Source organism: Cupriavidus gilardii, assembly GCF_013314895.1.
GTDB classification, from domain to species: Bacteria; Pseudomonadota; Gammaproteobacteria; order Burkholderiales; family Burkholderiaceae; genus Cupriavidus; species Cupriavidus gilardii_C.
On the sequence record NZ_JABTYE010000031.1, the window covers coordinates 1 to 47514 of the forward strand.

General features: G+C 66.9%; 44 protein-coding genes, 4 tRNA genes and 1 pseudogene. 26 read left to right on the plus strand and 23 right to left on the minus strand.

Features of this window, described 5'->3' with window-relative positions; all coding sequences use genetic code 11:
* From HTY53_RS22300 to HTY53_RS22315, 4 genes and pseudogenes are all read left to right on the plus strand, one after another.
* Window positions 1–291, plus strand: a pseudogene (locus tag HTY53_RS22300) (allantoinase); the annotation flags it as partial.
* 105 nt (window positions 292–396) lie between these two features.
* The gene (uraD, locus tag HTY53_RS22305) at window positions 397–879 is read left to right on the plus strand and encodes a 2-oxo-4-hydroxy-4-carboxy-5-ureidoimidazoline decarboxylase (RefSeq protein ID WP_174108837.1); all 483 of its coding nucleotides are present in this window, start codon (window positions 397–399) and stop codon (window positions 877–879) included.
* Window positions 880–1111: 232 nt separating this feature from the next.
* Window positions 1112–2176 carry a porin gene (locus tag HTY53_RS22310; protein ID WP_174108802.1) on the plus strand — a complete coding sequence of 355 codons (1065 nt, stop codon included), beginning with the start codon at window positions 1112–1114 and terminating at the stop codon, window positions 2174–2176.
* Between the two features lie 288 nt (window positions 2177–2464).
* On the plus strand, window positions 2465–2710 hold the full coding sequence (locus HTY53_RS22315; protein ID WP_006576013.1) for a hypothetical protein: 246 nt from the start codon (window positions 2465–2467) through the stop codon (window positions 2708–2710).
* 171 nt (window positions 2711–2881) lie between these two features.
* Here the strand turns inward: HTY53_RS22315 and HTY53_RS22320 are convergent, their stop codons facing one another.
* Together HTY53_RS22320 and HTY53_RS22325 are read right to left on the minus strand one after the other, a co-directional pair.
* Window positions 2882–5203: an NADP-dependent malic enzyme gene (locus HTY53_RS22320; RefSeq protein WP_174108803.1), complete on the minus strand. Its 2322-nt coding sequence runs from the start codon at window positions 5201–5203 to the stop codon at window positions 2882–2884.
* Between the two features lie 298 nt (window positions 5204–5501).
* On the minus strand, window positions 5502–6122 hold the full coding sequence (locus tag HTY53_RS22325; RefSeq protein ID WP_174108838.1) for a DUF4136 domain-containing protein: 621 nt from the start codon (window positions 6120–6122) through the stop codon (window positions 5502–5504).
* 364 nt (window positions 6123–6486) lie between these two features.
* Between HTY53_RS22325 and pepN the strand changes: the two genes are divergently transcribed.
* The 6 genes from pepN to HTY53_RS24645 all read left to right on the plus strand — a co-directional run bounded on the left by pepN (window position 6487) and on the right by HTY53_RS24645 (window position 12942).
* Window positions 6487–9192, plus strand: coding sequence for an aminopeptidase N (pepN, locus tag HTY53_RS22330; protein WP_174108804.1), 2706 nt, complete (start codon window positions 6487–6489; stop codon window positions 9190–9192).
* Window positions 9193–9335: 143 nt separating this feature from the next.
* The gene (locus HTY53_RS22335; protein WP_174108805.1) at window positions 9336–10352 is read left to right on the plus strand and encodes a class 1 fructose-bisphosphatase; all 1017 of its coding nucleotides are present in this window, start codon (window positions 9336–9338) and stop codon (window positions 10350–10352) included.
* 178 nt (window positions 10353–10530) lie between these two features.
* On the plus strand, window positions 10531–10962 hold the full coding sequence (locus HTY53_RS22340) for a hypothetical protein (protein WP_174108806.1): 432 nt from the start codon (window positions 10531–10533) through the stop codon (window positions 10960–10962).
* 104 nt (window positions 10963–11066) lie between these two features.
* Window positions 11067–11142: transfer RNA gene (locus HTY53_RS22345), tRNA-Thr, on the plus strand.
* A 175-nt stretch (window positions 11143–11317) separates the two neighbouring features.
* Window positions 11318–11752 (plus strand): hypothetical protein, encoded by a 435-nt coding sequence (locus HTY53_RS22350; RefSeq protein WP_174108807.1) that lies wholly within the window; start codon window positions 11318–11320, stop codon window positions 11750–11752.
* A gap of 176 nt (window positions 11753–11928) precedes the next feature.
* Entirely contained in the window at window positions 11929–12942 is a 1014-nt protein-coding gene (locus HTY53_RS24645) for a hypothetical protein (RefSeq protein ID WP_217435712.1), read from the plus strand.
* Window positions 12943–13002: 60 nt separating this feature from the next.
* Here the strand turns inward: HTY53_RS24645 and HTY53_RS22360 are convergent, their stop codons facing one another.
* Window positions 13003–14511, minus strand: coding sequence for a DUF342 domain-containing protein (locus HTY53_RS22360; protein WP_254600075.1), 1509 nt, complete (start codon window positions 14509–14511; stop codon window positions 13003–13005).
* Window positions 14512–14855: 344 nt separating this feature from the next.
* On the opposite strand from HTY53_RS22360, the gene HTY53_RS22365 reads away from it, so the two are divergent.
* Window positions 14856–15683: a class I SAM-dependent methyltransferase gene (locus HTY53_RS22365; RefSeq protein WP_174108808.1), complete on the plus strand. Its 828-nt coding sequence runs from the start codon at window positions 14856–14858 to the stop codon at window positions 15681–15683.
* Between the two features lie 39 nt (window positions 15684–15722).
* Here the strand turns inward: HTY53_RS22365 and HTY53_RS22370 are convergent, their stop codons facing one another.
* The 4 genes from HTY53_RS22370 to HTY53_RS22385 form a co-directional block, all read right to left on the minus strand.
* Window positions 15723–16283: a DUF1415 domain-containing protein gene (locus HTY53_RS22370; RefSeq protein ID WP_174108809.1), complete on the minus strand. Its 561-nt coding sequence runs from the start codon at window positions 16281–16283 to the stop codon at window positions 15723–15725.
* Window positions 16284–16286: 3 nt separating this feature from the next.
* Window positions 16287–17921 carry an NAD(P)/FAD-dependent oxidoreductase gene (locus HTY53_RS22375; RefSeq protein WP_174108810.1) on the minus strand — a complete coding sequence of 545 codons (1635 nt, stop codon included), beginning with the start codon at window positions 17919–17921 and terminating at the stop codon, window positions 16287–16289.
* A gap of 115 nt (window positions 17922–18036) precedes the next feature.
* Complete coding sequence (locus HTY53_RS22380) at window positions 18037–19017, minus strand: threo-3-hydroxy-L-aspartate ammonia-lyase (protein WP_174108811.1); 981 nt, start codon at window positions 19015–19017, stop codon at window positions 18037–18039.
* Between the two features lie 66 nt (window positions 19018–19083).
* Complete coding sequence (locus tag HTY53_RS22385) at window positions 19084–19437, minus strand: hypothetical protein (RefSeq protein ID WP_174108812.1); 354 nt, start codon at window positions 19435–19437, stop codon at window positions 19084–19086.
* 265 nt (window positions 19438–19702) lie between these two features.
* On the opposite strand from HTY53_RS22385, the gene HTY53_RS22390 reads away from it, so the two are divergent.
* Window positions 19703–21139 carry a PLP-dependent aminotransferase family protein gene (locus tag HTY53_RS22390; RefSeq protein WP_174108813.1) on the plus strand — a complete coding sequence of 479 codons (1437 nt, stop codon included), beginning with the start codon at window positions 19703–19705 and terminating at the stop codon, window positions 21137–21139.
* Between the two features lie 49 nt (window positions 21140–21188).
* On the opposite strand, the gene lpxO is transcribed toward HTY53_RS22390, so the two are convergent.
* Both lpxO and HTY53_RS22400 read right to left on the minus strand, forming a co-directional pair.
* The gene (gene lpxO / locus HTY53_RS22395; protein ID WP_174108814.1) at window positions 21189–22091 is read right to left on the minus strand and encodes a lipid A hydroxylase LpxO; all 903 of its coding nucleotides are present in this window, start codon (window positions 22089–22091) and stop codon (window positions 21189–21191) included.
* A gap of 116 nt (window positions 22092–22207) precedes the next feature.
* Window positions 22208–22519 carry a hypothetical protein gene (locus HTY53_RS22400; protein ID WP_174108815.1) on the minus strand — a complete coding sequence of 104 codons (312 nt, stop codon included), beginning with the start codon at window positions 22517–22519 and terminating at the stop codon, window positions 22208–22210.
* A 260-nt stretch (window positions 22520–22779) separates the two neighbouring features.
* Between HTY53_RS22400 and HTY53_RS22405 the strand changes: the two genes are divergently transcribed.
* Both HTY53_RS22405 and HTY53_RS22410 read left to right on the plus strand, forming a co-directional pair.
* On the plus strand, window positions 22780–23079 hold the full coding sequence (locus tag HTY53_RS22405) for a hypothetical protein (protein WP_174108816.1): 300 nt from the start codon (window positions 22780–22782) through the stop codon (window positions 23077–23079).
* 118 nt (window positions 23080–23197) lie between these two features.
* Entirely contained in the window at window positions 23198–23488 is a 291-nt protein-coding gene (locus HTY53_RS22410) for a hypothetical protein (RefSeq protein ID WP_174108817.1), read from the plus strand.
* Window positions 23489–23859: 371 nt separating this feature from the next.
* Here HTY53_RS22410 and HTY53_RS22415 read toward each other — a convergent pair.
* Window positions 23860–23936 (minus strand) — tRNA-Met (locus tag HTY53_RS22415).
* Between the two features lie 151 nt (window positions 23937–24087).
* Window positions 24088–24348, minus strand: a complete 261-nt coding sequence (locus tag HTY53_RS22420; RefSeq protein WP_174108818.1) for a hypothetical protein — start codon at window positions 24346–24348, stop codon at window positions 24088–24090.
* 236 nt (window positions 24349–24584) lie between these two features.
* On the opposite strand from HTY53_RS22420, the gene HTY53_RS22425 reads away from it, so the two are divergent.
* Entirely contained in the window at window positions 24585–25028 is a 444-nt protein-coding gene (locus HTY53_RS22425) for a DUF1640 domain-containing protein (RefSeq protein ID WP_174108819.1), read from the plus strand.
* A 153-nt stretch (window positions 25029–25181) separates the two neighbouring features.
* Here the strand turns inward: HTY53_RS22425 and HTY53_RS22430 are convergent.
* Window positions 25182–25258 (minus strand) — tRNA-Arg (locus HTY53_RS22430).
* Between the two features lie 123 nt (window positions 25259–25381).
* Here HTY53_RS22430 and greB point away from each other — a divergent pair.
* On the plus strand, window positions 25382–25948 hold the full coding sequence (gene greB / locus HTY53_RS22435) for a transcription elongation factor GreB (RefSeq protein ID WP_174108820.1): 567 nt from the start codon (window positions 25382–25384) through the stop codon (window positions 25946–25948).
* Window positions 25949–25985: 37 nt separating this feature from the next.
* On the opposite strand, the gene HTY53_RS22440 is transcribed toward greB, so the two are convergent.
* The gene (locus HTY53_RS22440; protein WP_174108821.1) at window positions 25986–28403 is read right to left on the minus strand and encodes a RelA/SpoT family protein; all 2418 of its coding nucleotides are present in this window, start codon (window positions 28401–28403) and stop codon (window positions 25986–25988) included.
* Between HTY53_RS22440 and HTY53_RS22445 the strand changes: the two genes are divergently transcribed.
* Complete coding sequence (locus tag HTY53_RS22445) at window positions 28402–28602, plus strand: hypothetical protein (RefSeq protein ID WP_174108822.1); 201 nt, start codon at window positions 28402–28404, stop codon at window positions 28600–28602. The genes HTY53_RS22440 and HTY53_RS22445 overlap by 2 nt on opposite strands.
* 20 nt (window positions 28603–28622) lie before the next feature.
* Here HTY53_RS22445 and rpoZ read toward each other — a convergent pair whose 3' ends face one another.
* From rpoZ to HTY53_RS22460, 3 genes are all read right to left on the minus strand, one after another.
* A complete protein-coding gene (gene rpoZ, locus HTY53_RS22450; RefSeq protein ID WP_006578656.1) occupies window positions 28623–28826 on the minus strand; it encodes a DNA-directed RNA polymerase subunit omega in 204 nt (67 codons plus the stop codon).
* A 79-nt stretch (window positions 28827–28905) separates the two neighbouring features.
* A complete protein-coding gene (gene gmk / locus HTY53_RS22455; RefSeq protein WP_174108823.1) occupies window positions 28906–29580 on the minus strand; it encodes a guanylate kinase in 675 nt (224 codons plus the stop codon).
* Window positions 29581–29585: 5 nt separating this feature from the next.
* On the minus strand, window positions 29586–30521 hold the full coding sequence (locus HTY53_RS22460; RefSeq protein WP_174108824.1) for a YicC/YloC family endoribonuclease: 936 nt from the start codon (window positions 30519–30521) through the stop codon (window positions 29586–29588).
* Between the two features lie 281 nt (window positions 30522–30802).
* Here HTY53_RS22460 and rph point away from each other — a divergent pair, with 281 nt between their 5' ends.
* The 3 genes from rph to hemW are packed head-to-tail and all read left to right on the plus strand — an operon-like array spanning window position 30803 to window position 33428.
* Window positions 30803–31522, plus strand: coding sequence for a ribonuclease PH (gene rph, locus HTY53_RS22465; RefSeq protein ID WP_174108825.1), 720 nt, complete (start codon window positions 30803–30805; stop codon window positions 31520–31522).
* Between the two features lie 8 nt (window positions 31523–31530).
* The gene (gene rdgB, locus HTY53_RS22470; protein ID WP_174108826.1) at window positions 31531–32187 is read left to right on the plus strand and encodes an RdgB/HAM1 family non-canonical purine NTP pyrophosphatase; all 657 of its coding nucleotides are present in this window, start codon (window positions 31531–31533) and stop codon (window positions 32185–32187) included.
* Entirely contained in the window at window positions 32184–33428 is a 1245-nt protein-coding gene (gene hemW, locus HTY53_RS22475) for a radical SAM family heme chaperone HemW (protein WP_174108827.1), read from the plus strand. Before rdgB ends, hemW begins: the two co-directional genes overlap by 4 nt.
* Window positions 33429–33524: 96 nt before the next feature.
* Here hemW and HTY53_RS22480 read toward each other — a convergent pair whose 3' ends face one another.
* Window positions 33525–34019 (minus strand): glycine zipper 2TM domain-containing protein, encoded by a 495-nt coding sequence (locus HTY53_RS22480; protein ID WP_174108828.1) that lies wholly within the window; start codon window positions 34017–34019, stop codon window positions 33525–33527.
* A gap of 257 nt (window positions 34020–34276) precedes the next feature.
* Between HTY53_RS22480 and HTY53_RS22485 the strand changes: the two genes are divergently transcribed.
* A tRNA-Ser gene (locus HTY53_RS22485) sits at window positions 34277–34366 on the plus strand.
* 88 nt (window positions 34367–34454) lie between these two features.
* On the opposite strand, the gene HTY53_RS22490 is transcribed toward HTY53_RS22485, so the two are convergent.
* Entirely contained in the window at window positions 34455–35426 is a 972-nt protein-coding gene (locus HTY53_RS22490; protein ID WP_174108840.1) for a Bug family tripartite tricarboxylate transporter substrate binding protein, read from the minus strand.
* 93 nt (window positions 35427–35519) lie between these two features.
* Window positions 35520–36872 carry a glucarate dehydratase gene (gene gudD / locus HTY53_RS22495; protein WP_174108829.1) on the minus strand — a complete coding sequence of 451 codons (1353 nt, stop codon included), beginning with the start codon at window positions 36870–36872 and terminating at the stop codon, window positions 35520–35522.
* A 176-nt stretch (window positions 36873–37048) separates the two neighbouring features.
* On the opposite strand from gudD, the gene HTY53_RS22500 reads away from it, so the two are divergent.
* The 4 genes from HTY53_RS22500 (at window position 37049) to HTY53_RS22515 (ending at window position 41770) form a co-directional block, all read left to right on the plus strand.
* Window positions 37049–37801, plus strand: coding sequence for a FadR/GntR family transcriptional regulator (locus tag HTY53_RS22500; RefSeq protein ID WP_174108830.1), 753 nt, complete (start codon window positions 37049–37051; stop codon window positions 37799–37801).
* Between the two features lie 260 nt (window positions 37802–38061).
* A complete protein-coding gene (gene kdgD / locus HTY53_RS22505) occupies window positions 38062–38979 on the plus strand; it encodes a 5-dehydro-4-deoxyglucarate dehydratase (protein WP_217435713.1) in 918 nt (305 codons plus the stop codon).
* Between the two features lie 130 nt (window positions 38980–39109).
* Window positions 39110–40687, plus strand: a complete 1578-nt coding sequence (locus tag HTY53_RS22510; protein WP_174108831.1) for an aldehyde dehydrogenase (NADP(+)) — start codon at window positions 39110–39112, stop codon at window positions 40685–40687.
* 117 nt (window positions 40688–40804) lie between these two features.
* Complete coding sequence (locus tag HTY53_RS22515; RefSeq protein WP_174108832.1) at window positions 40805–41770, plus strand: hypothetical protein; 966 nt, start codon at window positions 40805–40807, stop codon at window positions 41768–41770.
* Between the two features lie 51 nt (window positions 41771–41821).
* Here the strand turns inward: HTY53_RS22515 and HTY53_RS22520 are convergent, their stop codons facing one another.
* The 4 genes from HTY53_RS22520 to HTY53_RS22535 are packed head-to-tail and all read right to left on the minus strand — an operon-like array spanning window position 41822 to window position 45388.
* On the minus strand, window positions 41822–43027 hold the full coding sequence (locus HTY53_RS22520; RefSeq protein WP_174108833.1) for an osmoprotectant ABC transporter ATP-binding protein OsmV: 1206 nt from the start codon (window positions 43025–43027) through the stop codon (window positions 41822–41824).
* Window positions 43024–43674 (minus strand): ABC transporter permease, encoded by a 651-nt coding sequence (locus tag HTY53_RS22525; protein ID WP_174108834.1) that lies wholly within the window; start codon window positions 43672–43674, stop codon window positions 43024–43026. Before HTY53_RS22525 ends, HTY53_RS22520 begins: the two co-directional genes overlap by 4 nt.
* 50 nt (window positions 43675–43724) lie before the next feature.
* The gene (locus HTY53_RS22530; RefSeq protein ID WP_371556871.1) at window positions 43725–44675 is read right to left on the minus strand and encodes a glycine betaine ABC transporter substrate-binding protein; all 951 of its coding nucleotides are present in this window, start codon (window positions 44673–44675) and stop codon (window positions 43725–43727) included.
* The gene (locus HTY53_RS22535) at window positions 44672–45388 is read right to left on the minus strand and encodes an ABC transporter permease (protein WP_174108835.1); all 717 of its coding nucleotides are present in this window, start codon (window positions 45386–45388) and stop codon (window positions 44672–44674) included. The genes HTY53_RS22530 and HTY53_RS22535 overlap by 4 nt, the downstream gene beginning before the upstream one ends.
* Window positions 45389–46218: 830 nt before the next feature.
* Between HTY53_RS22535 and HTY53_RS22540 the strand changes: the two genes are divergently transcribed.
* Window positions 46219–47154, plus strand: coding sequence for a pirin family protein (locus tag HTY53_RS22540; RefSeq protein ID WP_174108836.1), 936 nt, complete (start codon window positions 46219–46221; stop codon window positions 47152–47154).
* The last annotated feature ends 360 nt before the right edge of the window (window positions 47155–47514 follow it).

Sequence of the window (47514 nt, forward strand, 5' to 3'; positions counted from 1 at the left end):
ATGCGCTTTGCCACGCCGCAGGGCTTCAATACCGGCGAGCAGTTCTTCCAGTATCTGAAGGACGCGTTTGACGTGCTGTACGCCGAGGGCGATCCGCAAGGGCTGAACCAGCCGAAGATGCTGTCGATCGGCATGCATTGCCGGCTGCTCGGACGCCCCGGCCGCTTCCGCGCGCTGCAGCGTTTTCTCGACTACGTGCAGTCGCATGACAAGGTCTGGATCGCGCGCCGGATCGATATCGCGCGGCACTGGATCGAGACGCATCCGTACACGGCCAAAGCGCCACGGTAGTGCGCCACGGTAGTGCGCCACGGCAATGCCCCTCTCCTCCTAACCCGAACTCAACGCCAACATCCGAGTCCCGACGTGACCTACACCCTCTCCCAACTGAACGCGATGCCGTCCGCCGAATTCGTGCAGGCGCTCGGCGGCATCTATGAACACTCGCCCTGGGTCGCGGCCAGCGCCGCCGAGCAGCGTCCCTTCGCCGATCGCCAGGCGCTGGCCGCGGCGATGCGCGCCGCCGTCGACCAGGCCGGCGAAGCGGCCCAGCTCAAGCTGGTGCGCGCCCACCCGGAACTGGCCGGCAAGGCCGCGGTGCGCGGCGAGCTGACCGAGGAATCGACGCGCGAACAGAGCGGTGCCGGGCTCAATCTATGCACGCCCGAGGAATTCGAACGGCTGCAGGCATTGAATGCCCGCTACAACGAGAAATTCGGCTTCCCGTTCATTCTCGCGGTACGCGGCTACGATCGCGCCGGCATCATCGACGAGTTCGCAAGACGCATCGAGAATTCGCCGGCCGATGAGTTGCAAACATGCATCAACCAGATCCATCGGATTGCCCAGTTCCGCCTCGACGACTTAGTATCCGGCTGAGTCGAAATTCCGCCCGCATGGAATCCATGCATGGAGCAAGACCGCGCATCGGGCAAGGCCTCGGCATTGGACCGCCGATGCCCTGCCCGATGCCACGATGAACGGCGCCCGAAGCCAGCGCCGTCCGCTGCCGGCACCCTCGCCACCGATGCCGGCGGTGCATACCAAAAAGAGAACCCGTCAGGGACCCAGTACACAACGTTCCAACAGGATCAAACCACGGAGGTCTTTCATGCAGAAGCAGTTCAAGTGGGCGGCACTGGCCGCGGCCCTTTTCAGCGGCGCGGCCATGGCGCAATCGAGCGTCACGCTCTACGGCCAGGTCGACATGTTCGTCGGCGCGGTCAAGAACCCGGGCACCGGCGAGCGCGCCTGGGTCGCCAATTCCGGTGGCATGCAAACGTCGTACTGGGGCATCAAGGGCAACGAGGATCTGGGCGGCGGCCTGAAGGCGATCTTCGACCTGAACGGTTTCTATCGCACCGATAACGGCCGCACGGGCCGCTTCGACGGCGATGCGATGTTCAGCCGCAATGCCTATGTCGGGCTGCAGAGCGACCGCGCCGGTACGCTCAAGCTCGGGCGCAACACCACGCCGTATTTCATCTCGACCATCCTGTTCAACCCGCTGGTCGACTCGTACGTGTTCTCGCCGGCGATCTTCCACACCTACTTCACGGCCACCAACGGCACCGTGTTCGATCCGGGCATCATCGGCGATTCGGGCTGGAGCAATTCGCTGGTCTATTCGACGCCGACCTTCGGCGGCCTGACCGCCAACCTGATCTATTCGTTCGGCGAACAGGCGGGCTCCACCGGCCGCAACAAGTGGGGCGGCAACCTGATGTACTTCAACGGCCCGCTGGCCGCGACCGTGGCCTTCCAGCAGGTCAAGTTCAACAACGTGCCGGGCGATGTCACCTCGCCCGCCGCGCTGTCGGGCTTCGACAAGCAGAACGCGGTGCTGGCCGGCCTGTCGTACGACTTCAAGGTGGTCAAGCTGTTCGCCCAGGGTCAGTACATCAAGAGCGACGTGTCCAATACCACCGGCGACATCAAGCACACCAGCGGCCAGATCGGCGCCTCGGTGCCCATCGGCGCCGGCAGCCTGCTCGCTTCGTATGGCTATGCGAAGGCCGAGAACAATGTCGACGACTTCAAGCGCAATACCTTCGCGATCGCCTACGACTACAACCTGTCGAAGCGCACCGACGTGTATGCCGCCTACTTCTACGACAAGATCACCGGCGCCGAGCACGGCGATTCGTTCGGTGTGGGCATTCGCCACAAGTTCTGATCGTGATTGCCTTCGGGCCTGAACGGCCCGAAGGCACCCTCTCCCCGTCCCTCTCCCGCTTGCGGGAGAGGGCTTGGGGGAGAGGGCAACGGCGCCTCTCTCGCTGCGGCGCAATGCCGCAGCATCGCCTCCTTTCATCCCTTCCCCGCTGCATCGCAACACCTTTCCCCTGCTCCCGCGGCGGGAATGAACGACATCACCTCATAGACTCATTCAATTGGCACGCCCCAGGACGAATGCCTACATTGAACGTCCAGACCACGATTAGCCAAACGAGAGAGGTGACTCATGCGGCGATACGCAAAGACCCGGTCGGAGTTGATGGCTATCCTCAACCAGTGCCTCGATAACAATCCGGAATGCGGCGAGTGCGAATTGCATGCGGTACGCGTGCACCAGCCCGACCATACGGGATGCAATTGGAGCGCCGAGGTGGACTTCCCCCGTGCGGCCGAAGACAGCGTGTCGATGCAATTACGCGCAGCGAAGTCGATCATTGTCGACATGCGCCAGCAGTACAACGTATTGCAATAGCGTTGCCTTCAGCCCATACGCTGCTCCGCAGCAGAGCACCGCAGCATGAAATAACGAGCACCAAACATCGAGCAAAAACGACGAGCGCAGAACGCGACCGAATGTCGCAATGAAGAAAGCCGGGCACACAGCCCGGCTTTTATTTTGGGTCCGACAGTCGACAGCGACCGCTCAGCGCAGCGCGCCCGACTCCGCTACCGCTACCGCCGTCATATTGACGATACGGCGAGTGGTCGCCTGCGGATTCAGGATATGCACCGGCTTGGCCGCGCCCAGCAGGATCGGGCCCACCGTCACGCCCTGGCCGCCGGTGATCTTCAGCAGATTGAACGCAATATTGGCCGCGTCCAGCGTCGGCATCACGAGCAGGTTGGCCGAACCGGCGAGCTTGGTGCCCGGCAGGAAATGACGGCGGACATCCTCAACCAGCGCGGCATCGCCCTGCATCTCGCCCTCGACCTCGAGCTCGGGCGCGATCTGGCTCAGCAGCTCCTGCGCGGCGCGCATCTTGCGCGCCGAGGCGCGGTTCGACGAGCCGAACATCGAGTGCGACAGCAGCGCGACCTTCGGCGTCAGGCCGAAGCGGCGGATTTCCTCCGCGGCCAGCTGCGTGATCGCGGCCAGTTCGTCGGCGGTCGGGTCTTCGTTGACGAAAGTGTCGGTGATGAACAGCGTGTACTTCTCCAGCATCAGCGCGTTCATCGCCGCCAGCACCTTGGCGCCGGGCTTCAGGCCGATCACGTCGCGCACATGCTCCAGATGCGCCTCGAAGCGGCCCACCGTGCCGCACAGCAGTGCATCGGCATCGCCCATATGCATCAGCATGGTGCCGATCAGCGTATTGGAGCGGCGCAGCGCGACCTTGGCCATGTCGGGCGTCACGCCATCGCGGCCACGCAGCGCGTGATAGGCCTCGTGGTAGGCGCGATAGCGCGGATCGTCCTCGGGATTGACCAGCTCGAAATCGACGCCGGGCTTCAGGCGCAGGCCGGCCTTGTCGATGCGCATCTGGATCACGTGTGGACGGCCGATCAGGATCGGACGCGCCAGACCTTCGTCGACCACCGTCTGCACCGCGCGCAGCACGCGCTCTTCCTCGCCCTCGGCGTAGGCAACGCGCTTGGGTGCGGCCTTGGCGGCCGAGAACACCGGCTTCATGATCAGGCCGGTGTGGTAGACGTACTGCGTCAGCTGCTGGCGATAGGCCTCGAGGTCCTGGATCGGGCGCGTGGCCACGCCCGACTCCTGCGCCGCGCGCGCGACGGCCGGCGCGATCTTCTCGATCAGGCGCTGGTCGAACGGCGTCGGGATGATGTAGTCGGGGCCGAACTTCAGTTCCTTGCCGGCGTAGGCGGCGGCCACCGCGTCATTGGTCTCGGCCTCGGCCAGTTCGGCGATCGCCTTGACGCAGGCCAGCTTCATTTCCTCGGTAATCTTGGTCGCGCCGCAATCGAGCGCGCCGCGGAAGATGTACGGGAAGCAGAGGACGTTATTGACCTGGTTCGGATAGTCCGAACGGCCGGTCGCGATGATGCAGTCGGGACGCGCGGCCTTGGCCACTTCCGGACGGATCTCGGGCTCGGGATTGGCCAGCGCCAGGATGATGGGCTTGTCGGCCATCGTCTTGACCATCTCGGCGGTCAGCACGCCGGCGGTCGAGCAGCCGAGGAACACGTCGGCGCCTTCGACGATATCGGCCAGCGTGCGGGCCGAAGTGTCCTGCGCATAGCGCGCCTTGTTGGCCTCCATGTTGGCGTCGCGGCCGACGAAGATCACGCCCTTCGAATCGACCACGTAGATGTTCTCGCGCTTGACGCCCAGGCTGACCATCGTGTCCAGGCACGCGATCGCCGCGGCGCCCGCGCCCGACACCGCCATCCTGACGCTGCCGATGTCCTTGCCGACCACCTTCAGGCCATTGAGCAACGCCGCCGCCGAGATGATCGCGGTGCCGTGCTGGTCGTCGTGAAAGACCGGAATGTTCATCCGCTCGCGCAGCTTCTTCTCGATGTAGAAGCACTCGGGCGCCTTGATGTCTTCGAGATTGACGCCGCCCAGCGTGGGCTCGAGCGCCGCGACGATCTCGACGATCTGGTCCGGATCCCGCGCATCGAGCTCGATGTCGAACACGTCGATACCGGCGAACTTCTTGAACAGGCAGCCCTTGCCTTCCATCACCGGCTTGCCGGCCAGCGGGCCGATATCGCCCAGGCCCAGCACCGCGGTGCCGTTGGTGACCACCGCCACCAGGTTGCCGCGCGAGGTGTACTCGGCCGCCATGGCCGGGTCCTTGGCGATCTCCTCGCAGGCATAGGCCACGCCCGGCGAGTAGGCCAGCGACAGATCGCGCTGGTTCGACAGCGCCTTGGTCGCGTTCACCTGGATCTTGCCCTTGGTCGGGCTGCGGTGATATTCCAGCGCGGCGAGGCGCAGTTGCGCTTCAGGACTGTTGGGGGCGTGTTGCGGTGCGTCACCGCTGGTCTTGCTGCTCATGTCGCTCGTCCGGAAAGAGGCCCAACATGGCGCTGGTCGATGCCGGCGATACCGGTCGAACAGCCAGGGCCGAAAAAATCGAGGAGCTATTCTAGCCCAGGCACCGCGCGGGAGTCGCGCCGATGACGCCGCCAATGGCCGCAAACGCGGCGATTTTGCGGTTAAAGAGCTTTTACCGGAATAGCGCCAATGGCGAATGCGCTTTCGGCGATCCACCGGTAAAACAAGACGCCGGCATGCATCCTTGGGGAATGCATGGCCGGCGTCGATGTCGCGCAGCGGGGAACGTCGTGTTGCGCTACCTCCTGTTCTTGTCGACCTCCAGCGTCACGCGCCGCGGCCGGCCGCTTTCCATCGGAAATTCGGCGAACGCACTGCGCACCAGATACGGCATCAGCCCGGGCATCGTGCTGCCTTCGCTCAGGTTCTGCGCGGTGACCTGGTAGACCCGCTTGTTGCCGGCGGCCTCACGGATAAAGACGCGCAGACTCGCCAACGTGGCAGGCACGTCGCGGATCACGGTCTGCGGCGGCCAGTAGCCCGGCCCCCAGCCCCACGGCCCCCACGGGCGGTAGTAGCCGTACGGGCCCCAGTAGGGACCCCAGGGATACCAAGGGTCGGGATAGTAGGTCTCGTGCACGCGCACCAGGCGCGGATCGGCATCGAAATCGAAGCTGACCAGATAGCGTGCCTGCGACCGGGGCACCTGCGTGAAGCCGTGACCTGCCAGCGCGTCGGCGATCCAGTTCTGATAGGTGGCGCGATCCAGCTGGGCCTGCTGCTCCGGCTGCCCCTGCCCCTTCTCGGCCTCGAACGCGTAGGTGCGCGGCGGATCGTTCTGCCAGCCGGGCTGCCGGAACGCCGTCACGTCGGTGGTCACGGTGCTCGCACAGCCCGACAGCAGCAGGGCCCCGAGCATCGCGGCACCGGCCCATCCGGTCCACCATCGCGCGGGCGAGCGTGCCGACGAGCCGGCGTCGCCGGCCTGCGCCATTCCCTCACCGCGGCCGCCCACGGCGCCCAGCCATCGGCCCGCCCGTGCGCAGGCCTTTCGCCATTGCCACATGATGTTCTTCCTTCTGTTCATGGTCCCGCCGACAAGGCTCCACCGGACCGTATGCCGATGGCTTACGGGGCGGTCGGCGGGCCGCCCTCTCGTTGCATCAGACCGGCGGCGTGCACCGGAATTCCCTTGGCGCCGTGCGGCCATGCCGTGCTTGGCTACAATGGATTACCCGGCGTCCGGCGCCCCCGACTCACCGCCTTCCAGGACAGGACCATCCATGCTGCGCACCGATACCCCCGTCACCGTCCACCGCAAGGACTATACCCCGCCCGCCTTCGCGATCGAACATGTCGACCTGGTGTTCGAGCTCGATCCGCAGCGCACCGTCGTGACCAGCACGCTGCGCTTCGCCCGCCGCCAGCCAGGCGCGCCGCTGATGCTGGCCGGCGAGGCGCTGGAGCTGCTGAGCGTGCGGCTCGACGGCCAGCCGCTCGCCGACTATCGCCAGGATGACGGCAGCCTGACGCTGAACGGGCTGCCCGAGCAAGGCACGCTGGAGATCGTCAGCGCCTGCCAGCCCGAAGCCAACACCACGCTGTCGGGCCTGTACGTCTCCAACGGCAACTTCTTCACGCAGTGCGAGGCCGAAGGCTTTCGCCGCATTACGTATTTCCTCGACCGCCCCGACGTGATGGCGACCTACCGGGTCACGTTGCGCGCCGACAAGGCGGCCTACCCGGTGCTGCTGTCCAACGGCAACCTGATCGGCGAACAGCAGCTCGACGGCGGCCGCCACGAGGCCGTGTGGGAAGACCCCTTCCCCAAGCCGTCGTATCTGTTCGCCATCGTCGCCGGCAAGCTCCAATGCATCGAGCAACGGATCACCACGGGCTCGGGCAAGGAAAAGCTGCTGCAGGTCTGGGTCGAACCGCAGGACCTCGACAAGACGCAGCACGCGATGGACTCGCTGATTCACGCTATCCGCTGGGACGAGCAGCGCTTCGGGCTGGAACTCGATCTGGACCGCTTCATGATTGTCGCCGTCGGCGACTTCAACATGGGCGCGATGGAGAACAAGGGCCTGAACATCTTCAACACCAAGTACGTGCTGGCCAATGCGGCCACCGCGACGGACACCGACTTCTTCAATATCGAATCGGTGGTCGGCCACGAGTATTTCCACAACTGGACCGGCAACCGCGTGACTTGCCGCGATTGGTTCCAGCTGTCGCTGAAGGAAGGGCTGACGGTGTTCCGCGACCAGGAATTCTCCGCTGACATGATGGCCCAGCAAGGGGCCGACGACGGCTCGGCGCGCGCGGTCAAGCGCATCGAGGACGTGCGCGTGCTGCGCCAGGTGCAGTTTCCCGAGGATGCCGGCCCGATGGCGCATCCGGTGCGTCCCGACAGCTACGAGGAGATCAACAACTTCTACACCGTGACGGTGTACGAGAAAGGCGCCGAGGTCGTGCGCATGTACCAGACCCTGCTGGGCCGCGAGGGCTTCCGCAAGGGCATGGACCTGTATTTTCAGCGGCACGACGGCCAGGCGGTGACCTGCGACGACTTCCTCGCCGCGATGGCCGACGCCAACGGCCGCGATCTGAGCCAGTTCGGCCGCTGGTACAGCCAGGCCGGCACGCCCGTGGTCGGCGTGCACACCGAATGGGATGCCGATCAGGGCCGCCTCACGCTGACGCTGTCGCAGCAATGCCCCAAGGTCGGCATCGAGACCCAGCCCGGCACGCCGGAAAAGCTGCCCTTCCATATCCCCTTCGCGCTCGGGCTGATCGGCGCGGACGGCAAGGACCTGCCGCTGCAGCTCGACGGCGAAGCCGCCGCCGGCGACACCACGCGCGTGCTGAACTTCACCGAGGCGCGGCAGACCTTCCGCTTCGTCAATCTGCCCAAGGGCCCGCGTCCGCCGCTGCCTTCGCTGCTGCGCAATTTCTCGGCGCCGGTAATCGTCGATGTCGACTACAGCGACGACGAGCTGACCTTCCTGCTGGCGCACGACAGCGATCCGTTCAACCGCTGGGAAGCGGGCCAGCGGCTGGCGACGCGCGCGCTGCTCAAGCTCGTCGCCGACGTGCAGGCCGGGCGCGAACTGGAGCTGGACCCCGCGCTGATCGGCGCGTTCCGCTCGGTGCTGACCGATACCTCGCTGAGCCCGGCCTTCCGCGAGCAGGCGCTGATGCTGCCGGCCGAGGCCTATCTGGCCGAGCGCATGGGCGTGGCGGATCCCGCGGCCATCCATCGCGCGCGGCAGTTCATGCGCGCCGGTCTGGCCCGCACCCTGCAGAGCGACTGGCTGGGGGCCTACGAGACCAGCGCCACCACGGGTCCGTATCGTCCCGACCCGGAGTCGGCCGGCAAGCGCGCGCTGCGCAATCTTGCACTGAGCTATCTGGTCGAAGTCGGCGACGATGCGATGTATGCGCTGGCCGGCCAGCAGTATCAGCAGGCCGACAACATGACGGACCGCTTTGCCGCGCTGACGGCGCTGGTCAACAGCTTCGCGCCCGGACGCGAGGCCGCGCTGGCGGACTTCTATCAACGCTTCGAGAACGATCCGCTGGTGGTCGACAAGTGGTTCTCGCTGCAGGGGATGCAGCGCGGCGAAGTCGGCCCGCACGCGGGCAAGCGCACCATCGACACGGTGCGGGCGCTGATGCAGCATCCCGCCTTCACGCTGCGCAACCCCAACCGCGCCCGCGCGCTGATTTTCAGCTTCTGCTCGGGCAACCCCGCGCAATTCCATGCCGAGGACGGTTCGGGCTACGAGTTCTGGGCCGAACAGGTGCTGGCGCTCGACGCGATCAATCCGCAGGTGGCCGCGCGCCTGGCGCGCGCGCTCGACCGCTGGCAGAAATACACGATGCCGCTGCGCGACAAGATGCGCGCCGCGCTGGAGCGGGTGGCGGCCGCCGACAAGCTGTCGCGCGACGTGCGCGAGATCGTGGGCAAGGCGCTGTCGACGTGAGGCGGCTTGCCTCGTGCGGGTTCGCGCCGCTTGGTGCCGATTCGGTGCGATAGCCCACCACCGATCGCCGGCCAGGCCCCCCCGACATCGGTGGGGCGCCCGCCACGGCCTGTAGAATGGCGGCCATTCAAGGAGGAAACCCCATGACTCGCATCAGCCTGACCCGCTATCTGGTCGAGGAACAACGCAAGCACAACACCATCGAGCCGGAATTGCGGCTGCTGATCGAGGTGGTTGCGCGCGCTTGCAAGGCCATCTCCAATGCCGTCAGCAAGGGCGCCCTCGCCGGCGTGCTGGGCTCGGCCGGCACCGGCAACGTGCAGGGCGAAACCCAGCAGAAGCTCGACGTGATCGCCAACGAAGTGCTGCTCGACGCCAACGAATGGGGCGGCCATCTGGCCGCGATGGCGTCGGAAGAAATGGACTCGTTCTACGAGATCCCGAACCGCTATCCGAAGGGCGAATACCTGCTGCTGTTCGATCCGCTCGACGGCTCGTCGAACATCGACGTCAACGTGTCGATCGGCACCATCTTCTCGGTGCTGCATATGCCCAAGCCGGGGCAGACCGTCACCGAGAGCGACTTCCTGCAGCCGGGCACGCATCAGGTCGCGGCCGGCTACGCGGTGTACGGCCCCCAGACCACGCTGGTGCTGACCGTCGGCAATGGCGTCCATATGTTCACGCTGGACCGCGAGGCGGGCAGCTTCGTGCTGACGCAGTCGGACGTGAAGATCCCCGAGGACACCAAGGAGTTCGCGATCAACATGTCGAACATGCGGCATTGGGCCCCGCCGGTGCGCCGCTACATCGACGAATGCCTGGCAGGCGAAGAAGGCCCGCGCGGCAAGAACTTCAACATGCGCTGGATCGCCTCGATGGTCGCCGACGTGCACCGCATCCTGACGCGCGGCGGCATCTTCATGTACCCGTGGGACAAGCGCGAGCCGGAGAAGCCCGGCAAGCTGCGCCTGATGTACGAGGCCAACCCGATGGCGATGCTGGTCGAACAGGCCGGCGGCGCGGCCACCAACGGCCATCAGCGCATCCTCGAGGTCCAGCCGGAAAAGCTGCACCAGCGCGTGTCGGTGATCCTCGGCTCGAAGAACGAGGTCGAGCGCGTGACGCGCTACCATCAGGAAGCGCAGACGGGCAGCTAAGTCGTCCGTTGGCGCGGCGGCCGGCCCTGCATGGGCCGGCCCGCCAGAGGGGCCGACCGGCATTGCCGGCGGCCCTTTTTGTTTCCGCAGCGGAAATCAGAATCCGCTCATTTCCCCCATCCTGCCTGGCCACTACCCTGCTGTTTTCTCCATCCAGACAGGCAGCAAGGAAACACCGATGGCCCCCCTCTCCGATATCGGCGCCCGCTACGCCATCACCCCACCGATCGACCCGCCCGCCACCGCCATCACACCGGCAAACCCGCCCTGCGGTGAATCCCCGATCGAACGCCCCGCGGTGCAGGCTCTGGCCATCAGACTGAACGAAGCGCTGGACGTTGCGCTGCATTACGGCCTCAGCGACGGCATCGATATCCACGTCTGCGATCTGCGCCAGCTGGCCAACTGGGGCGTGCCGATCAGCGAGCAGGAACGCGAGCTGTACTTCTATCCGTGGACCATCGACGCATCGGACCCGGTGTTTCCGGTCACGCTGGTTCGTCTGCGCGAATTCATCGCTGCGATCGACGGCCTGCTGACCGCCTTGGCGCGGCCGGACGAGCCCATGCCTGCCCATCCCGCCTCGCCCACCGGCCGCACCTTCGGCTGACCGCCGCCCGCGGGAACCGTGAAAAAAGTGCGCCGAGGGGCTTCACAGCCGCCTGATCCGCTGCTATTATTGCGGGCTCTATCCGGTTCCCAACCGGTAGTGTTGCCGAAGTAGCTCAGTCGGTAGAGCAGCTCATTCGTAATGAGAAGGTCGGGGGTTCGATTCCTCTCTTCGGCACCAGGTTTCATTGAGATGCCCTTGGATCATTCCAAGGGCATTTTGCTTTGAGGCGTCCCTGTTTTGCGCTGGGGGACCGACGTCCCTTCCCTCCCGACCATCTCTTTCAGAATCCGCCCAACGCCATGCGCGCCGGCGACGGATAAGCTCGAACCTCCTCCACCCGCTCGAGCTCCCCATGAATCCGATCCCACCGCCCCAGCACGCCTACGCCACTGGCAACGCCTCCTTGTTCGCAACCACTCCTGCGCCGAATGTTGACGCCATGTCTGAACAGCCCGCCGTCGGCACGCACAACGCCCCACCGCATTGCACCGAAGTGCGGGCCCTTGCAACGCGGCTGGACCAGGCCATAGCCAACGCCGGCTCGGACGATCCCAATGCCTTTGTCATCGTGCGCCTCGCCGACCTTCGTCAAATGGATAACTGGCGCATCACGATCCACGGCGAAACACTCCGCAGCTATTTCGATCTCGGATCGATCGACGATGTGGAGCAGCGCTATCCGGTGACGCTGGATGAGGCGCGATGGCTGCGCCGCGCTGTTGCGGCTTTGAACGATAGCGGTTGCCGCTCCGCAAGCCGCGGTGCGCCTTGGCGCCGGATGGTCTGAGCGAATGGCGAACATGCCCGACGCAGAAGGACAGCTCGGTCGAACTTGGCCGGCTCTATCGCATGACCCCCACCCCGGTCAACCCCACTTTTCGGCCCCCACTTTTGGGGAGCGCCTTGCTAATATCCCGCGCGGCTTCGGCCGACAAAAACAAGGGTGAATAACAAGGAAAAGAGATGAGAAATTGGACGGGATTTACCGCGGCCGCGTTGGCACTCGCGGCACTGAGCGGGTGCGGCGGTGGTGGTGGTGATGAAGGCGGCAGCAACGACACGGGCTTCCAGCTGTCAGCCAGCCTCGATGGCACGCCGATCACCGGCTTTGCGCTGAAGGACGGCGGCACCACGACGCTCAATATCGCGTCCGGGCAGGAAGTACGACTGACCGCCAGCAACGGCGTGACGTGGACAGCCAGCATGGAGAAGACCACGGTCCAGCCAAAGAGCCAGAACAGTGCGGTGTGGGACGCCGTGCTGATCAGCCCGGAAGGCGGCACGGTCACGCTGGTGGCCAAGTCCGCCGCCGATGCGAGCAAGCTGGCGACGATCCGTATCGAGGTACCGCCGCACCGCTATGCGCGCGTAGCGACCAAGGTGGGAGAAACGACGTTGTGGCGCGAGCAGGGGACGAATGTCGACGGGTCGCCCTTCGACCGCACCTATCGCGACACAACCGAGGCGGTCGACGCCCAGGGCGGCTTCACAATGAACCGCTATAACGTCAGCGGCACGCTGACCGATACCTTCCTCAATAATGCCGACCGCAACCGCACGGCGCGCATCCGCGCAGACAATCCGACCCAGACCTGCACCTTCACGCCGAAGCGCGAGCATTTCCAATACCCGATGTTCGTCGGCAAGACCTGGCAGTCGGGCTGGCAGTATCAATGCGGCGCGTATCACGAAACCGCCGCGCTCGAAGCTAATGTGGAAGCGTTCGAACGCGTCGCCGTCGGCAGCGAAACATTCGATACGCTGCGCATCAAGTATGGCGTGGCCTTCACCAATTCGAACGATGGCAAACTGGCCAACGGCGTGACCGGCAATGCCGCCTACCGGATGGACTACCGCTGCTGGTGGGCCACCGAGCTGGGTCGTGCAGTCAAGTGCGAGTTCGACTACAGCTATGTCGGCATCGCGCCGGCGGACTATTACCGTCACTACACGCAGACCGCGCTGTCCCTGCAATAAGAGGGGCGCCTGCGCGCGACTCGCGAGCAAGGAAAGAAGCGGCGCCCTGGCGCCGCTTCTTCATTCCCGCACCACCCCGATCCCATCGCCGACCAGCCGCAGCTCCACCTTCGGCATATCTTCCATCACGCGCATGCTCTTCTGGCCGATCGTCACGCTGACGCCGCCGTGCACGCGCTTGCCGACCACCACGGCGGCATCCGGGCGCGGGTGCAGCTGCTCGGTCAGCCTGGCCAGATGCGCGTCGGTGTCGAGCATGTCGCGCGTGTACTTGAACAGGGTGGCGCGCGCCTTCTCGCGCAGTTCCGGCGTGGCCCGCTCGGGATTCTTGGCGAAGAAGGCCAGTAGCTGCTGGATCTTGCCCTGCTCCTGTTCCTGCCGGCGCTTTTCCGCCTCGAGCGCGGCCTTCTCGGCGTCGGCATAGGGGTTCAGGCCGACATGGATGGCGGTAGCGGTACCGGCCGGCGCGCCCAGCGTCCCGGCACGGACCGCATGCCAGGCGCGGCAGCGCCCGCCGGTGATATTGCCGCTGCCGACGGCAGGGTCGCCTGCGGTGACGGTCTCGCCCGCCGCGACATCGCTCTGGCGAATGCCGCTGTCGACGGTGACGGTCGTGCCCGCTTCGACCACCGCGTTTTCGATGAAGCGAGCGTGCACCGACCCCTTGCACTGGATCCGTGCAACGGCGCTGGCCGGGTCGTGCGGCCCCTCGGATTTGCCGATGATGCCGCCGCTGACGACCACATTGCCGCCGGCCTCGACATGAGCGGCCTCGATGGTGCCGCCCACGATCACGTCGCCCGCCACGCGCACCGACATGCCGGTCTTGATATCGCCGCTGACGCGCAGCGTGCCCTCGAACGCGATATTGCCGGAGTGCATGTCGACCGCGTCCACCGCGACCACCGGGTTGACGCTGACGCCGCGCGCGCGCACCGAAGGCACGCCCGCCACCGTCGCCACCAGCAGATTGGGATCCTTCTGATCATGATCAACGCCTGTCAGGCGTTCGGCGAACGGCGTGTCGGCGACCTCCGGGGCCGGCAACACGCGGCCAAACACGTCCTGCCCGGCGGTGCCCGGCACGGCCGGGATACGCCGCATCAGATGCGTGCCGGGCTGGACCAGCAACAGGTTGCCAAGCTCGCGCAGATCGATGCGGGCGTGGTCGTCCTCGGTGCCGCCGCGACGCGGTTCGAGCAGATTGACAAAGCGCGCCGGCGTGCCGCGCGTCGGTGCCGTGCCGTGCACGATGGCAAGGTCATCGCAACGTCCCGCGGCAAAGGCCTCGGACAGCGCCGCCTCGTCGACCGGCAGCTTGATGCCGCGGCCGGCCAGCACGATACGCACATCGTTGGGCTGCACGGCGCGGCCGCCTTCCGGCGGCCATAGCGTCAGGCGCACCGTCAGCGAATCGGCGTCGATATCGATCTCGAAATAGCCATCGACCAGCTCGCCGACTACGGCTTCGGCCGGTGGCCCGTCGCGATGGCAGGCCAGCAAGAATGCCGCGATGGCGTGCTCGTCGAGCCTGGCGTGCGCCCAGCCCTGTGCATCGAGGGCAGCCATCAGGGCAGCGCGGTCTGGCGGCCCGCCGGGGCTGGGACCCTCGGCCTCCGCCGGTACCTCGTACCGCGCCCGGACCGTCTTGTCCGTGTTCTCCACCCACACCCGTACAAGCGAAGCTGCTGCGTCACCCATCGCGTCCTCCAGCCGTGTGCCTTTGATTTATCGTTGTTGTTGAAGGCGGCGCCGAGTCGGCATGCCGCCTGTCCGTCACCTACGGCGGATTTCGGCAAAACTTTAGGCAAATTTTTTCTGGACGCCTTCCGGTAAACTGTCGCCCTGCCTGCCCGAGCGCGCGGCGCCGCCAGACGCGGCGCGTCAGCACCGGGCCAACCCCGCCGTATCCCATGTCGAACACCCACGAAATTCGTCCCGGCCAGTCGATCGAACTGCTCAAGGAACTCCATATCCTGACCCGCGACGGCAAGATGAATCAGGACAGCCGCCGCAAGCTCAAGCAGGTCTACCACCTCTATCAGTTCATCGAGCCGCTGTTGCAGGACCTCAAGCGCGACCATGCCGACCTGACGCTGGTCGACCATGGCGCGGGCAAGTCGTATCTCGGCTTCATCCTCTACGATCTGTTCTTCAAGACGCAGCAGGACCGCTCTCACATCTATGGCATCGAGACGCGCGAGGAACTGGTGCGCTCGTCGACCGCGCTCGCCGAGCGGCTCGGTTTTCCGGGCATGTCGTTCCTGAATCTGTCGGTGGCGGAATCGATCACCTCGGAGCGGCTGCCCCCCACGGTGGACATGGTCACCGCGCTGCATGCCTGCAATACCGCGACCGACGACGCGATCCGCTTCGCCCTGACCAAGCGCGCCAAATACATCGTCGTGGTGCCCTGCTGCCAGGCCGAGGTGGCCGCCGTGCTGCGCAGGAACAAGTCGAAGACGCTCGGCAATCCGCTGACCGAAATCTGGCGCCATCCGCTGCATACGCGCGAATTCGGCAGCCAGGTCACCAACGTGCTGCGCTGCCTGCAGTTGGAAGCGCACGGCTATCAGGTCACCGTGACCGAGCTGGTCGGTTGGGAACACTCGATGAAGAACGAGCTGATCGTCGCGCAGTACAAGGACCTGCCGCGCCGGCGACCGGCCGAGCGGCTGGCTCACGTGCTGGAGACGCTGGGGCTGGAGGAAATGCGCGAGCGGTTTTTCACGCCGGCCTGAGTTTCGGCAGCGCCAGCGGCGGCGCGCGTTCACCCGCGCTTACTGCGGTTCGTCGCCCGCCATCCAGCGCCGCCAGCCTTCATGGCCGAGCCGGCGCATCGTCTCCTCGTTGCGCTCGTAGATATCCGCCGCATCGGGAAAGGCTTCGACCGCGCGCTCGATGCTGTCTTCGCGCAGCAGATGCAGGATCGGATACGGCGCGCGGTTGGTGTAGTTCTCGATATCGTCCGCGTCGGTGCCGGCGAACTGGTATTGCGGATGGAAGCTGGCGATCTGCAGCACGCCGGACAGGCCGAGGCTGTCGAGCAGGCGCTCGGCCAGATAGAGGAAATCGTTGTAGTCGGCGAAGTCCGCCAGCATCCGGGGGACGATCAGCAGCGTGGTGTCGATGCGCGCGGGATCGGCCTGCGCCAGCCCCTTCAGCTCGGTCTCCAGCGTGTCGAGCAGCGCCTCGGCATCGGTCGCGTCGCAGACCACGTAGCGGATTTGTTCCTTGACGTACACGCTCTTGGCGAACGGGCACAGATTGAGCCCGATCACCGCGCGCGTCAGCCAGTGACGCGTGGCCTCCAGAATCGTCTGCCGCTCCGACGGCGACATCGCTCAGGCCGCCTTGCCGACCCGGCCGACGATATCGAGCGCCACCGCCTCGGCGACCTCGATGCCGTCGATCGCCGCGGAATAGATGCCCCCCGCGTAGCCGGCGCCCTCGCCGGCCGGATAGAGGCCGGCGACATTGACGCTCTGGTAGTCGTCCTTGCGCCGGATGCGCAGCGGCGACGACGTCCGCGTTTCGACGCCGGTCAGCACGGCGTCGTCCATCGCGAAGCCGGGCACCTGTCGTTCGAACGCCGGCAGCGCCTCGCGAATCGCCTCGATCACGTAGTCGGGCAGCGCGGTGCTCAGATCGGTCGGCGTCACGCCCGGCTTGTACGACGGCTCGACCGTGCCCAGCGCGGTGGACGGCCGCCGCGCCAGGAAGTCGCCGACCAGCTGGCCCGGCGCGCAGTAGTTGCGCCCGCCGAGTTCGAAGGCGCGCTCTTCCCAATGACGCTGGAAGTCGATGCCGGCCAGCGGCCCGCCCGGGTAGTCGTCGGGCGTGATGCCGACGACGATGCCGGCATTGGCGTTGCGCTCGGCGCGCTTGTACTGGCTCATGCCGTTGGTGACGACGCGCCCCGGCTCCGACGCAGCCGCGACCACGGTGCCGCCCGGGCACATGCAGAAGCTGTACACCGAACGCCCGTTGCTGCAGTGGTGCACGATCTTGTAGTCGGCCGCGCCCAGCAGCTTGTTGCCGGCGAACTTGCCGAAGCGGCTGCGGTTGATCATGCCCTGCGGATGTTCGATGCGAAAGCCCAGCGAGAACGGCTTGGCTTCCATGAAGACGCCGCGGCGGTACAGCATCTCGAAGGTGTCGCGGGCGCTGTGGCCCACGGCAAGAATGACCTGCTCGCACGGCAGATAGTCGCCATTGGACAGTTGCAGTCCGCGCACGCGCCCGCCTTCGATGTCGATATCGTCCACGCGCATGCCGAAGCGGACTTCGCCACCGAGCGCGAAGATCTCGGCGCGGATGTTCTCCACCATCTTGACCAGCCGGAACGTGCCGATATGCGGCCGAGCCTTGAACAGGATGTCCTCGGGCGCGCCGGCCTTGACGAATTCGTGCAGCACCTTGCGGCCGTAGTGCTTCGGATCCTTGATCTGGCTATAAAGCTTGCCGTCCGAGAAGGTCCCCGCCCCGCCCTCGCCGAACTGGACGTTCGACTCGGGATTGAGCACGCTCTTGCGCCACAGACCGAAGGTATCCCGGGTGCGTTCGCGCACTTCCTTGCCGCGTTCGAGAATGATCGGCCGAAAGCCCATCTGCGCGAGAATCAGCCCGGCCAGCAAGCCGCACGGGCCCATGCCGATCACCACCGGACGGGGCGTCGCGGCATGCTGGGGCGCCTGCGCGACGAAGCGATACGTCATGTCCGGCGTCACGCTCCAGTTCGGCTTGCCGGCGATCCGCTTTCGGGCCGCCTCCTCGTCCTTCTCCTTCAGCGCGATATCGACGATGTAGGTCAGCTTGATATCGGAGCGCTTGCGCGCATCGTGGGCGCGGCGAAAAACGGTGAAGGACACCATGCCGTCGCCCTTGACGCCGATCTCGGCCAGCCGCGCGCGGACAGCGGCCTCCAGGTCACTTTCCGAATGGTCGAGGGGGAGCTTGAGTTCACTGAGGCGTAGCATGGGGGGCAAAGTATTCGGCGGCCGAACGGCGGGTCCGATGGCCGGACCGCAATTCTAAAGCCTTTCGGCCGCGCCGGCCCCTCGCCGTGGCCGTGGCAGCCGGCCCCGGCGATCATCAATCCTGCGCCGGCACTTGCCCCAGCAGTCCCGCGTAGCGCGCCATGTCGACATTCCCTCCGGACAGCACGATGCCGACGCGCTTGCCGGCGATCGGCACCTTGGCGGCGAATGCCGCCGCCGCACCCAGGCAGCCCGTCGGTTCGACCACTAGTTTCATGCGGCCGGCAAAGAAGCGCATCGCTTCGACCAGCTGCGCGTCGCTGACGGTGACGATATCGTCGACCAGCTGCTGCAACACCGGGAAGGTGTATTGCCCCAGATGCTGGGTCTGTGCGCCGTCGGCAATCGTGTCCGGCGTGCCGATCTCGACGATGCGCCCGGCGCGCAGGCTTTGCTGGCCGTCGTTGCCCGCTTCCGGCTCGACGCCGATGATCTTGCAGCCGGGATGCATGGCCCGCGCGGCCACCGCGCTGCCCGACAGCAGACCGCCGCCGCCCAGCGGTACCAGCAGCACGTCGAGCGGACCGGTCTGCTCGAACAGCTCCTTGACGGCGGTGCCCTGCCCGGCCATCACGTGCGGATGGTCGAACGGCGGGATCAGCGTCAGGCCCTGCTCGCGCGCCAGCCGCTGGCTGATCTCCTGGCGGTCCTCGGTATAGCGGTCGTACAGCACCACCTCGCCGCCGTAGCCGCGCGTCGCGGCGATCTTCGCCGCGGGGGCGTCCTTGGGCATCACGATCACCGCGCGCGTGCCGAACAGCCGCGCCGACAGCGCAATGGCCTGTGCGTGGTTACCCGACGAAAACGCTGCGACGCCGGCGGCGCGCTGCTCGGGCGACAACTGCGCGATCGCGTTGTAGCCCCCGCGGAATTTGAAGGCGCCCATGCGCTGCAGGTTCTCGCATTTGAAGAACAGCCGCGCGCCGGTTTGCGCGTCGGCGGTGGCCGAAGTGAGCACCGGCGTATGGTGCGCGACGCCGCTGATGCGGCGATGCGCCTCCACGACATCGGTGAACGAGATGGCCAGTTGCGTCATGGGACAGCACTCCTTGCAGGGGAAGAGGTACGCGGATCGAAGGGGGACCGGCATCGCGCGCCGGCTTCAATGGGCGAGGCGCCGACGGCGCCAGCCGGAAAGTATGCGCGCGATACGGGCCCGCGAGAATACCCAAGCGCGTTGGCGCAGCCGCAGGGCGGTATCGCACTGCGCGCGCAGGACAAACCAGCCCGAGCGGGGGAGCGCGACGACGCTGCCCGGGGCCAGGTGCCGTCGCGGCCAGTGCAGCGTCTCGGCCAGCAGCAGCGGCGGCTCGATCAGCTCCACGTCGCCATCGGAAACATGGACTTCGGTGCCGGCCCTGGCGTGGAAGCGGACCGCTTGGCCGGCGTGCAGCGTCAGCGTGCGGTGGACGTAGGTCGGATGCGGCAGCAGGGACAGAATGGGCGGGATCGGCATGATGGCCTCGCGAAGGGTCGGCTGCGATTGCCTGCAACGGGGGGACAGAAGCAAGCCGGCCGGTATGGTCCGTATGGCCGGTACGGTCGGTACCACGGTGCGAGTCGCAATCGACAGAACGCAGCGTACCGGCCGCCGTCGCGGCGCGGCAGGCACACCGCGCCGGAACGGACAGCAGAACAGAGACCCATCCTTCGCTCTGTTACGATATGGCGGAAACTTTTCTGTATCTGTTGCGCATCGGCCGGATGCGCCAACATGCCGCATGGACTCCGCCCCGCTATACCGCCAACTCGCCGGCCACTACCGGCAGGCCATCGCCGCCGGCACGCTGCTGCCGGGCGAGCGGATGCCGTCCGTGCGGGCCCTGATGGAGCGCCACGGCGTCAGCCTGTCGACCGCCCTGCAGGCGTGCCGCGAGATGGAGGCGCAAGGCCTGCTCGAGGCGCGTCCCCGCTCCGGCTATTTCGTCAGGCCTCCTGCGCCGCAAGCCACGCCGATCGCCGAACCGTCGGCGTCCCTGCCCGATCCCGCGCAATACGTCGGAATCCACGCCCGCATTTCGGCGATCATCGCGCGCGGCCGCCTGTATCCCAATGCCATCAATCTGGCGGGCGCTTGCGCGCCGCCCGAGCTCTATCCGGTCGAATCGCTGCGCCAGGCCACCGGCCGCGCGCTGCGCCGCCATCCCAGGCTGCTGGGCAGCGCGGTCGAGCCTGAGGGACATCCCGCCCTGCGCGCCGCGCTCGCACGCCAGGCGCTGCAGGCCCGCATGACGCTGGCGCCGGAGCAGATCGCCATCACGCATGGCTGCACCGAAGCGCTGAACCTGGCCTTGCGCGCGGTCGCGGGCCCGGGCGATGTCATCGCCGTCGAGTCGCCGACCTACTACGGGCTGCTGCAGATCCTCGAGAGCCTGGGGATGCGCGCGCTCGAGGTGCCATGCAGCCCACAGACGGGACTGTCGCTGGAAGCGCTGGAACTGGCCGCACAGACCTACGACAACATTCGCGCGGTCGTGGCGGTGCCGAACCTGCAGAATCCGCAGGGCAGCATCATGCCGGACGCGAACAAGGCCCGGCTGGTGCAATGGTGCGAGGCGCGCGGCATCGCGCTGATCGAGGACGACTGCTTCTCCACGCTGGCCGACGACGACACGCCGCTGGCCGCCGCCAAGGCGTGGGACCGCAGCGGCAACGTGATCTACTGCGCGTCGCTGCACAAGAATCTGGCACCCGGCATGCGGCTCGGCTGGATCGCCGCCGGCAAGTGGCAGGCGCGGGTCGAGATGCTCAAGTTCAGCCAGTCGCGGCCCAACGAACTGCTGTCGCAGATCGCCGTGGCCGAGCTGATGGCTTCGGGCGATGTCGATCGGCATTTGCGCCGGCTGCGCGCCCGGCTGCGCCACCAGCGGCATTGGGCAGCGGAAACCATCGCCGCGCTGTTCCCGCCCGGCACGCGGCTATCGGCGCCGCAGGGCGGCATGCATCTGTGGGTCGAGTTGCCGGACCGGCTGTCGTCGGAGGCGGTGTTCGAGCAGGCGCTGGAGGCCGGCGTGCGGGTGATGCCCGGCGTGGTCTTTTCCAACTCGAACCGCTTTGACCATTGCCTGCGGATCAATATCGGCGCGCCGCGCTCGACCGCGCTGGAACAGGCGTATCGGAAACTGGCGGGTGTGGTGGCGCGGCTGGCGCCAGGGTAGCGGAGAGAGGAGCGCGGTGCCGCGGCACCGCGCCGTGCGGCGGTCAGCCTTACAGGAAGACGATCAGGGCGACGCCGGCTGCAATCAGGCCGAACTTGACCACGTAGTAGACCTGGCGGTTCCATGCCTTGAGGCGGCGGCGGTACTGGCCGCCCAGCCAGACGATCCGGAACAGCTTGTTGATCATGCCGGTCTGGTCGGTCTCGTCGTTCGGCGAACTGGCCGCGCTCATCACCTTGCGGCCCAGCCAGCGGTTGACCTTGCCGGCCCAGCCATAACGCATCGGCCGCTCGATATCGCAGAACAGGATCAGCCGATTCTTGTCGCTGCGGTTCTCGGCCCAGTGCAGATAGGTCTCGTCGAACACCACACCCTGCCCGTCGCGCCAGCTGTGCCGCTCGCCGTCGACCTCGATGAAGCAGCGGTCGTCGTTCGGCGTCGCCAGGCCAAGGTGGTAGCGCAGCGAGCCGGCAAACGGATCGCGGTGGGGATTGAGCTTGCCGCCCGGCGGCAGCTCGGCGAACATCGCGGCCTTGACGAACGGCAGCTCGCGCAGCAGCGCGACCGTGCGCGGGCACAGTTGCTCGGCTGACGGATGATGCGCCTCGTACCACTTCAGGTAGAAGCGCTTCCAGCCGTATTTGAAGAAGGAATTGAAGCCGGCGTCGTCGTTCTTCTCGGCCGCCTTGATCTTGCGCATCGCGGCCAGCGCCAGCCCTTCGTCCCGAATCTCGGGCCAGGCGGCACGCAGCTTCTCGAGTTCGGGAAAGCGCTCCACCGGAATGAACGGGGTGCGAGGGACGCCGGAGAAGGCGTACATGAAGCAATTGACCGGCGCCACCAGCGCCGAATGGTCCATCAATTGCCGCCAGATGCGCAGGCGTACCTTGCCGCGGAAATGCACATACAGAATCGCGCCCAGGTACCCGGCCACGATGATCCACTTGATCACTTCAAACTCTCCCTGAGCTGCCTTGTGCCGGCCTGCCGCAGTGCGGGCGAAGGCACACCATAAGGAACGAAGGTCCGTAGTTTACCTAATCGGCAAGCGGCGCGCAGGGAGTCGGATCAACTGTTGCCGCGCGATTGGCGGGCGATGCGCTCGATCAGCGCGCGCGCGTCGTCGGGAGCGCCCTGCAAGGTCAGCAGGCGCGCGTTCAGCACCATGTTTTCGAGCACCAGCTTGGCTGTCGATGCCCACATGGTGGCCAGTACCGCGTCGACCGGCATGCCGGCCGCTTCCATCGCCTGCGAGCGCTCGGCCACCAGGCGGCAGACCAGGGCGCGCAACGCACCGTCGTCGAACGGCAGATTGGCATAGTCGATCGGGTCTTCCTTCTCGACCTCCACCATCAACTGCATCAGCATGTCCTCGGTCATCGGCAGCTCCTTGCGGGATGATGAGGGTCACCCCTGGGGGACCCGGCGGCGATGGCGTCGCCCGCGCCGCCCATGCGACCGAAACTACGGCAAAGCAAGCCGGGCTGTCAATTCGCGGCGGTGCTGCGGCCCTTGGGCTGGCCAACGAATCGATCCCGGCCAGCGATAGAAAACCGCCTCGCATTCGGGCTGAACGAAGCACAGGCACCGCGGTCAGACACCTGGTTCTCATTCTCATTTCTGACGAAGACAGGCCGAACATGACTAAGCGTTTGTTGTCCGCCATGCGCCAGTATGCGTGGTTCCAGGGAGTCAAGCACCACGTCGTCCAGGGCGTCGAAGCGCTGGCCGAACTGCTGAAATCCCCTTCGGTCGCCGCGCGGGCGGTGGCCGCGATCATCGCCGAGACCGAGCACGGCATACAGGTGTGGGTGTCCTATTTCGGCAAGCCACTGGACCCGCACACCAACTACGTGCTGTGGCCCACGCGCGCGCTGAAGACCGCGCGCCGCCGCATCGCGTTGCCGGTGTTTCCGGCGCGCGACCGGCCCGAGGATTAGCGCGATATATGACCATGCAGGCAGGCGCGCTGTAGGCCACGTCCCGACAGCAGGCCGATGGGGGCCGCCACTAGAATGGACATCACACCGCCAACCCAACATGGAGGCCGAGATGGACATGCCCGAACCGGTACACGACGAAGCGCTGGTCAACCTTTACCTCGACCGCATCTCGGCGCTGTCGGTCAGCGCGTTCGACGGCGCCGATGTTGGTGAGGAGCTGCAGCAACTGATGACCGAGGCGGTCAGCGAATGCGACGCCAGCAAAGCCGCTCCCGTCGGCAACAACCTGCAGGTGCTGGTCGCTCGGCTGCGCGAACGCGCGGCAGCCGCCGAGCGCGAGGATCAACCCGCGGTGCGGGAAACCTTCGAACAGGCGATCGCGCTGGCTGGCGGCTCGCCGAGCTAGCAACACCCAGGAACGCGTGGGGGCCGCGCGGTTTGCAAAGCTTCCTCGGAAGCGCGCAAGACTGGCCGGCGCGAGCGTATAGCGTAACGGGTTTCAACCACACGCCAACCCGCGCGCGATGACGCCGACCGGCACGCTCGCGTTGCAGCTGACCTCCGAGGCGCAATGCAGACGCCCTCTGTTCAAAACGATGGCATGGGGCCGTCGATGGCACGCCTGCGGCGGCATCGCGGTCCGGTGGCCTTCTGCGTCAGGGCAGTTGGCGAGGCCAGGCGGGCGGGATACTGCAATCTGGTGTGATCGCACCGATTCGCGAATCGGGAAGCCAGAACAAAAAGGGCGCTCATTGCGAGCGCCCTTTTTGCTGGAACTGGTTGCGGGGGCAGGATTTGAACCTGCGACCTTCGGGTTATGAGCCCGACGAGCTGCCAGACTGCTCCACCCCGCGTCTGGAAGAACAGCATTATGATGCAATCGCGCGTCGATTGCAAGCGTTATTATCGGCCCGAAGGCCGGGCGCCACGGGTCAATACATCACGACATGACATGACATGACATGACATGAACGGATGCCGCAGCCTCGAATGCAGGCACGCGGCTCACTGCTCCGGCCCAAGGATGCGATCCACGCGCGCATAGCCCGCACTGAAGGCCGCGACCTCTGCGGCGTGGCGAGTCGCGAAGACCTGCTCGCCACTGGCGATCATTTCGATATCGCCGGCATCGCTCGGATCGGCGCCCTCCTGACCGATGCGGACCTCATAGGCCCAGCCCGGCGGTCCGCCGCCCTTGCGCTCGGACACCAGCACATAGACATCCATGCCGCGATAGTCCTCGACACGCCAATCATCGTCATGCATCGCGCCTCCTGCATTGGACTGGTACACACCCTTCAGGCTAGGCACCGTGCGGTGCAGGCGCAAGGCGGCGAAGGCTGACGCGGTTGTCGGAGAACGGCGCAGTCGAAACGCAAATTGACAGTGAGCCGGTGCAGTTCGTGCCATCATCATCGCCATTGCCGATCCTGCGTCAGTCGTCCTGCCTTACCGGGCGCGCCGCACGAACCGGCGAGAACCCGCACCAACGTGATTGCATCATGGATGATCGCAAGATGGACCGAATCGATCGACTGGAACAATCGGTGGCCCGACTCGAGGGCGACGTCTCGACGCTGAAGACCGACGTCTCGTCCCTGAAGACCGACGTGTCGTCGCTAAAGACCGACGTGTCACTGCTGAAGACCGACGTGTCGTCGCTGAAGACCGATGTGTCACTGCTGAAGACCGATGTCGCCAACCTGACCACCAGCGTCGCGGGCATCCAGACCACGCTGACGCGGCTCGACGCCAAGCTCGACCTGGGCGATATCCGTGCCTCAGTCGAGCGCGCGCATACCGACATCTACAAATGGGTGGCCACGCTCGCCATCTCGGTCGCCGCACTCGGCTTCGCGGCATACGCGGGATTGAAGGCCGGCGTCAACGTCGACAGCAGCCGCCCGAGCGCGGCCGCGAACAGCGAGAATCCGGCCGCGCTGTAATCGATCGTCGGGACGCGGGATTGCCACTGAAGCCACTGAGGCCACTGAGGCCACCAGGCGGCCGGGGCAATACCGGCAAGCCACCTCAACCGCGACGCCAAAACAAAAACGGCTTGGAGAGCAACTCTCCAAGCCGTTCGTACTGCGTGTAGGTGGCGCGGCTGGCAGGATTCGAACCCACGACCCCTTGGTTCGTAGCCAAGTACTCTATCCAACTGAGCTACAGCCGCACGCGAGAAAGAGATTATATCGCGTTTTTTGTTTTTGGGAAGCCCCCTGCCCTATCTTTTTCCGCGTCGCCCCCGGGACCCGCAGTTCCTATAATGTCTGCCTGCCAAGAAGTGATCCGTACCATGAGCAAGGCATTTGTCAAAGAACCGTCGGACGACGAAGACGACGACCTCCCGGAAGGCGCGACCCCGCTGCCGGCCGGGACCAAGAACTACATCACCGCGCAGGGCTACCAGCGGCTGCGCGACGAGTTGATGCATCTGATCGATGTCGAGCGTCCCGAGATCGTGCAGATCGTCTCGTGGGCCGCGTCGAACGGCGATCGTTCCGAGAACGGCGATTATCTCTACGGCAAGAAACGTCTGCGCGAGATCGACCGCCGCATCCGCTTTCTGACCCGGCGGCTCGACAAGGCCGAGGTGGTCGACCCCTCGCTGCAGGGCGACAACGATCAGATCTTCTTCGGCGCGACGGTGACCTACGCGAACCAGGCCGGCGAAGAAAACACCATCACGATCGTCGGCATGGACGAGGTCGATCTCGACGCGCACCGGGTCAGCTGGATCTCGCCAATCGCCAAGGCGCTGATCAAGGCACGCGAAGGCGATACCGTGCCGCTGCGCACGCCAAGCGGCATCGAACAGATCGATATTCTGGAAGTCCGGTATCCGAAGCGCGGCGAGGCCTGAGCCCCGAGTCTGGGCCTGGCGGGAGAACGACGGCGCCTCAGCCGTCGTTGCGGTCGCGGAAGATGCGGATGACGTCGGTGTTGCGGCGCAGGGCCCGCATCACGTTCGCCAGATGCAGGCGGTCGTGGACCTGGATCACGAACTGCATATAGGTCGCTTCCTGCCGCCCGTTGTCTTGGTGCTCCATCGCGACGTGCGCGACGTTGGCGTCGGCGGCGGTCAGGTCCGCCGCCACCCGCGCGACGATGCCCTTGACGTTGCGCACCAGCACCTTGATCGAGACATCGAAAGCGCGCGTGGTCTTGTTGGCCCACATGACCTCGATCCAGTGTTCGGGGTCCTTGCTGTGCAGCCGCTTGGCCACCTTGCAATCCTGGACATGGATCTGCAGGCCTTCGCCCTTGCCGAGATAGCCGACGATCGAATCGCCCGGAATCGGTCGGCAGCAAGCCGAGAAGATCATCGACATGCCTTCGTCGCCGGTGATCGGCACCGCAGGCGCTTCCTCGCCGGCGAAGGTCTGCACCGCGGCCATCAGCGCCGTATCGAAGTCGCCCGACAGCTCCTGCAGCAGAATCTCCATGCGCTTGGCGACCACCGCCGGCACGCGCCGGCCCAGCGCCAGGTCGGCGAAGATGTCGTCGCGCTGCTTGTTGCCAGTCCACTGGATCATCCGTTCCCACACCGGCTGCGGCACGGCCTTCAGGTCGATGCCCAACTGGCGCGCGGCCTGCTCGAGCAGGCGCTCGCCGAGCTGAATCGCCTCATCGAGCCTGGTCGTCTTCAGATAGTGGCGGATCGCCGCGCGCGCCTTGCCGGTACGCACGAACGACAGCCAGGCGGGATTGGGCTTGGAGTACGGCGCGGTGATGACCTCGACGATATCGCCGCTCTTGAGCTCGGTGCGCAGCGGCAGCAGTTCGTTGTTGATCTTGACCGCGACGCACTGGTTGCCGAGATCGCTGTGCACGGCGTAGGCAAAGTCCAGCGCCGTCGCCCCGCGCGGCAGCGCGCGGATATGGCCCTTTGGCGTAAAAACATAGACCGCGTCCGGGAACAGGTCGATCTTGACGTGCTCGAGGAATTCCTGCGAATCGCCGGTCTGACTCTGGATGTCGAGCAGCGACTGCAGCCACTGGTGCGCCTGCTGCTGGATATCGTTGATCTGGTCGGCGTGATGCTTGTACATCCAGTGCGCGGCGACGCCGGCCTCGGCGATCTGGTGCATCTCGCGCGTGCGGATCTGGAATTCGACCGGCGTGCCGAAGGGGCCGACCAGCGTCGTATGCAGCGACTGGTAGCCGTTGATCTTCGGGATCGCGATGTAGTCCTTGAACTTGCCCGGCATCGGCTTGTACAGCCCATGCAGCGCGCCGAGCGCCATGTAGCAGTGCATCTGCGTCTCGACCACGACCCGGAAGCCGTACACGTCGAGCACCTGCGAGAACGACAGCTGCTTGTCGTGCATCTTGCGATAGATGCTGTACAGCGTCTTCTCGCGGCCCGACAGCTCGGCGACGATGCCGGCGTTGGCCAGCGCACTCTGCGCCGCCTCGAGGATGCGCGAGACCACCTCGCGGCGATTGCCGCGCGCCGCCTTGACGGCCTTCTCCAGCGTGGCGTAGCGGAACGGCGAGCCGACCTTGAACGACAGTTCCTGCAGCTCGCGATACGTGCTGTTCAGACCGAGCCGATGCGCGATCGGCGCATAGATCTCCATCGTCTCCAGCGCGATGCGCCGGCGCTTCTCCGATGGCACGAAGTCCAGCGTCCGCATGTTGTGCGTGCGGTCCGCCAGCTTGACGAGGATCACCCGCACGTCGCGCGCCATTGCCAGCAGCATCTTGCGGAAGCTCTCGGCCTGCGCCTGCTCGCGGCTCTGGAATTCGAGCTTGTCCAGCTTGGTCAGGCCATCGACCAGTTCGGCGACCTTGGGGCCGAACTTCTCGGCCAGCTCGCTCTTGGTGATGCCCTGGTCTTCGATCACGTCGTGCAGCAGCGCCGCCATGATCGACTGCGCATCGAGCTTCCACTCGGCGCACAGCTCGGCGACCGCGACCGGATGCGTGATGTACGGCTCGCCGCTCTGCCGGTACTGGCCCAGGTGGGCCTCGTCGGAAAACTGGAAGGCCTCTCGGACGAGGGCCTGGTCGGCCGGCTTCAGGTAATTGAGCTTCTCCATCAGACCGGCGATGGAGATCACCTGCTGCCGCGGCGGCACCGCGGGCTGCGAGGTCGGACCGAAGAAATGCCGGTACGTCTGCGCGAGGACCGCGTCGATGAAGAGGCCTTCCGTGGCCTGGCCAGCCTGGCCGGCCGGTGCGGCCACCGCGACGCCGCTGTCGGCGGCGCGCGGCTGCGCGGCCTGGCCGCCGGCCGCGCGGCTCTTGGCGGATGCCATCGCCGGGGCTACGGCACGCTCGCCGACCACGTCATCGCCCAATGGATCGGGCATGTTCGGCGCGCCGGTGCGCGCCGCGGCGCGCGCCTCCCCCGTGCTGCCCGGTTTGGGCGACGATCGCGAGGAAGAGCGCGGCGACGAAGGCATGATGGCGGCCTGTGGTTCAGACGTGGGCAACGAGTGCGATCAGGGTAATCCGGTCGACCAGGGCGACGATCGGGCGGAATTCCGGAGGCGTTCGCAATGCCGTTGAAAAACCGGGCCGCCGGCCGATCAGGTCGGCACCTTCTTCAGCATTTCGATGCCGACCTGGCCCGACGCGATCTCGCGCAGTGCCACCACGGTCGGCTTGTCCTTGGCCTCGACCTTCGGCGTGTGCCCCTGCACCAGCTGGCGCGCGCGGTAGGTCGCAGCGAGCGCGAGCTCGAAGCGGTTCGGGATGTGTTTCAGACAATCTTCGACGGTAATACGCGCCATATCAAATCTACCTTGAGACAGAACCTATGCGATGGCCGCCATTTTACCGCAGGTAGCCCGCGGCCCCGCGGCCCCGCATTCAGTGGATGCCGAGTTCGATGAACAGATCGGCGTGTCGCGCCTTCTGCGAGGAGAAACGCAGGCGCGTGGCACGCACCACGCAGCGCAGCTTTTCCAGCGCTTCGTCGAACACGTCGTTGATGATCACGTAGTCGGCTTCGGAGGCATGCGCCATCTCGCTGCCCGCTGCGAGCAGACGCCGCACGATCACGTTGGGCTCGTCCTGTCCGCGCTTGCGCAGACGCTCTTCGAGCGCGGTCAGCGACGGCGGCAGGATGAAGATCTCGACCGCGTTGGAGAAGCGCTTGTGCACCTGCTGCGCTCCCTGCCAGTCGATTTCCAGCAGCACGTCATGGCCATGCGCCATCTGCTGCTCGATCCAGACGCGCGAGGTCGCGTAGTAGTTGCCATGGACCTCGGCCCATTCGAGGAAGTCGCCGCGATCGCGCGCCTCGCGGAAGGCCTCGATCGTGGTGAAGTGGTACTCGCGCCCATCCTGCTCGCCCGGACGCGGCGGCCGCGTGGTGTGCGAGATCGACAGGCGGATCGACGAGTCCTGCGCGAGCAGCGCATTGACCAGCGTCGACTTGCCGGCGCCGGACGGGGCCACCACCATGAACAGGTTGCCGGGATAGACGGTGTCGATCGCGGTATGCGATTGCGCCGGCGGATTGGACTGAGTCGGTTCGCTCATGTTCGTCATTCGAGATTTTGAATCTGTTCGCGCATCTGCTCGATCAGCAGCTTGAGCTCCATCGAAGCATCGGCCAGCTCCTTGGCCGCGGCCTTCGAACCGAGCGTGTTGGCCTCGCGGTTCAGCTCCTGCATCATGAAGTCCAGCCGCTTGCCGACCTGGCCGCCCTTGTCGAGGATATGCCGGGTCTCGTTCAGATGCGCCTCGAGCCGGGACAGCTCCTCGGCGATATCGATGCGGATGCCGTAGACGGTCGCTTCCTGGCGGATGCGTTCGCCGATCTCGTCGCGCGACATCGACGGCATGCCGTTCGGCGCGACCAGGTTGAAAGCCTCCTGCAGGCGCTCGGTCAGCTTCTCCTGGTGCTGGGCGATCAGTTCGGGCACCGCGGGCGCCAGGCGCCGCACGATCGCCAGCATCGCGTCGATGCGGTCGACCAGCGTGGCCTTGAGCGCGTCGCCTTCGCGGCGGCGCGCTTCCAGCAGCTGCGCCAGCGCGTCCTTGGCGGCGCCAAGCACCGCTTCGCGCAGCGCGTCCTGCGACAGTTCGGGCTCGATCAGCACGCCGGGCCAGCGCAGGATCTCGCCCATGCGCAGCGTGCCGGCCTGATCGAAGGTCTTGGCCACCGTGGCCTCCAGCTCGCGCAGCTGCGCCAGCAGGCCGGTATTGAGCGCGAGCGCTGCGCCGCCCGCATCGGTGCGCTGCAGATTGATGCGGCACTCGAGCTTGCCGCGCGCCAGCTTGTTCGTCAGCATCTCGCGCAAGGCCGGCTCGAAGGCGCGGCATTCCTCCGGCGCGCGAAACAGCAGATCGAGGAAGCGCGAATTGACGGTGCGGAATTCGACCGACACGGCCGCGGTCCGGCCGCTCGGCGCGCCATGCGCGTCGGTCAGCGGTGCCTGGCGCGTCGCCAGGCCATATCCGGTCATGCTATGGATCATGGATTCGTCTCTTGAAGGGGCTGGCGGCGCGGGCCGCACGGCGCGGCGAAGGCTGCCGGCCCGGCAGGTGGGCTGACCAACACTGTATTGAACACTGTATTGTAAAGAACTTTGCCCCACGGGCCCGGTTTGGTCCCCTGCCCGTGCCTCATGCCGGTGCCGCATTGCCGGTGCCGGTTCCGGTCCGCCCTGCCCCCGCGCCAGACGCCCGCCGCCAGCGTCGCCCGCCGCGCGGCGTTAAAATCGCGCCTGTTCCCGATTTCCCTTCCAAGAGAGCTTCCATGCGACCCAGTGGACGCGCGGCCGATGCGCTGCGCCCGATCACCCTGACCCGTCACTACACCCGGCATGCCGAAGGTGCGGTACTGACCGCCTTCGGCGATACCAAGGTGCTGTGCACCGCCAGCGTGCTGGCCAAGGTGCCGCCGCACAAGAAGGGCAGCGGCGAAGGCTGGGTGACCGCCGAATACGGCATGCTGCCGCGCGCCACCCATACCCGCTCGGACCGCGAGGCCGCGCGCGGCAAGCAGTCGGGCCGCACGCAGGAGATCCAGCGCCTGATCGGCCGCGCGCTGCGCTCGGTGTTCGATCTGTCGCGGCTGGGCGAATACACGCTGCAGCTCGATTGCGATGTGCTGCAGGCCGATGGCGGCACGCGTACCGCCGCCATCACCGGCGCCTTCGTCGCCGCGCACGACGCCGTCTCGATGATGCTGCGCGACGGCCTGATCGCCGAAAGCCCGATCCGCGACTTCGTCGCCGCGGTGTCGGTCGGCATGGTCGACGGCGTGCCGGTGCTCGATCTGGACTACGCCGAGGACAGCGCCTGCGACACCGACATGAACGTCGTGATGACGGGCAGCGGCGGCTTCGTCGAGATCCAGGGCACCGCCGAGGGCGTGCCGTTCTCCCGCGCTCAGCTCGACGCCATGACGCGGCTGGCCGAGCGCGGCATCGCCGAGCTGATCCTGTTGCAGCGCCAGGCGCTGAATCAGGCATGAGCGCGGGCATGACGGCAGACATCGCCATGCGCGCATCGCAACGCCTGGTGCTGGCCTCGAACAACGCCGGCAAGCTGCGCGAGTTCGGCGCCCTGCTCGCGCCACTGGGCTTCGACGTGGTGCCGCAGCGCGAGCTCGGCATCCCCGAGGCCGAGGAACCGCACGTGACCTTCGTCGAGAACGCGCTCGCCAAGGCGCGCCATGCCAGCCGCCTGTCCGGCCTGCCCGCGCTGGCCGACGATTCCGGCATCAGCGTCGATGCGCTGGGCGGCGCGCCCGGCGTCTACTCGGCGCGCTATGCGCAGATGGCCGGCAAGGAAAAGAGCGACGCCGCCAACAACGCGCATCTGATCGCCGCACTGGCGGGCCAGGCCGATCGCAGCGCGCATTACTACTGCGTGCTGGTGCTGGTGCGCCATGCCGACGATCCCTGCCCGATCATCGCGGAGGGCCGCTGGGACGGCGAGGTGGTCGACACCCCGCGCGGCGAAGGCGGCTTCGGCTACGACCCGTATTTCCTGCTGCCGGCGCTGGGCAAGACCGCCGCCGAACTGTCGCCGGACGAGAAGAACCGCGTCAGCCATCGCGCGCTCGCATTGCAGGCGCTGTGCGAGCGGCTGCGCCGGGATGCCACCGCCTACCCGGCCGCGGACGGACAGTCATGATTCCCATCGTCCCCATCTCCGGCGCCACGCCCGCCCCCGCTCCTTCGGGCGGCGACAACGTCGGCCTGTGGCTCAAGCCCGGACAGATCTCGCTGCCCGCCTCGCCGCCGCTGTCGCTGTATGTGCATGTGCCCTGGTGCGTGCGCAAATGCCCGTATTGCGACTTCAATTCGCACGCGGCACCCGACGGCAGCGAGATTCCCGAAGCGGCGTATCTGGACGCGCTGCGCGCGGACCTCGAGCAGTCGCTGCCGCTGGTGTGGGGACGCCCCGTGCATACGGTCTTTATCGGCGGCGGCACGCCGAGCCTGTTGTCGGCCGCCGGCATGGACCGGCTGCTGTCCGACATCCGCGCCCTGCTGCCGCTGGACGCCGATGCCGAGATCACGATGGAGGCCAACCCCGGCACCTTCGAGGCCGAGCGCTTCGCCAGCTATCGGGCCAGCGGCATCAACCGGCTGTCGATCGGCATCCAGAGCTTCAATGACGAACACCTGCAGGCGCTGGGCCGCATCCACGGCGGCGCCGAAGCGCGCACGGCGATCGACATCGCGCTGCGCCACTTCGACAACGTCAACCTGGACCTGATGTATGCGCTGCCGCAGCAAACATTGGCGCAGTGCCGGCAGGACGTCGAGACGGCGCTGTCGTACCGCACCTCGCATCTGTCGCTCTACCATCTGACGCTGGAGCCGAACACGCTGTTCGCGCGCTTCCCGCCGGCGCTGCCCGACGACGACACCGCCTACGAGATGCAGGACTGGATCGAGGCGCGCACCGCCGAGGCCGGGTATCGGCATTACGAGACCTCGGCCTATGCGCAGCCCCATCGCGAGGCGCGCCACAACCTGAACTACTGGCGCTTCGGCGACTACCTCGGCATCGGCGCGGGCGCGCACGGCAAGCTGTCGTTCCCGCATCGCGTGCTGCGCCAGATGCGCTACAAGCATCCGGCCACCTACATGACGCAGGCGATGGCCGGCAACGCGGTGCAGGAAGCGCGTGACGTCGATGCCGCCGAACTGCCGTTCGAATTCATGCTGAACGCGCTGCGGCTGACCGACGGCGTGCCGGCGAGCCTGTTCCACGACCATACCGGCCTGCCGCTGCATGCGATCCGGCGCGAGCTGGCGTTGGCGACGGACAAGGGACTGCTCGATCCGGACCCGACCGTGATCCGTCCGACCGAACTGGGACGGCGCTTTCTGAACGATCTGCAGGAGATCTTCCTGAAGTCGTAAGGCGCAGCGGCAGAACCTGCCGCACCAAGGAAAAAGGCCGCGTTCCATTCGCGGCCTTTTTCCATTCCACGCTGCGAGCGCAGCGACGACCTCGCGTCAGATCGGCGACGCCATGTCGTTGGCGACCTGCACGCGCTGACCAACCTGCAGATTGTTGGCCTGGCGCTGCGTCACGGTGGCCATGCGGCCATCGTCGAGACGCACATGAACGCGATAGACGGTCTCCATGCCGCCGGTGGCGCGCTGCTCGATCTGGTTGCCGGCCACGCCGCCCGCCACCGCACCGCCGATGGTCGCGATGGTCTGGCCGCGGCCGCCGCCGATCTGGTGGCCCAGCAGGCCGCCGGCCAGACCGCCGATCACCGTGCCGAGCAGGCCCGAGCTGGCACCGCGCGGCTGCTGGATCGGCTCGATCGCTTCCACGCGACCGTAGAACACCGAGCCGGCGGGCGCCTGGTAGGCGCCCTGGCCGGTCTGGTAGCCGGCATTGGCCGGGGCGCCGTAGCCATAACCGCCACCGGGCGCCGCGCAGCCCGCGGTACCGATTGCGGCGGCCAGCGCAGCCATGCCAAACAAAGTCTTGCCATTCATTTAATGTTCTCCTGACTTGGACGAGAAGGGACGAGAAGAGACGGGATGCGGCGCGGCGCGGCGCCGCTCCCTCCTGCCCTAGGAGGTATACATCCAGACAAGGTTCCGCGATGTCGGACGAACGCCGACAGCGGGCGTTTCTTGTCTTCCCGCCATGCAAGATGTGTAACGAGGCGTTTCCCGGCCCCGCGTTTCCCGCGCCGGACCCGCCTTGCTATAATGCGCGGCCGGCGCAAGGCCGGCCCGCCATGGAGACCGGAGACGTGGCCGAGTGGTTTAAGGCAGCAGTCTTGAAAACTGCCGATGGGGTGACCCATCCGTGAGTTCGAATCTCACCGTCTCCGCCATCCCATAAAAAAGCCCCGCGCAAGGCGGGGCAACGACATGTCGTGGAGCGATCGGCCTGCGATCGGCCTGCGATCGGTCTGCTTGCCATCAATCGATGGTGATCTTGCCGGCCTCGATCACGTTCTTCCAGCGCTGCAGTTCCTGATTCTCGAACTGCGCGAACTGTTCCGGCGTATTGGCGACGACTTCGAAGCCCGTCTCGGCCAGCTTGGCGCGCATCTTCGGATCGGTCAGCGAGCTGACCAGCGCGCCATGCAGGCGCGACTTGACGTTGGCGGGCAGTCCGCGCGGCGCGGCGACGGCCTGCCACGAGTAGACCTCGACATCCTTGACGCCCGCTTCGGCCAGCGTCGGCACGTCCGGCAGCAGCGGCGAGCGCTTGTCCGAGGTAATCGCCAGCGCCTTCAGCTTGCCGGCCTTGATGTGCTGGATCACCGCGTTGATGTTCTGGAACGAGACCTCGACCTGGCCGGCCAGCAGATCCTGGATCGCCGGGCCGCCGCCCTTGTAAGGCACGTGCAGGCCGGTGGTGCCGGTCTTCTGCCAGAACAGCGCCGCAGTCAGGTGATCGGAAGAGCCGGCACCGGACGAGGCGAAGCTGACCTTGCCGGGGTTCTTCTTCATATGGGCCACCAGGTCCTGCACGCTGCGCGCGGCGACCGACGGATTGGCGACCAGCACGTTGGGCGCACGCACCGCGACCGTCAGCAGGTCGAAGTCCTTGACCGGGTCATACGGCAGGTTCTTCTGCAGGAAGGGGTTGACCGCATAGACGCCGATCGACGCGATCATGATGGTGTAGCCATCGGGCGGCGCGCGCTTGACCATCGCGGCGCCGATCGCGCCGGTCGCGCCCGGGCGGTTCTCGATCACGAAGGGCTGGCCCAGCTTTTCGTTCAGCGGCTGCGCCAGCATGCGTGCAATGGTGTCGGTCGATCCGCCGGGCGGGAACGGCACCACGACCGACACCGGTTTCTGCGGCCAGTCCTGCGCGGCCACGGTACCGCTGGCCAGCAGGCCGCCGGCGAACGCGCCGGCCAGCACGCCCGCGGACAGCATCAGCCGCGGCAGGCGGCGCACACAGGTGATGAAGGACTTGCTCATGTTGTCTCCTGAATCTCTGTTCGTTGTCGAAGGGATCGCCGGCACCGGCTACCGCACCATGCACGGCGCCTTGTTGTCGAATTTCCAGCCGGGGATCAGGAACTGCATCGCCACCGCGTCGTCGCGCGCGCCCAGTCCCATGCTGCGATAGCACTGATGGGCCTTCTCCAGCTCGGCCATGTCGATCTCGACGCCAAGGCCCGGCCGCGTGGGCACCTGCACCATGCCGCCTTCGATCTTCAACGGCTCTTTCGTCAGCCGCTGGCCGTCCTGCCAGATCCAGTGCGTGTCGATCGCGGTGATCCGTCCCGGCGCGGCCGCGGCCACATGGGTGAACATCGCCAGCGAGATGTCGAAGTGGTTGTTCGAATGCGAGCCCCATGTGAGACCCCACTCCGCGCACATCTGCGCGACGCGCACGGAGCCCTGCATGGTCCAGAAGTGCGGATCGGCCAGCGGGATGTCGACCGACTGCAGGCGCACCGCATGGCCCATCTGCCGCCAGTCGGTGGCAATCATGTTGGTTGCGGTCGGCAGCCCGGTGGCGGTGCGGAATTCGGCCATGATCTCGCGGCCCGAATAGCCGTCCTCGGCGCCGCACGGATCCTCGGCATAGGCCAGCACGCCATGCTTGTCGCGGCACAGCCGGATCGCCTCGGCCAGCGACCAGGCGCCGTTCGGATCGAGCGTGATGCGCGCCTTGGGAAAGCGCTCGGCCAACGCGACGATCGCTTCCATCTCTTCGTCGCCGCGCAGCACCCCGCCCTTGAGCTTGAAATCGTTGAAGCCGTAGCGCTGGTAGGCCGCCTCGGCCAGGCGCACCACCGCCTCTGGCGTCATCGCCTCTTCATTGCGCAGCCGGAACCAGGCGTCGTCGGCATCGGGCTCCTCGCGATATGGCAGCGTGGTGCGCTTGCGATCGCCGATATAGAACAGATAGCCGAGCATCTCGACGGCGTCGCGCTGCTGCCCTTCGCCGAGCAGCGCGGCGACCGGTACCTCCAGATGCTTGCCCAGCAGATCGAGCAGCGCCGCTTCCAGCGCGGTGACCGCATGGATCGTGATGCGCAGATCGAAGGTCTGCAGGCCGCGACCGCCGGCATCGCGGCTGGCGAAGGCCTGGCGCACGCGGTTGAGCACCGCCTGCCAGGCGCCGATCGGCTGCCCGACCACCAACGGGCGCGCGTCCTCCAGCGTTTGACGGATGCCCTCGCCCCCCGGCACTTCGCCGACGCCGGTGCGGCCCGCGCTGTCCTTGAGCAGCACCACATTGCGCGTGAAGAACGGGCCATGGGCGCCGGACAGGTTCATCAGCATGCTGTCGTGGCCGGCGACCGGGATCACGGTCAGTTCGGTGACGACGGGCGTGGCGCCCGCGGCGGAGATCGATTGGTCTGTCATGAGGCGTCTCGGAATGCTGTCTCGGATGGCGTCGTCATCCGCGTCTCAACGGCGCGCCGGACGGCGGCATGAGCGGGACGAGATAGGAATAAGCAACGTCGGTTATCAGTCGTCGTATAACTTACGACGCAGTATAATGAGCCGTTCCAGAACCGGTCAAGCACCGTACTTACCCTATGAAAGCCTCGACCTTGGCCCCCAATCCGCTTCGTCGCCGCGGCCGCACGCTGGCCGAAGAAGCGGTCGCCAGCCTGACCGACAGCATTCGCCAGGGCACGCTGCGCCCCGGCGACAAGCTGCCCACCGAATCGGAAATCATGGCCACGCTCGGCGTCAGCCGCACGGTGGTGCGAGAAGCGCTGTCGAGGCTGCAGGCGAGCGGCCTGGTCGAGACCCGCCACGGCATCGGCACCTTCGTGCTGACGCCCCCTCCCGCTGAATCGGCCTCCCCTTTCCGCATCGATCCGTCGGCGATGGTCACTGCGATGGACGTGCTGGCGATGCTGGAATTTCGCGTCAGCATCGAGGCCGAAGCGGCCGGTCTGGCGGCCGTGCGACGCAGCGACGGCGATCTGGCCGAGATGCGGCGCGCGCTGGACGAACTCAAGCGCACCGCCGCCTCGGGCGGCGATTCGGTGGCGTCGGACTTCGCCTTCCACCTGGCCGTGGCGCGCGCCACCGGCAACCGCTACTTCAGCGAGATGCTGGGCCACCTGGGCACTTCGGTGATTCCGCGCGGCCGTCTGCACGTGACGCCCGGCGATAGGGAGCAGTATCTGGAGCGGGTCAATTTCGAGCACGACAGCATCTACGATGCGATCGAGCGCCGCGATCCCGATGGCGCCAAGGCGGCGATGCGCATGCATCTGACCAACAGCCGCGAGCGCCTGCGCAAGGCGTCGGCCGCCGCCGCCAGCACGCCGAGCTGAACTCCACGCACGCCAAAACGCCAAAACGCCAAGACGCCGATACGCCGATACGCCGATACGCCGATACGCCAAAACGCCGATACGCCGACACGTCGATATGCCTGCCGAGGGTTAACCCCTGAGCCGATCCTCTTGCGCTGTAGTTGTATGATGTCTTACGATATCGATCATCGAACGGCACTTCGCCATGCAGGCGCCGCCGCCCTCGTCCAACGTTGCGCATTCGGGCAGGACGCCCGGCCTTTTCATCGGAAACCACCATGTCCCTGAACCCCCAAGACCTCAAACAGATCATCAGCGCCGGCCTGCTGTCGTTCCCGGTGACCGATTTCGACGCCAACGGCGACTTCGCCGCGGCCTCCTACGCCAGGCGCCTCGAATGGCTGGCCCCGTACGGCGCCAGCGCGCTGTTCGCCGCCGGCGGCACCGGCGAGTTCTTCTCGCTGGCCCCGAACGAGTACAGCGACATCATCCGCACCGCGGTAGACACCTGCCGCGGCAAGGTGCCGATCATCGCCGGCGCCGGCGGCCCGACGCGCGTGGCCATCGCCTATGCGCAGGAAGCCGAGCGTCTGGGCGCCCATGGCGTGCTGCTGCTGCCCCACTACCTGACCGAGGCCAGCCCCGAAGGCATCGCCAACCATGTGGAAGCGGTCTGCCGCTCGGTGTCGTGCGGCGTGATCGTCTACAACCGCGCGGTGTGCCGCCTGAACGCGGTGCAGCTGGAACGGCTGGCCGAGCGTTGCCCGAACCTGATTGGCTACAAGGACGGCCTGGGCGACATCGAACTGATGGTGTCGATCCGCCGCCGGCTGGGCGAGCGCTTCGCCTATCTGGGCGGGCTGCCGACCGCCGAGGTCTATGCGGCCGCCTATCGCGCGCTGGGCGTGCCGGTCTACTCGTCGGCGGTGTTCAACTTCATCCCGAAGACCGCGATGGACTTCTATCGCGCCATCGCCGCCGAGGATCACGAGACCGTCGGCCGCCTGATCGATACCTTCTTCCTGCCCTACCTCGACATCCGCAACCGCAAGCAGGGCTACGCGGTCAGCATCATCAAGGCGGGCGCCCGCCTCGTGGGCCACGACGCCGGCCCGGTGCGCGCCCCGCTGACCGATCTGAGCGAAGAGGAATGCGCGATGCTTCAGCAGCTGATCGACAAGGTCGGCGGCCAGTAATGCCGTTCGTGCGCGCGCTGCGCCCGGCCAAGGCCGGCGCGGCGCGCGCCTTGATGCCCCACGGCGCATCGGCTGCCCAGGTGTTGAACCGCGGCAGCCGATGCGCCATCGACGTTTTCAGGAGAAGCCAATGAAGATCACCGGAGAAATGCTGATATGCGCCAGCGCCGTGCGCGGCCAGGACGCCGTGCTGCAGGCGATCGATCCTGCCACCGGCGCGACGCTGGGCCCCGACTTTCATGGCGGCGGCGCGGCCGAGGTCGACCGCGCCTGCGTGCTGGCCGAACAAGCCTTCGACGCATTCCGCGACACGCTGCCGGAACAGCGCGCCGCCTTTCTGGAGCGCATCGCCGATGGCATCGAAGCGCTCGGCGACACGCTGATCGAGCGCGCCCATCGCGAAAGCGGCCTGCCGCTGGCACGCCTGCAGAGCGAGCGCGGCCGCACCGCCAATCAGCTGCGTCTGTTCGCACGCGTGCTGCGCGACGGCCGCTGGCAGCAGGCCACCTGGGACAGCGCGCTGCCCGAGCGCACCCCGCCGCGGCCGGATCTGCGCATGCAGAACATCGCGCTGGGCCCGGTGGCGGTGTTCGGCGCCAGCAACTTCCCGCTCGCGTTCTCGGTGGCCGGCGGCGATACCGCGTCGGCGCTGGCCGCGGGCTGCCCCGTGGTCGCCAAATCCCATCCCGCCCATCTGGGCACCTCGGAGCTGGTCGGCCGCGTGATTCAGCAGGCCGTGGCCGATGCCGGCCTGCCCGAAGGCGTGTTCTCGCTGGTGCTGGGCGCCGGCAACGAGATCGGCACCGCGCTGGTCGCGCACCCGGCGATCCAGGCGGTGGGCTTCACCGGCTCGCGCGGCGGCGGCCTGGCGTTGGCGCGCGTCGCGCAGCAGCGTCCGCAGCCGATCCCGGTCTATGCCGAGATGAGCAGCATCAATCCGGTCTTTCTGATGCCCGCGGCACTGGCCGCGCGCGGCGAACGTATCGCCGCCGAGCTGATCGACTCGCTGGTGATGGGGGTCGGCCAGTTCTGCACCAACCCGGGCCTGGTGATCGCCATCGACAGCCCGGCGCTGGCCGCCTTCCGCGCCGCCGCGGTGCAGGCGCTGGGCGGCAAACCCGCCGGCACGATGCTGACGCCGGGCATCCATCAGGCCTATCAGCAAGGCGTGGCGAAGCTCGGCGAGATCAACGGGCTGCAGCGCATCGGCACGGGCCTGGCCGGCAGCGGCCCAAACCAGGCCTGCGCCGCGATGTTCGAGACCAGCGCCGCGCAGTTCATCGCCGACCATCGGATGCAGGCCGAGGTGTTCGGTCCGTCTTCGGTGCTGGTGATCTGCCGGGACATCGATGAGATGACCGCGCTGACGCGCAGTCTGGAGGGACAGCTGACGGCCACCGTGCACGCCGATGCCGACGACTACGCGGCGGCCCGCCAGCTGCTGCCGACGCTCGAGCGCAAGGTCGGCCGCGTGCTGTTCAACGGCTATCCGACCGGTGTCGAGGTCTCGTACGCGATGGTCCACGGCGGCCCCTTCCCGGCCACCTCCGACGCCCGCACGACCTCGGTCGGCGCCGCGGCAATCGCGCGCTTCCTGCGCCCGGTCTGCTATCAGAACGTGCCGGCCGAACTGCTGCCGCCGGCGTTGCGGGACGACAATCCGCTGGGACTGTGGCGGCTGCGGGACGGAGAACTGGGCCGGGCCTGACCGCTGGCCCGGGTGGGCGCGACTGTGTGATCCATCCCACAGTCGGTGCAGGGCGACGCCCGTACAGTGACATCGTCACCGTAACGCGTCGCCCGCCTGCGACCGAGGATCGCCATCATGACCACCCCGCCGCGTGCCCTGCGCATCCCGCCCGAATCCGCCCATGTCGTGGTGGTCGGGCCGGTGCGAAATTGCGCCGCGACGATCGCGCGCGAAGTGGCACACCTGCGGCAGGTACTTTCCCGCTTCGCCTCTGTCAGCTTCCTGCTGGTCGAGAGCGACTCGAGCGACGATTCGGTGCAGCAGCTGCGGCAGCTCGCCGCGCAGGTGCCGGGCTTTGCCTTCGAATCGATGGGCACGCTGCGCGACCGCCATCCGACCCGGTGCGAGCGCATCGCGATCTGCCGCAACGTCTATGTCGAACGCCTGGCCAGCGACCCGCGCTACGCGCATGTCGACTACGTGATCGCCGCCGACCTCGACGACATCAACCATGGCCTGAGCGCCGAGGCGGTGCTCAGCTGCTGGCGCAGCGAGGTCGACTGGGCCGGCATGACGGCCAATCAGCGGCTGGGCTACTACGACATCTGGGCCTTGCGCCATCCGGCCTGGTCGCCGGTCGATTGCTGGGCGGCCTATCGCGACATCGTCGATGTGGTGGGCCACCGCCAGGCGCTGGAGCTGTGCGTCGCCTCCAAGCAGATCCGCGTGCCGGCCAATGCCGCGCCGATCGAGGTTGAATCCGCGTTCGGCGGCTTCGCGGTCTACCGGCGCGATGCCTTCGTCAAGGGACGCTATATCGGCCTGGACGCCGATGGCCAGGAGATCAACGAGCACGTGTCGTTTCACGCGGACCTGCGTGCGCAAGGGCATCGGCTCTATATCAATCCGGCGATGATCAACGCCGATTTCACCGAGCACACCTATCACAAGACGCGGTTCGGCCATCTGCGCAAGGAGGTGATGTGGCGGGTGCGCGAGACCGCCGACTACCTGCACTGCCGGGAGCAGCTGGAATCGGCGATCGACGCGGTCAAGAAGTGGTGGGCCGGGTCGATGCAGCATCCCGGCAAGCTGCGCTGAGGCTCGACACCCGGTGCCGAAGTCCGGGCACCGGGCGGCAAACGGCCTCGGTCAGGCCGCCGCGCGCAGCGGTGCGGCCTGCGTGGCCTGCGCGCCAGCAGCGCCGCTCGCGCCCGTCATCGCCATCGCGCCGCTGCGCGAGCGTCCCGAGCTCAGATACCCCGCGATCGATTCCTGCGTGACCTCGCCCAGATAGACGCCGTCGCCATCGACCACCGGCAGCCAGCTGGTGTTGTGCTGGTACATGCGCGACAGCACGATGCGCAGATGCTCGTCGAACGCCGCGGTCGCGGCGAACGGACGCAGCACGTCGCCGCAGACCTGCTTGCCGGCGGCCGGATTGCGCGCGTCACGGCGCGCCACATAGCCCAGCGCGCGCTGGCCCGGGTCGAGCACTGGCAGATAACGGACGTCGGCATCGTCCATCAGCGCCAGCGCCTGCGCCAGCGGCATCTGCGGCGTGGCGGTCGCGCCCATGGTGGCGGCATCGCCCGCGCGCACCAGCAGCAGGCGCTTGAGCGTGTTGTCGTGGCCCACGAACGCCTGTACGAACTCGTCGGCCGGATGCGCCAGCAGCGCGTCCGGATGATCGAACTGGACCAGTTTGCCGGCGCGGAACACCGCGACCTTGTCGGCCAGCTTGATCGCCTCGTCGATGTCGTGCGAGACCATGATCACGGTCTTGCCCAGTTGCCGCTGCATCTGCAGGAATTCATTCTGGATGCTCTCGCGGTTGATCGGATCGACGGCGCCGAACGGCTCGTCCATCAGCAGCACCGGCGCGTCGGCAGCGAGCGCGCGAATCACGCCGATGCGCTGCTGCTGACCGCCCGACAGTTCGCGCGGATAGCGCGTCAGCATCCGGTTCGGATCGAGCTGCACCATCGCCATCAGCTCGCGCGCGCGTTCGCGGCAGCGCTGCTTGTCCCAGCCCAGCAGGCGCGGCACCACCGTGATGTTCTGCTCGATCGTCATGTTGGGGAACAGGCCGATCTGCTGGATCACGTAGCCGATCTTGCGGCGCAGCGCGACCTCGTCGATGCCCGCGGTGTCCTCGCCCTCGATGCGCACGCGGCCCGAGGTCGGCGGGATCAGCCGGTTGATCATCTTCAGCGTGGTGGTCTTGCCGCAGCCCGACGGGCCGAGGAACACGCAGATCTCGCCGCGCGGCACTGTCAGCGACACCGAGTCGACCGCGCGCACCAGCGCGCCGTCCTTCTGCGTGAACGATTTGCTCAGTTGGTCCAGTTCGATCATGTACGGATTCCTTTGGGCGTCAGCACGCGCTGCAACCATTGCAGGCACACGTCCGCCACGATGGCGAGCAGGCTGACCAGGACGGCGCCCACCGCGAGTTTGCTCATATTGCTCTGGCTGATCGCTTGCAGGATCAGCACACCGAGACCGCCGGCGCCGATCAGCGCGGCGATGGTCGCCACGCCGATGTTCATCACGACCGCGGTGCGCACACCGCCGAGGATCACCGGCACCGCCAGCGGCAGGTCGACCAGCCGCATCCGTTGCCAGGTGGTCATGCCGATGCCGCGCCCGGCCTCCTGGATGCCGCTGTCGATGCCGGCCAGCGCCACGTAGGTGTTGCGCAGGATCGGCAGCAGCGAATACAGGAACACCGCGGTGACGGCCGGCAGATAGCCGAGCGCGTGGCCGAAGCGCGCGAACACCGGGATCATGAGCCCGAACAGCGCGATCGACGGGATCGTCAGCACCACCGTGGCCAGCGTCATCATCGGCGTGGCCAGCCAGCGCCAGCGCGTGGCCCGGATGCCCAGCGGCACGCCGATCAGGATCGCCAGCCCGACCGCCGCGCCGACCAGCGCGAGATGCTCGCCGGTCATCTTCAGCAGCGTGGGCCAGCTGTGTTGCAGATAGGAAATCAGGTCCATGGATTGTCCGTGCTTGCCCTTGGTTGTCCTTGGTTATCCCGGCGCAGGCGTCAGATCAGCCCGTGCTGGCGCAGGAAGTCGGCCGCGACGGCATCGACCGGTTTCTGTTCGATGTCGACGCGGTAGTTCATCTCCGTCATCGACGCGTTGTCGAGCGCCGCGGCCAGCGCGTTCAGCAGCTCGGCCAGTTGCGGATGCGCGTCGAGCACCGCCTTGCGCACCACCGGCACCGCCTGGTAGGCCGGGAAGAAGCCCTTGTCGTCGCGCAGCAGCACCAGGTCGAAGCCCTTGACGCGGCCATCGGTGGCGTAGACCAGGCCGGTCTCGACCTGATCGTTGCGCAGCGCGGTGTAGACCAGGCCCGGGTCGAGCTGGATCACGTCGCGCCGCGTCCACGGCAGCCCGTAGGCCGCCTTCAGCGGCTCGAGGCCATCCGGCCGCGCGGCGAATTCCATGTCGACCGCAAAGGTATGACGCTTGTCCTCGCCGCCGGCGCGGATCTTGTCCGCCAGCTCGGACAGCGAGGTGACGCCGGCCGCCTCGGCGCGCTGGCGCGGCATCGCCAGCGCATAGGTGTTGTTGATCGTCGAAGGCTGCAGCCACACCAGGCCCTTGGCCGCATCGAGCGACTTAACGCGGGCGTAGCTCTGCTCGGCATCGAGCTTTTCGTCGACACGGTTGAAGACGATCAGCGCGGTACCGGTGTAATCCCACACGACATCGAGCTGGCCGCTCTCCATCGCCTGCCGCATCAGCGTGCTGCCCAGCCCGGCGGTCAGCTCGGTGGTGAAGCCCTTGGCGCGCAGATACTGCGAGGTCATCGACGACAGGATCAGCTGCTCGGTGAAATTCTTGCCGCCGACGCGCACCGGTGCGGGATCGGCTGCCATCGAAGGGGCGTTCGTCAGCAGCGCGGCGGCACCGAGCAGCGCGGCCAGCCACGTGCGCGGACGAAGCGATCGCATCAGCGTCATGGTGTTCTCCTTGATGTTCCGCTTCATGCCGCCAGTCCTCGCCGGCGCAGATAGAAGCGTCCGCCCGCGGCGAACAGCGCATCGAGCGCCAGCGCCAGCAGCGCGGTGGCTGCGGCCCCGAGCAGCAGCAGCGACGGGTTGTTCAGGTAGATGCCGGGGAAAATCATTTCGCCGAGGCTGTTGGCGCCGATCAGGAACGACAGCGGCACGGTGCCGACATTGATCACCAGGCTGGTGCGCACGCCGGCCAGGATCACCGGCATCGCGTTGGGCAGCTCGACCCGCAGCAGGCGCTGGCGCGGCGTCATGCCGATGCCCTTGGCCGCTTCCAGCAGCGCGGGCGGCAGGCCGCGCAGCCCCTCGCAGGTATTGCGCACGATCGGCAGCAGCGAGGCCAGCCACAGCGCCAGCACCGCGGGCCGCTCGCCGATGCCGAGCACGGCCAGCGACAGCGCCAGCACCGCCAGCGACGGCACCGTGTTGCCGATATTGAAGATCTGCATCAGGCGGTCGGCCCAGCGCCGCAGCGCCGGCCGCGACAGCAGGATGCCGGCCGGCACGCCGGTGACCAGCGCCAGCGTCATCGACCACGCCACCAGGCGAAGGTGATCGGCCACGTCGTAAAGCAGGCGTTCGCGGTGCTGGGCGATCGTGTCGACGCCTACCCAGGCCAGCAGGCCGGCCACGGCCAGCACGACGAAGCCGGCCCAGCCGAGTCCACGCCAGATTCGCAAAGACATCTTTCCTCCCCTTTCCTCGCGCCGGGCAACGGCGATGCAAGCCGCGACGCGACCGCCGGAGCGGCGCGGCAAGGCGCATCGGCCGCGACGGCGGTCCATGAACGGACGGCGGCAACGGACCAGCGCGATGGCGAGACCCGAGCGGGGCATGGCGCCATGGCGACGGACCCGGCCGGGTCCAGGCTAGATTGGTGCTGTCCGCCATGACCGGCGGGATGCCGGCGGACGGACGGTAGGCGCCCATTGCCGCATGAAGGCGAGGCAGATGGGGGCCCGGTGACGGACCGCAGGGCCGCCCGGAACGGGCGGACGCCAGCGGCCCTGGCGCGGCGCTGCGGGTCGGCGCGGTGCCGGCGTCAGCCGGGCAACGCGCGGACGGTCTCAGACGGTCCGTCAAGACGGTCTCAGACGGTCGTCATGACCTCGCAGGCCAGTGGCAGCGCAAAATTGAAGGTTCCGACGCGCCGCCGGATCAATCGGCCGTGGTCGCGGAATCCGCCGCGGCGAGCGCGAAGCTCAAGCGGCTAATTTGCAACAACGGATGGCAAAGAGGTCGCTATTCTAACGAACTTCATCGATCTTGTCACCCCGCCTGTCAACCGGCCGTCTTTTGGCGTCTTTTTGCCGGTTCCGGGGCCGCCCCAAAGGGAGCACCAGGCACCCGGCAAGGCCGCCCGCTGCGTTCCACTTGCGTTCACAAAAGCGCCTTCATCATTCCACCGATAGAACGCTCTTTTGCCCTGCCCCCGGCTACCGCTTTCCTGGCAAACCCTTACATTGAGGGGGTACCGCGGCGCGAGTTGCCGCTCAACAGGACACAGGAGATCGACATGGACGCCATCCGTACCGACGACACCATCGCCACCGTCCCGGCCACCGCCGAGGAATCGGTGCATCGCACCCGCAGCATCGATCGCGTGGTGCGCGGCATCGCCACCTCCGACGGCGCCGGCGTCAAGCTGACCCGCGTGCTGACGCAGAACCTGCAGCGCCGGCTGGACCCGTTCCTGATGCTCGACGCGTTCGGCACCGACCGGGCCGACGACTACATCGGCGGCTTTCCGGCCCACCCGCATCGCGGCTTCGAGACCATCACCTACATGCTGGCCGGCCGCATGCGCCATCGCGACAGCGCCGGCAACGAGGGCCTGCTGGAGAACGGCGGCGCGCAGTGGATGGTGGCCGGTGCCGGTGTGGTGCATTCGGAGATGCCGGAACAGCAGGACGGCCGCATGGAGGGCTTCCAGTTGTGGCTGAACCTGCCGGCCAGCGACAAGATGACGGCGCCGTGGTATCGCGACCTGCCGGCCGCGGCCATCCCCACCGTCGCGCTGCCCAATGGCGCGGTGGTGCGCGTGCTGGCGGGCGCCTCGCACGGCGTGCCGGGCGCGATGACGCGGCCCGTCACCGAGCCGCTGTATCTCGACGTGGCGCTGCCGGCCGGCCAATCGTTCGCGCAGGCCGTGCCCGCCGGGCATAACGCGTTCGTCTACGTTTATCGGGGCGAAGTCAGCATCGGCGAGGGCGACGCGCTGGCCGCGCTCGACGCGCAGCGGATGGGCGTGCTGGCCAACGAGGCGGATGCCGACGGCGTGATCGTCAAGGCCACGCAGGACGCGCGCTTCCTGCTGATCGCCGGCAAGCCGCTGGGCGAGCCGATCGTGCAGTACGGACCGTTCGTGATGAACAGCGAGGCGGAAATTCACCAGGCGCTGAGCGATTTCCGCGATGGGCGGTTCGAGGGGAAGGTGCAGAGCGCGGGGTGACGTCGGGCGCGGCGCTGCCCTCTCCCCCGACCCCTCTCCCGCAAGCGGGAGAGGGGAGCAAACCGCCGGCGTGTTGTGATTCAGTGGGCGTCCCCCCTCTCCGCACGCGGCAGACGTAGCAAACCGCCGGCATGTTGCGATTCAGTGGGTGTTCCCTCTCCGCACGCAGCAGACGTAGCAAACCGCCGGCGTGTTGCGATTCAGTGGGTGTTCCCTCTCCACGCGGGAGAGGGAGCAAACCGCCGGTATGTTGGGACTCAGTGGGTGTTCTCCCTCTCCCGCTTGCGGGAGAGGGCCGGGGAGAGGGCAGCCTCCGCAATCGCACAGCCTACCCGTTCCCCCCCACCGCCTCCGCCACCC

Excerpts from the sequence above, each read along its gene's own strand:
- uraD (WP_174108837.1), top strand. The coding sequence starts at position 397 with ATGCCGTCCGCCGAATTCGTGCAGGCGCTCGGCGGCATCTATGAACAC.
- greB (WP_174108820.1), top strand. The coding sequence starts at position 25,382 with ATGAGCAAGGCATTTGTCAAAGAACCGTCGGACGACGAAGACGACGAC.
- rpoZ (WP_006578656.1), bottom strand. The coding sequence starts at position 28,826 with ATGGCGCGTATTACCGTCGAAGATTGTCTGAAACACATCCCGAACCGC.
- HTY53_RS22520 (WP_174108833.1), bottom strand. The coding sequence starts at position 43,027 with ATGATCGAACTGGACCAACTGAGCAAATCGTTCACGCAGAAGGACGGC.
- HTY53_RS22320 (WP_174108803.1), bottom strand. The coding sequence starts at position 5,203 with ATGAGCAGCAAGACCAGCGGTGACGCACCGCAACACGCCCCCAACAGT.
- HTY53_RS22405 (WP_174108816.1), top strand. The coding sequence starts at position 22,780 with ATGACTAAGCGTTTGTTGTCCGCCATGCGCCAGTATGCGTGGTTCCAG.
- HTY53_RS22365 (WP_174108808.1), top strand. The coding sequence starts at position 14,856 with ATGTCGAACACCCACGAAATTCGTCCCGGCCAGTCGATCGAACTGCTC.
- rdgB (WP_174108826.1), top strand. The coding sequence starts at position 31,531 with ATGACGGCAGACATCGCCATGCGCGCATCGCAACGCCTGGTGCTGGCC.
- HTY53_RS22370 (WP_174108809.1), bottom strand. The coding sequence starts at position 16,283 with ATGTCGCCGTCGGAGCGGCAGACGATTCTGGAGGCCACGCGTCACTGG.
- HTY53_RS22510 (WP_174108831.1), top strand. The coding sequence starts at position 39,110 with ATGAAGATCACCGGAGAAATGCTGATATGCGCCAGCGCCGTGCGCGGC.
- HTY53_RS22380 (WP_174108811.1), bottom strand. The coding sequence starts at position 19,017 with ATGACGCAACTGGCCATCTCGTTCACCGATGTCGTGGAGGCGCATCGC.
- HTY53_RS22385 (WP_174108812.1), bottom strand. The coding sequence starts at position 19,437 with ATGCCGATCCCGCCCATTCTGTCCCTGCTGCCGCATCCGACCTACGTC.
- HTY53_RS22400 (WP_174108815.1), bottom strand. The coding sequence starts at position 22,519 with ATGACCGAGGACATGCTGATGCAGTTGATGGTGGAGGTCGAGAAGGAA.
- HTY53_RS22390 (WP_174108813.1), top strand. The coding sequence starts at position 19,703 with ATGGACTCCGCCCCGCTATACCGCCAACTCGCCGGCCACTACCGGCAG.
- HTY53_RS22500 (WP_174108830.1), top strand. The coding sequence starts at position 37,049 with ATGAAAGCCTCGACCTTGGCCCCCAATCCGCTTCGTCGCCGCGGCCGC.
- HTY53_RS22340 (WP_174108806.1), top strand. The coding sequence starts at position 10,531 with ATGGCCCCCCTCTCCGATATCGGCGCCCGCTACGCCATCACCCCACCG.
- HTY53_RS24645 (WP_217435712.1), top strand. The coding sequence starts at position 11,929 with ATGAGAAATTGGACGGGATTTACCGCGGCCGCGTTGGCACTCGCGGCA.
- HTY53_RS22325 (WP_174108838.1), bottom strand. The coding sequence starts at position 6,122 with ATGCTCGGGGCCCTGCTGCTGTCGGGCTGTGCGAGCACCGTGACCACC.
- HTY53_RS22420 (WP_174108818.1), bottom strand. The coding sequence starts at position 24,348 with ATGCATGACGATGATTGGCGTGTCGAGGACTATCGCGGCATGGATGTC.
- HTY53_RS22480 (WP_174108828.1), bottom strand. The coding sequence starts at position 34,019 with ATGAATGGCAAGACTTTGTTTGGCATGGCTGCGCTGGCCGCCGCAATC.
- HTY53_RS22350 (WP_174108807.1), top strand. The coding sequence starts at position 11,318 with ATGAATCCGATCCCACCGCCCCAGCACGCCTACGCCACTGGCAACGCC.
- HTY53_RS22530 (WP_371556871.1), bottom strand. The coding sequence starts at position 44,675 with ATGAAGCGGAACATCAAGGAGAACACCATGACGCTGATGCGATCGCTT.
- HTY53_RS22335 (WP_174108805.1), top strand. The coding sequence starts at position 9,336 with ATGACTCGCATCAGCCTGACCCGCTATCTGGTCGAGGAACAACGCAAG.
- HTY53_RS22540 (WP_174108836.1), top strand. The coding sequence starts at position 46,219 with ATGGACGCCATCCGTACCGACGACACCATCGCCACCGTCCCGGCCACC.
- HTY53_RS22515 (WP_174108832.1), top strand. The coding sequence starts at position 40,805 with ATGACCACCCCGCCGCGTGCCCTGCGCATCCCGCCCGAATCCGCCCAT.
- HTY53_RS22535 (WP_174108835.1), bottom strand. The coding sequence starts at position 45,388 with ATGTCTTTGCGAATCTGGCGTGGACTCGGCTGGGCCGGCTTCGTCGTG.
- HTY53_RS22375 (WP_174108810.1), bottom strand. The coding sequence starts at position 17,921 with ATGCTACGCCTCAGTGAACTCAAGCTCCCCCTCGACCATTCGGAAAGT.
- HTY53_RS22525 (WP_174108834.1), bottom strand. The coding sequence starts at position 43,674 with ATGGACCTGATTTCCTATCTGCAACACAGCTGGCCCACGCTGCTGAAG.
- HTY53_RS22410 (WP_174108817.1), top strand. The coding sequence starts at position 23,198 with ATGCCCGAACCGGTACACGACGAAGCGCTGGTCAACCTTTACCTCGAC.
- gmk (WP_174108823.1), bottom strand. The coding sequence starts at position 29,580 with ATGAGCGAACCGACTCAGTCCAATCCGCCGGCGCAATCGCATACCGCG.
- HTY53_RS22360 (WP_254600075.1), bottom strand. The coding sequence starts at position 14,511 with ATGGCTGCCCTCGATGCACAGGGCTGGGCGCACGCCAGGCTCGACGAG.
- HTY53_RS22315 (WP_006576013.1), top strand. The coding sequence starts at position 2,465 with ATGCGGCGATACGCAAAGACCCGGTCGGAGTTGATGGCTATCCTCAAC.
- HTY53_RS22460 (WP_174108824.1), bottom strand. The coding sequence starts at position 30,521 with ATGATCCATAGCATGACCGGATATGGCCTGGCGACGCGCCAGGCACCG.
- gudD (WP_174108829.1), bottom strand. The coding sequence starts at position 36,872 with ATGACAGACCAATCGATCTCCGCCGCGGGCGCCACGCCCGTCGTCACC.
- rph (WP_174108825.1), top strand. The coding sequence starts at position 30,803 with ATGCGACCCAGTGGACGCGCGGCCGATGCGCTGCGCCCGATCACCCTG.
- HTY53_RS22425 (WP_174108819.1), top strand. The coding sequence starts at position 24,585 with ATGGATGATCGCAAGATGGACCGAATCGATCGACTGGAACAATCGGTG.
- HTY53_RS22490 (WP_174108840.1), bottom strand. The coding sequence starts at position 35,426 with ATGCTGTCCGCGGGCGTGCTGGCCGGCGCGTTCGCCGGCGGCCTGCTG.
- kdgD (WP_217435713.1), top strand. The coding sequence starts at position 38,062 with ATGTCCCTGAACCCCCAAGACCTCAAACAGATCATCAGCGCCGGCCTG.
- HTY53_RS22445 (WP_174108822.1), top strand. The coding sequence starts at position 28,402 with ATGTTCGGCGCGCCGGTGCGCGCCGCGGCGCGCGCCTCCCCCGTGCTG.
- HTY53_RS22310 (WP_174108802.1), top strand. The coding sequence starts at position 1,112 with ATGCAGAAGCAGTTCAAGTGGGCGGCACTGGCCGCGGCCCTTTTCAGC.
- hemW (WP_174108827.1), top strand. The coding sequence starts at position 32,184 with ATGATTCCCATCGTCCCCATCTCCGGCGCCACGCCCGCCCCCGCTCCT.
- HTY53_RS22440 (WP_174108821.1), bottom strand. The coding sequence starts at position 28,403 with ATGCCCGATCCATTGGGCGATGACGTGGTCGGCGAGCGTGCCGTAGCC.
- pepN (WP_174108804.1), top strand. The coding sequence starts at position 6,487 with ATGCTGCGCACCGATACCCCCGTCACCGTCCACCGCAAGGACTATACC.